Below are 57,671 nucleotides of genomic sequence, written 5' to 3'. Positions count from 1 at the left end.
TGCGCGAGATATGTACTGCGCTGGGTCTGCGCCTGGCCGACTTCCGCCGCCTGGCCTGCGTGCGCGGGCCGGGCTCCTTCACCGGCATCCGCCTGGTGCTGGCCACGGCGGCGGCCCTGCGCCGCACCTGCCCCTTGCGCCTGGCCGGCCTGGACTACATGCAGGCCCTGGCCGCCACCCTGGCCACGGCGCGCGGCGTGCTCTACGGCGCGCCCATCTGGACGCTGACCCACGCCCGCCGCAACCTGGTGCACTGCCAGCCCTTCCGCAGCTACGGCCCCGTCATTCCGCCCCAGCCCCTGCAGCCCGTGGAGCTCTGCACCCCGGACGAGGCCGCCCGCCGCATTGCCCAAAGCCGCGCGCACCCCACGCCGCCCGGCACGGATGCCGCCCGCCGGGTCTGGGTCTGCGGCAGCGGGCTCGCGCGCAACCCGCACCTCGCCCCCCTGCTGGAAAACGCGCCCGCTCCGGAAGGCCCCGCCGCCACGTTCCTGCCCCTTACCGCCCTGCCGGATCTGACCAGCCCCTCCGTCACCGCCCTGCGCCTCCTGGCCCGCCACGGCGACTATTTCGACCGGGATCCGGAACCCCTCTATGTGCGCCCCTGCGACGCCGTGGAAAACCTCCCCGGCCTGGCCCCCCGCCTGGGCCTGAACCCTGCCGCCGCCGTGGCCGCCCTGAAAGAAAAACTGGACCGCGCCCCGCAAAGCGAAATTTAGGGCATTTCAACTTTGAAATGCCCTGGCGGCTGCGTGAGCAGACGTCCGCTGTGGAGGCGTAAGCGCAATTTATTTGCGCTGTTAAGCGCAGAAACGAGCGTGCCGCAAACTTTGAGAATGCCTGTTCTCAAAGTTGATCTGCTATAGGGGAAAGGGGGAAATTTTTGTGGGGTTGGCCGTCGCGCGCGGCAGGGCGCAAAAAAACGGCGGCCGCGTCCGTTCAGAACGCGCCGCCGTAAAAGGCCGCTGGAGCGCCGTCGCTCAGCCGTTGCGGCCGGCGTCCTCAGGCTTTTCATCCCTGCGGGATATATCCACGGTGTCGGGTTCGCTGACCGCCCGGCGGAAATCCCGGATGGCGCGGCCGAGGCCTGCGCCGATTTCCGGCAGTTTCTTGGTGCCGAACAACAGCATGGCCACGCCCATCACCAGCAACAGATGCGGTACGCTGAACAAATCAAACATAGTACGCCCCCTTTTTGCGCGTTTGCGCGGTATGGGTCTCCCAGGGCATCCCCAAAGGCGGCGCGCGGGAAAAACGCGACCGCCGGAGACATCTTGCCGCAAGTGTTAGGCCAAAAGGGAAAAGAGTGCAAAGGATTTTTGCGGGGCTGCGCTTTATGCCCCGTCAGGCGTTGCCGATAAGCAACCCGGTCAGAAAAACCAGCACGCCGCCCAGCACCACCTGCAACGCGGCGGAAACTATGGGCGTGTTCATAAAGCGGGAGCGCACCCAGGTGATGGCGGCCAGCTCCAGCGCCACCACCACCAGCGCCGCCATGAGCGCTGCGCGGTAGTTGCCGATGAGAAAGGGCAGGGTGTGCCCGATGCCGCCCAGGGTGGTCATGAGCCCGCAGACCAGTCCGCGCACCCAGGGGTGCCCGCGCCCGGTAACGCTGCCGTCGTCTGAAAGGGCCTCGGCAAAACCCATGCTGATGCCCGCGCCCAGTGAGGCCGCCAGGCCCACCAGAAAGGCCTGCCAGGAATCGTGCGTGGCCGCGGCCGCCGCAAACACCGGGGCCAGGGTGGAGACGCTGCCGTCCATAAGCCCGGCCAGACCGGGCTGAATGATCTGCAGGGCGTACAGGCGGCGCTGGGCGGCCGCTTCCACGGCCCTGGCGTCCGGGTTCAGATACTTGTCGGAAAGCCGTTCGGCGTTGAGCTCATGCCGCCGCTCGGCCTGGGCCAGGTCGTCCAGCAGGCGGCGGATCTCCGGATCTGCGGTTCTGGCGGCCGCTTTTTCATAAAACTGGCGGGTCTCCAGCTCCATGTCGGCCGTAAAACGGCGCACCGCGTCCAGGCCCAGCGGGCGCACCAGCCACAAAGGCCTGCGCTGCACAAAGCCTTTGACGTCCTGGCGGCGGAGCAGCGGGATATGCTCCCCGAATTTTTTGCGGAACAGCTCCGTGAGCCTCTGCCGGTGCACGGTCTCTTCCGCGCCCATGCCCTTGAGCACGGCTTCGGTGGCCGGAAAGTCGTCGCGCAGGGCGGCGGCAAAGTCCGCATAGATGCGCTCGTCCTCTTCCTCCAGCGTGATGGCCAGGGCAAGGATTTCCTGCTCGTTCAGTTCGGAAAATTTTTTCATGGCGGCCGCCGTATGGGTTTGCGGGAAGGCGCGCAGGGGAAGGTCCAGGCTGCGCCGCTCAGGGCTTTTTGGGCGGCCGGATGCTGTCCTGGTCGCGCTCGCTGGCCAGGTTGCGGTTCCAGGCGCGGATGGCCGCCCCCTGAGAAACCGACCACTGTTGCGAGGTCTGCCCGCAAGAGCAGACCACGCGCCATACTTCCTGACGCCGCCCCGGCGGCAGCATGGACTCCAGGTGCACATCGGTGCCGCCGCAGGCAAGGCAAGGGCGGATGGTATGGGGATCAAGCTCTTTCATGGCTCGCAGGGTAGCAGCTTCGGGGCGCTTCGACAAGAACGCTCCGCCTGCGTCGGGCGTTAACGCTTTGCTGACGCCCCCTGGCGCAGGGTGACCCCACAGTGCGTTTGCCCGTACTGGCCAACCCTTTTTATCCGCCCTTGCAGGAGGAAATGCCATGCGTTATCTGTGGATTATGCTTCTTACCCTGGCCCTGGCCGCCCCGGCCGCCTACGCTTCCGCCGCCGAAACCGCCGGGGCCCCGGCCGCCGCCGCGCCCCACAAGACCAAAGCCGCCAAGACCAAGGGGGTGACAAAAAAAGCCCCTGTGGATACTGTGGCCAAAGCGCTGGCTTCCGGCGACAAAACCCCCATGCGCGTCACCGGACAGCTGGTGGAAAAAGTGCCTGGCAAAAAAGTGCAGTATGTCTTTGAGGACGCCACCGGCCGCGTGACCGTGGTGCTGGGCAAAAAGGCCCTCAAGGGCGCGGCTGCCCCGGCGCTGCAGAGCGAAGTGCGCCTGGCGGGCGTGCTGCGCGTTAAGAACAAGAAGAACCCCGTGATGGTGGTGCACAGCGTGCAGCCCCTGTAGGGCCTCGCCCGATCCCCCCCAAAAAAATTGCGTGTCGCCGAGGCGGCGGGCGCGTCCCGCCGCCCCTGGCTGCAGAAAAAACCGAAGGAGGCCCCATGCCCAGAACAGCCCTTGCCGCCCTGCTGGCCTTGCTGGCGCTGGCGGCCTGGCGCGGGCCCGCATTGGCCGCCGGATTTGAAGGCCCCGGCGTGGCCCCGGCCGTGACCCGGGCCGTGGACGTGCTGAGCGCCCAGGACGACGCCCCCTGCGTGCTGGAAGGACGGCTGGTGGAAAAGCTGCCCCGCCGTAAACACCGTTACCTGTTTGAGGACCGCAGCGGCCAGGTGGTGGTGGAAATAGAAAACAGCGTCTTCGGCCAGCTGACCGTGACGCCCAAGGATAAAATCCGCCTTCAGGGCCATGTGGACTGGAACCGCAAGCGCCCCAATACGGTGGAGGCGGACAGTCTTGTCATCCTGGGCCCGGTGACGGAAGCGGATCTGCCCGCCGCCCCGGCCCGGCAGGAGAACGCCGCCGGTCATGCCCGACACCCTGCTGCTCGTTGAGGACAACGAGGATATCCTCGCCAACCTCTACGCCTATCTGGAGCCCCTGGGCTACGCGCTGGACTGCGCCCGCAACGGCCGGGCCGGCCTGGCCCTGGCCCTGGAGCGTCGCTTTGATTGCCTGGTCCTGGACGTCATGCTGCCGGGGCTGGACGGTCTGGCGCTCTGCCGCGCCCTGCGGGAGGAGCACGGTCTGAACGTGCCCGTGCTCATGCTTACGGCGCGGGATACGGTGGCCGACCGCGTACTGGGCCTGGAGGCCGGGGCCGACGACTATCTGATCAAGCCCTTTGCCCTTAAGGAGCTGGAGGCCCGCGTCCGCGCGCTGCTGCGGCGCAGCCGCCTCCAGGCGGGCAAGACCGCGGGCGCGCTCTGGGCCTATGCCGATGTGCGGCTGGACGCGGCCGGGCACCGGGCCGAGCGCGCGGGGCGGCCCCTGCGCCTGAGCCCCACGGGCTTCCGCATCCTGGCGGAGCTGCTGCGCGCGGCCCCCGGCCTGGTGCGGCGCGAAGACCTGGAAAACCTGCTTTGGGGTGATGCGCCCCCGGAGGGCAGCGCCCTGCGCACCCACATCCACGAATTGCGGCGGGAGCTGGACAAGCCCTTTGCCGTGCCCCTGCTGCACACCATCCCCCATGTGGGTTACCGCCTGAGCCTGGACGCGCCGGAAGCCGCGCCCAATGCCGTTGCGCCCAGCGGGGCGGGGGCGGTATGACGCCCTTCAAAGCGCCCTTGGCCGCGCCGCGTCGCGCCAGCATCCGGCGGCGTCTGCTGGCGGCCTTTGTCTTCCTTGCCCTGAGCATGGGCGCAGCCCTGGGCCTGGCCGGGCGGTTCTCCTTTGACTTTCTGGGGGCCTCCCTGCTTGCCTGGCATACCCGTCCGGTCATGGACGCCCTGATCGAAGCGGAACGCCGCGCCTGGGAGGCCGAAGACCGCGGCGGCGAAAAACTTTATTACGGGGAAGACCTGGCCGCCGTCATGCACTGGCGCTTTCTGGCCGGCAAGGAGGTGCCGGACGCCTGGCGCGCCCTGCCCGACGGCCTGCACCTCAGCGATAACCGCCGCGACTTCGTGCTGCTGGAGCGGCGCGATCAGGTGGTTTACGCCCTCAGTGGTGAAGTGGGCGTGTTTGCGGCGCTCAAGCAGAAGCTCACCGGCGCGCTTCTGCTCTGCGCGCTGGCGGGGCTGGCCCTGGCCGTGTTCCTGGCCGTGGTGCTGAGCCGTCGCCTTACCGCGCCCCTGCGCGAGCTCACCGCGGCGGTGGAAGGCCGCCCGCCGGAAGCTCTGCTGCGCGACGGCGCGGCGCAGCCCCCCCGCGTGCCCTGCACGGAGCTGGACGACGAGGTGGGCGTGCTGGCCAGGGCTGTGGCCGCCCGCGAGACGGCCTTGCGCAGCTTTGTGCAGCGGGAGAGCAATTTTACCGGCGACGTAAGCCACGAGCTGCGCACGCCCCTCACCGTGCTCCAGGGCGGGCTGGAAATCCTGGAGCCGCGCCTGGCTGCGCTGCCGCAGCGTGCGGAGCTTCTGCCCGTGCTGCGGCGGCTTGCCCGCACGGTTGAGGGCATGGCCGATACCGTGCGCACCCTGCTGTTGCTGGCCCGGCGGCCGGAAGAGCTGGAATGCCGGGAGCTGGACGCCACAGCCCTGCTGCGCGGCATCCTCCGCCGCATGGAGCGCGACGGCCTGCTGCGCCTGGAAGCCGGCACTCCGGAAGCGGCCGCCTGCGGCCTCGCGGGCCGGGCCGCCGCAGACCCGGTTACGGCGGCCCCCATGGCGTCAGACCTGGATGCGCCGGGACAACCTGTGCCGGAAGCTGAGCTTTCGGGCCCGGCAACGTCGGCCGAGGATGCCGTTTCAGATGTGCAGGATCCGTCCGGCCCGCCGGCTCAAGAGCCCGCTGCCGCGCCCGCGCCGCCCCGGCCGCGCCCGGCCGTGGGGCTGACGGCGGATCTGGCCCCGGCGGTGCGGGTGTGGGGGCAGCGGGACCTGGTGAACATCGTTTTTAAAAATCTGCTGGACAACGCCTGCAAGTACACGGAAAATGACCGCGCCGCCGTGAGCCTCACGTCCGTTGCGCTGCTGGTGCGCAACAGCGGCCGCATCCCTGCGGGGGCGGACGTTTTTGCGCGCGGGACGCGCCATGGCCGCAACCGCGCCCCTTCGGGCCACGGCCTGGGGCTTTCCCTGGCCCTGCGCGCCTGCGAGCGCCTGCATTGGCGGCTGGATCTGCTGCCCGCCGGGCCGGAGGAAGCCGTGTTCCGCGTCAGCTTTGCCCCCCCGCCTCAAGGAGAACGCCCCGCATGAGTGTTGTTTTGCCGTCCTGTTCCGCCCGCACCCGCCGCTGGCTTGTGCCGCTGCTCCTTATAGTCCTGGCCCTGGCGGGCTGGCGGCTGTTTTTCGGCGGCGGCCGTCAGGGCATGCCCGCGGGCGCGGCCCCGGTGCGCGTGGCCGTGGCCGCGACGCAGGATGTGCCCCAGTTCTGCAACGGCCTGGGCACGGTGCTGCCTTCCAGCGACGTGCTGGTGACCAGCCGGGTGGACGGGCAGCTCTTGCGCCTGCATTTTACGGAGGGCCAGCGCGTCAAGGCCGGCGATCTGCTGGCGGAGATCGACCCGCGTCCCTTCCAGGCCTCCCTGGACCAGGCCCTGGGCACTCTGACCAAGGACCAGGCCCAGCTGGACAACGCCCGCAAGGATCTGCGCCGTTACGCCCAGCTTTCCAAGGGCGATTTCATCGCCGCCCAGCAGTATGAGACCCAGCGCGCCCTGGTGCGCCAGTATGAGGGCACGGTGGCCGCGGACAAAGCCGCCGCGGACGCGGCCCGCCTCCAGCTGGAGTACAGCCGCGTCACGGCCCCGGTCTCGGGCCGCCTGGGCCTGCGCAATGTGGACGAAGGCAACATGATCAAGAGCTCCTCCGCCGAGGGGCTGGTGCGCATTACCGAGGTCAGCCCCTGCGATGTGGTCTTTACCCTGCCTGAAAGCCAGGTGCCCCTGGTGGTGCGGGCCCTGCGCCGCAGTGAGGAAGAAGGTTCCGGCCCCCTGCCCGTGCAGGCCTGGGACAGGGAGCAAAAAGCGCAGCTGGGGCTGGGCCGTCTGGTTTCGATGGACAACCAGATCGACACCTCCACGGGCACGGTGAAGCTCAAGGCCAGCTTCCCCAATGCGGACGAGGCCCTTTATCCCAACCAGTTTGTCAACGCGCGCCTTCTGGTGCGCGTGCTGCGGGGCGCGGTCACGGTGCCCGCCTCCGCCGTGCAGCTGGGCACGCGCGGCAGCTACGTCTATGTGTTGCAGGCCGCGGAAAGCGCCGCCGCACCCGCCGCCGGAAAAAACGGGGCCGCCGCGCCCCTTGCGGCAAAGGCCGCCCCCGCGCCCAGGCCCGGAGCCGCCAAGGAGGGCACAGCGCCGCACAACGCCGTAAAAACCGCCGCGGTGAGCCTGCGCCTCATTACGGTGGGCCTGACCACGGACAGCCTGGCCGTGGTGGAGAAGGGCCTTGCCGCAGGCGAAACCGTGGTGGTGGACGGCCTGGATCGGCTGCGCGACGGCAGCCGGGTAACCGTGGCCGCCAGCGTCCCCGCGCCCCGGGCCGAAGCCGTGCCCGGCCTGCCGCCTACCCCCTGAAATCCACCGGAGCCCGCACTGCCGCCCCCGCCTTGTTGCGAAACAGCACATAGCCCCGTTCCAGGCCGTAGCGATAGAGGCGGTGGGTGATGTCCACATCCTTGCGGCAGTAGTGGGCGATGTCTTCCAGGCGTCCTTCCTTCCACCATTGGAGGGCCAGCAGGCCGTTGGCGCTCTTGGGTTCGCCCAGGGTGGCCTGCCCAAGGTTATCCAGCGAAACGCGATAGTTGAGGGATTGGTTCACCCGCTGCAGCAAATCCAGGCTGGGCAGGCCGCGCAGGTCAAAAGGCGCAAAAGGCCGCAGCACGGCATAGTCGAAACGCAGGCTGTTGAAGCCGATGACCAGCTGCGCGGCCTGCAGGCGCTCAAACAGAGCCGGCAACGCTTCTTGTTCATAGCTGAAAAAGTCGTCGGCCTGGCTGTCGTAGGCCACGGCCACGCTCACGCCCATGCGGTCCGCGCGGTTCCAGCCGCCCACCTCGGCGGCGGAGCGGCGCGTCTCCACGTCAAAAACCACATAGCGCGGCGGCGGCACGGCCGGGCGTGCGCAGGAGGCGGCGTCCGTTGCGGCGGCCTTTGACCCGGAAAAAGGCCCCGAATCCGGCGCGGCTGGGGCGGCTGTAGTGGTGGCGTCGGGCACGGGAACCTCTCTTGTACGGTTTACGGGAGACGCCGTTGCCGGCGGCCGATCGGCTTCCGGCGCGGCTTCCGGCGCGGTGGCGGCCCAATCCGCTGCCGCAAGGCGTTCCGGGGCCGGGCTGATGCGCAGGCCTGCGGCCAGCGCGTCGCCCTCGTCGCCGGGGGCCAGGGCCTGACGCAGCAGTTCCAGCGCGCCTTTTTTGCTGATGGGCCGGTTGCCTGAGCCGCATTTGGGGGAATGCACGCAGGAGGGGCAGCCCTCCTCGCAGGGGCAGGCGGCCACGGTTTTGCAGGCGGCCTCCAGCAGCTGCCGCGCCTCTGGGAAGGCCTGCCGGGTGAGCCCCGCGCCGCCGGGCAGGCCGTCGTAAATGAACACGGCGGGCAGGCCCAGCTGGGGGTGCAGGGGGGTGGAAATGCCGCCGAAGTCGTTGCGGTCCGCCAGGATCAAAAGGGGCAGCAGGCCAATGGCCGCGTGTTCCAGCGCATGGATGGAACCCATGAAGTGCAGAAAGCGTTCTTCCAGATACGCGCGCAGGGCGTCGGGAAAGACGTACCACAGGCCTTCGGTTTCAAAGACCTGCGGGGGCGCGTCCAGAGGGGTGATGGTCAGCAGCCGGTTGCCGGACGCGGCGCGTTTTTCGTAGCCCGTGATCTGCTCCGTGATCCGCAGGCGGCCCCGGCAGACCAGCACCCGGCCCAGGGAGCGGCGTTCGACTTCCTCCAGAATGTCCGTGCTCTTGTGCCCGCGGGTGCGGGTGAACCAGGCGACCTTGGCCTGTCTGGCCCGCACCCGCCCGCGGGCCTGGTCCAGCTCCGTAATGACGTAGCTGCGGCCGCGGTGCAGGTAAACGGCGCCGGGGTGCGTCTCGCGCCAGGCCCGGAAGCCGTCCACCGTGCCGATGACCTGTCCTTCCTCGTCCTCAATGCAGCAGGTCTGCCCTGTGCCGCGCAGGTCCACCAGGCGCTGCGGGCGCTTGCGGGCCGCCAGCAGCCGGCTGCCGTCGGCCGTCTGCAGAAGGAGCCCCTTGCCCAGCAGCTCGCGCGCCGCGCGCCGGGCCGCCGGGCTGCGCAGCATGTCTTCTTCGGGCGTCAGGGGCAGTTCGGCGGCGGCGCACTCCAGGTGCCGGGCCAGGATGACTTCGTTCTCCGGATTGACCACGGCTTTTTCTGGCGGGCGGCTGAAAAAATCCTCAGGATTGCGGGCAAAGTACTGGTCCAGAGCGTCCTCGCCCGCCACCACGATGACGGCCGATTCCTGCTGCGCCCGGCCCACCCGGCCCCCGCGCTGCAGGGTGGCCATGACCGTGCCGGGGTAGCCCACCAGGATGCAGACGTCCAGCCCGCCGATGTCGATGCCCAGTTCCAGCGCGCTGGTACTGACTACGGCCAGCAGGTCGCCGGAGGCCATGCGCGCCTCGATGCGGCGGCGTTCCTCCGGCAGAAAGCCCGCCCGGTAGGCGGAGATGCGCTGACTGAAGGCCCCGGATTGCCCGGCCCAGAGGCTGATGAGCTCGGTCATGCGGCGCGAGCGGCAGTAGACAATGGTGCGCAGGCCGCGGGCCAGGGCCGCTTTGAGCAGATCAATGGCCGCCGTGGCCGGGCTTTGCTCCGGATTGAGAAAAACAAAATGCCGCGGCCCCTGCGGCGCGCCGGACTGGTCGATGACCACCGGGGCCGGGCCGCTGCCGTCTGTTCCCGTTCCTGTCAGCGCGGCGGCCAGCTCCCCAGGGTTGCCCACCGTGGCCGTGCACAGCGCGTACACGGGCCGCGCCCCGTAGCGCCCGGCCAGGCGGTTGAGCCGCCGGAAAACCTGCGCCATATGCGCGCCGAACACCCCGCGGTAGGTGTGGGCCTCGTCCACCACCACAAAGCTCAGCCCGGCCAGAAAGGCGGCCCACTGCTCGTGGTGGGGCAGAATGCCCAGGTGGAGCATCTCCGGATTGCTGATGAGCACGGCGGGCGGGTCGCGCCGGATTTTGCGCCGGGCGTAGTCGCTGGCGTCGCCGTCGTACAGGGCGGCCGCGGGGCGGGCCTCTGGCGGCCAGGCGGCGGTCAGGGCGTTGAAGCCCGCCAGTTGATCCTGGGCCAGGGCCTTAAGGGGAAAAAGATACAGAGCGCGGGCGTCGGGGTCCGTCAGGCAGCGCTCCAGCACGGGGAGGTTGTAGATCAGGCTTTTGCCGCTGGCCGTGGGCGTGGCCGCCACGATGGAATGCCCGGCGCGGAGGTGGTCCGTGGCCAGGGCCTGATGGCTGTACAGCCCCCGGATGCCGCGTTCCGTCAGGATCCTGGCTATGGCTGCGGGCCAGGGCAGGCGCGTGGGCGCGTAAACCGCCGGCGCGCCGGGCAGCAGGCGGTGGCAGGTCACCTGGCCGCCCAGCTTGGGCGAGGCCAGCAGGGCGGCCATATACTGCGCCACGGACATGGTCAGCGCTGTGCCTCCCCGGCGTGGTTGCCCGGCCTGGGGCCGTCTTCCGTAGTGGGCGGGGTGGGCGTCGTCGGCCCCAGGCGGCGCAGCACGCGGGCGGGCGCGCCCGCAGCCAGGCAATAGGGCGGCACGTCGCGGCTGACCACGCTGCCCGCGCCGATGAGCGCGCCTTCGCCGATGCGCACGCCCTTAAGCACCATGCAGTTCATGCCCAGCCAGGCGTAGTCGCCGATGCAGACTGGCGCGTCGCGCTCCAGGCCTGGCGCTGCGGCGCGGGCTTCGGGCGGCCAGGGGGCGTGAAAGTCCGAATCCACGATGACGCAGTTGGGCCCCAGCAAAACCTGCCGCCCGATGCGGATGGTCTGCGAACGCGCTGTGATGGAAGCGCCGCTCAGCTGCGCGCCCTCCCCGATCTGGATGCGCGCGCCCGGCCCGAAGGTGCGGAGCCTGGTGGGCGCGGCCAGGGTGGCTGCCGTGGCCCGCCGCCAGGAGGAAATGATGCTCGCCCCGGCCCCGATGCATATCTCGCTGCCGGGCCAGCGCATGAGGCCCACCGGGCCGTGGGCCGTCACCCCCGGCCCCAGGCGCACGCCCAGAAGCCGCGCCTTGCAGCGCAGCCGCAGCGTGCCCCAGCAGAGCCCGCCGCAGCGCAGGGCCTGCAGGCTCAGGTAGCTGATCACATTGGCGGGGGTAAGGCCCCGCTCCAGGGCTTTGCGCAGCAGGTTCATGGCCGTATTCCGGAGGTTGGGGAAGGAAATGGCCGGGCGGCGTCCGGCGGCGGTCAGCGTTTGTCGATGACGCGCTTGGATTTGCTGAAGGTGCGCGGCAGGCCGGCGTAGTCCGTGACGGCTACGCTCACCCTGGCCAGCAGCGCCTTGTGCAGGCGGGCTTCCAGGGCCTGCGCCAGGGCCGCGTCGTTGCCGCCGGGCTGGCCCTGGGCGCGCTCCACGGTCAGGGCCATGTGGTCCAGGGCGCGCTCGTCGCGGGTCAGCTCCACCTGATATTCGCCGCCCAGCTCGGGGAAGCGGTTGATGACGTCCATGATCTGGCCGGGATAGATGTTGACCCCGCGGTAGATGAGCATATCGTCCGAGCGGCCTAGGATGCGGTCGTGCATGGGCATGGAAAGCCCGCAGGAACACGGCTTGGGCAGCAGGCGGCAGAGGTCGTGGGTGCGGTAGCGCAGCAGGGGGGCGGCCTCCTTGCACAGGCTGGTGACCACCATTTCGCCCACCTCGCCATCGGGCACGGGCTTGAGGGTGGCGGGGTCCACCACTTCGATGATAAAAAGGTCCGCCCAGTAGTGCAGGCCCTCGTGGGCGTCGCAGTCAATGGCCGTGCCGGGGCCGTACATTTCGGTCATGCCGGCGATGTCAAAGCAGCCCTCCAGGCCCAGCTTGTCCACAATGGCCGTGCGCATCTTGGCGCTGTGCGCCTCGGAACCGCAGACCATGCGCCGCAGACGGATGTTTTTACGGATGCCCGCGCGCTCCACCTCTTCGGCCAGCAGCAGGGCCATGGAGGCCGTGGCCGTGAAGCCCGTGGCGCCCAGATCCTGCAGGAGCTGGAGGTGCATTTCCAGGTTGCCGGGCCCCACGGGCACGGTCAGCATGCCCAGGCGCTCGCTGCCCGCCTGGAAGCCCGCGCCCGCCGTCCACAGGCCGTAGCCCACGGCCAGCTGCATGCGGTCCTGCGGCGTAAAGCCCGCCAGCTCAAAACAGCGGGCGATCTGCAGGCTGAAGGCATCCACATCCTTGGCTGTGTAAGCCAGGATTTTACGCTTGCCCGTGGTGCCGCTGGAGGCGTGGATGCGCACCACTTCTTCCGGCGGCACGCAGAGCAGGGGCAGAGGGTAGCCCGCGCGCAGGTCGTCCACGTCCACGGTGGGCAGGCGCGGCAGGTCATCCAGGGTCAGGGGCGCGTCGGGCGTGAGGCCGCAGGCCGTCAGCCGCGAGCGGTACTGCGGGCTTTTGAAAGCCTGCCGCAGGGTGTAGCGCAGACCTTCGGTCTGCTTCTGACGGATTTCCTCAAGGCTCAACTGGGGAATAAATCTGTACGGCATGCCCACCGGAACGGCCCTCCTGCTGCAAAACGCTGGCCCGCATTGTGCGCGTTTTTGCGGCCGGAGGCAAGCAGGCGGCCCCGCCTTGCTGCGTCCCTTGGCGCAGCCGTGAGCGTTTTTTTGCGCAAACTGGCTTTTTATCACGATTGCGCGTAAAGTGTGCGGAACGGCCTCTTCCCCTGGAGTGTACTATGGACATCGGAGCATATACGTTTGAGGAATTCCGCCGTCTTGCCGAAAATTTCCACGGCTACGCGGCCCCCGGCCTGCTGGTGGGCGGCTATATGGTGGAGCTGGCAAAACGCCAGCTGCCCCCGGGCACCCTGTTTGAGGCCGTGGTGGAATCGGGCAAATGCCTGCCCGATGCCGTGCAGCTGCTCACCGTGTGCAGCACAGGCAACAACCGCCTGAAAATCCACAATCTTGGGCGTTATGCCGTCTCGCTGTTTGATAAGCACACCGGCGAGGGCGTGCGCGTAAGCCTGGACCCCGCAAGGCTGGACCAATACCCCGAAATCCGGGGCTGGTTCCTTAAGGAAAAGCCCAAAAAGGACCAGGACGTGCCCCGCCTGGAGCTCGAAATAGAAACCGCCGGCGACAGCATCTGCAAGCTGGAGCCCGTGACGGTCAAGCGGCGCTTTCTGGGCCACAAGCACATGACCCGCATTGTCTGCTGTCCGCTCTGCGGCGAGGCTTACCCCGTGGAGGACGGCCCCGTGTGCCGCGGCTGCCAGGGCGAAGCCCCCTATGTGCTGGCCCGGCGCGAAGTGGCGCAGCCCCACCCCCGCGACGCCGGGCCCCGGCCCGCCCCTGCGCAGCGCGTGCTGCCCGTGGAGGAAGCCGTGGGGCAGATGCTCGCCCACGATATGACCCGCATTGTGCCCGGCCAGTTCAAGGGCCCGGAATTCAAGGCCGGCCAGCGCATCAGCGTGGGGGATATCTGCCGCCTGCAGCAGATGGGCCGCTTTCATGTGGCCGTTGTGCCGGAAGCCGCGCCCAAGGATACGGCCGCCCCGGTGCACGAAAACGAAGCCGCCGAAGCCTTTGCCCGCCGCATGGCCGGCGAGGGCGTGACCTATGCCCTGCCGCCCCACGAAGGCAAAATCGATTTTACTGCCGAGCGCGACGGCCTGTTCTGCGTGGATGTGGAGCGCCTCTACCGCTTCAACCTGGTGCCTGAGGTCATGGCCGCCGCCCGCCAGGATGCCACTCAGGTCAAGGCCGGCGGGCCGCTGGCGGGCACGCGGGCCATCCCTCTTTACATCACGCGCGAACGCTTCTCCCAGGCCCTGGAGGCCCTGGAGGGCGGGCCGCTCTTCCGCGTGCTGCCCCTGCGCAAGGCGCGCGTGGGCATTTTGGTTACCGGCACGGAGGTCTTCCAGGGCATTATTGAGGATAAGTTCATCCCGGTCATTACCGCCAAGGTGAACATGCTGGGCTGCAGCGTGGTCCGCACGGATATCGTGCCCGACGACAAAGCCGCCATGTGCGCTGCTGTGGCGGCCATGCGCGCTGCCGGGGCCGATCTGCTTGTCACCACCGGCGGCCTTTCTGTGGACCCGGACGACGTGACCCGCCAGGCCCTGGTGGAAGCGGGCCTCACCGACGTGCTCCACGGCGTGCCCGTGCTGCCCGGCACCATGAGCCTTATAGGCCGCATCCCCGCGCCCGCGGGCGCGGAAGGGCCGGATATGCAGGTCATGGGCGTGCCCGCCTGCGCCCTGTATTACAAAACCACCTTCCTGGACCTTATGCTGCCGCGCCTGCTGGCCGGGCGCTCTCTCACCCGCGCCGAAGCCGCCCGCCTGGGCGAAGGCGGCTACTGCCTCGCCTGCCATACCTGCACCTGGCCCAAGTGCTGGTTCGGGAAGTAGACGTTTGCGTGGAGGGGAGAAGCGGCAAGGGCGCGCCCTGAAGGGCAAGGGCGGCGGTTTCCGTGCCGTTATGGCCCTTTTTGCAGACCGGGGCGCGGCGCTCGTCCTGTTTTTCGCCGCCCCCGGCTTGACAAATGAGCGCCCTTCGGCTAGTTATCCTTACAGAACTTTGGAGCAACCTCTTCACGGTTGAAGAGGAGAAGGCACAGCCAGGTCAGCAGTGCGCACAAAGAGCTGCCCGGGCCGCAATGGCCGGGACAACACACTGTGGAGCCTCATATGCCTTCGTACGCCTTCTTGTCGGCGCAGCCAGCCGCGCCTTGCCGCAACGCCCCCGCCGGTCTTCCTGACCGCGCAGGGCGTTTTGCGTCTTACGCTTCCTTCATGCCGCCCTTCATGGGGCCTGCCCGCAGGACGGGTTCGCCGGCCGCTTGCCGCCTGTGCAACGGCCAGAGCAGCTGCCTTTGAGAATATGCATTCTCAAATGCGGCACGCCCGTTCCGGCGCTTAACAGCGCAAACACAGTGCGCTTACGCCTACACGGCGAGCGTCTGCTCGCGTAGTCGCTGCGGCATTTCAAAATTGAAATGCCGCAGGCCGCGCCTGTCCTCATCTGCCCCCACACATAAGTAAAAATCAGACCGCCCTCCCCCGGCGGCATCTCCCCGACGCCCTTTGCGGCGTCCACCCCAGAGGAGTCTCCCGTGCCCCATATCGCCCTTACCCGTCCCGCTGCCGGGCAGCATCTGGAAATCCCCGCCCAGGCCCAGAGCCGCATTGTTCTGGAGTTCGCCCCGGATACGGCCACCCTGTTTCGCCAGGGGGATAATCTTGTATTCAGTTTTGAGGATGGCGGCAGCGTCAGCCTTACCGATTTTTACAAAGTGGTCACCAGGGAGACCCTGCCGGACTTCAGCGTGGACGGCGCGTCCATCCCCGGCGAGGAGTTCTTTGCCGCGCTCAACGACGCAGACCTCATCCCCGCCGCCGGGCCCGGCGCCAACGCCACGGGCGGCGGCCGCTACCACGATTATGCCCAAAACTCCCTGCAGGACGGCACCTGGCACCTGGGCGCGCTGGACTATCGCACGGCCTTCGGCGGCGAGCCTTCCTCGGATATCTGGACCTACGGCAACCTCGACAACAACGACAACAACGAGCCCGAGCTGAGTACGGCGGGCGCGGTGCTGCACCTGGCCCTGCGCGAGGCGGGCGAACCCGGCCCCGGCGTCAGCGACCCCGGCGTGCCCAGCCAGAGCGGCAGCTTCCACGTCAGCGACGCGGACGGCGACGCCCTGAGCGCCGTGGTGCGCATTGCCGGCCAGACCGTGGCCATCAACGGCACGACCACGGTGGCGGGGCAGTACGGCGCCCTGGTCATCACCCCTGTGGGCAGCGGCGCGGACGTCACCTACAACTTCACTTACACCTTGAACAACAGCCCCTACGGCGCAACGGATTCCCTGGCCCAGGGCCAGCGCGTCACGGACCACATCTTCATCGACGTGACCGACGGCCGGGGGCACACCATCACCCAGCCCATTGACGTGCACGTCACCGGCACCAACGACGCCCCGGACATCCAGCAGGTGGACGACTTCCAGCTCAAGGAAGCGGGCGTGTTTTCCGGCGCATACGGAACCAAGGACCGCGACCCCGACACCCTGCACAGCGTTGAAAACAACCAGACGCAGGATGCGGGCCAGGCCGACCCCAACGGCGATTTGAGCGGCAGCCAGCAGCGCACTTACGCCACCGGGCAGATCCAGGCGCTGGACCCGGACCAGGGCGACGCGCTTACCTACGGCGTCACATCCGTGGCGGTCGGCGGCACGGCCTACACTTCCGTAGCGGACAACGCTCTTGCGGACGCGGGCCACGCCGCCTATGACAAAGCCATCCACACGGATTACGGCACGCTCTACTTCAGCACCGCCACGGGCCAGTACCGCTTTGACCTGGACAACAGCGCCGACGGCAACGTGAACAAGCTGGCCGAAGGCCAGCGCGTGGATCTGGTCATCAATCCCACCGTCACGGACAAACTGGGCGTGAGCGACGCGGACGCCAACCACCTGCGCCCGGACCAGGGCGGCGCGGCCGTGGACGGCACTATCAATATCGTCATCTGGGGCAGCAACGACCAGCCCACGCTGGAGCTCACAAGCGGCAACGCCCTGACCAGCACCGAGGACGCCGTAACCAGCGGCCCCAACAGCGTTTCCGGCACGGTGGCGGGCGCGGATGCGGACAACGGCGATGCGCTTTCCTACGCCTTTGCCCTGGGCGGCGATGCCGTTACCCTGGACGGGGCCAGCCTGGAAAGCATGCTCTATGTGCTCAAGGACGGCGACGGCCTCAAACTCTCGGACGTCAAAGGGCCGGATTGCTATGGCACGCTGCAGATCAGCGGCTCCGGCGCGTCCGCCGCCTATACGTTTACTCTGGACGATACGGCGGATGTGGTCCAGAAGATGGATACGGGCGACGCAAAAAGCGTGGACTTCACCGTGGCCGTGGCAGACCAATACGGGGCCTACAGCCACGAGACCATCACACTGACCATCCACGGGGCCAACGACGCGCCCACCTTTGCGAGCGTCCAGAACCTGGTGGTCAAGGAAAGCGGCCTCTACTACGCCCAGGCCGACAACAAGCTGCACGCGGCGGAAAACAGCACGGAGACAGAACTTACCGCCGGCGACCCCGCCCCCGACCAGTACAAACTTATAGCCGAAGGAACGCTTGCGGCTGCGGACGCGGACGCGGGTGATACCCTCACCTACGGCATCCAGACCTCGGACGGGGGCAGCCACTTTGCCGTCAATGGCGAGGTGACCGTCTACCTCAAGGCCACAGGCAACGTGCTTACCAAGGGCTACAGCATTGTGAGCGAAAAGCCCGCTGACGGCAGCTTCTGCGGCACGCTCACCCTGCACGCGGACGGCACCTACACCTTCACTCTGGAGGACGGGGCCAAGGCGGTGGACGCCCTGGCGGAAGGAACAAGCGCCGCCATCGCCTTCACCCCTCTGGTTACGGACAGCAAAACCTTTGACGCCAGCGGGCAGCCCTCGGAAGCCGTCCACGCCGTCACAGAAGGCAGCCTCACCGTGACGGTCAAAGGCAGCAACGAGCAGCCGGAAATTTCAGACAAAGGCTGGAACAACGGTAACCATACCGTCACTGAAGACAGCGGCTCCTACAGCATCACCGGCTCCGTGAGCGCCACGGATGCGGATACCCCCGGCGGCGACAAAATTTCTTATGGCCTGACGCTCAAGATGGAAGACGGCCAAAACGTTGTTACAACCCTGTATGTCAAAGACGATGGTTCGGGCAATCTGGTGCTCAGCGCAGATCAGGGGGATTACAACTCCTGCTACGGCAAAATCAGCATCAACAGCAGCTCTGGCGCGTACACCTTTACCCTGTATAACAATTCAGAGCTGGTGCAATCTCTGAACGAAAGTGACGGCATAAAAATCATCACCATCCCCGTTGTAGCGAGAGACAAGGCAGGAGCCTACGACAGCACAGACATTACCGTGCAGATTAAGGGCGCGGACGACGCCATGGCGGCCGCCAACAAGGATATTATGGTGGCAAATGTGACGGAAGACGGCACAAGGTTCGTCAGCAATGCGGACAATAACGCCTCCCCCACCGCCGCCCCGGAAGCCTCCTTTACCATCCAGACCACGGACGCCACCAGTGTGGACGACCTGCAGTTCGGCATCATGCAGGGCGGCGTCTTCACGCCCATCGCCGTAGGCGGCACGCTGGCCACGGCCTACGGCACGCTGACCATTACCGGCATTACGGACAACGGCGACGGCTCCTTCACCGCCATCTACGGCTATACATTGGATAACGCCAATCCGGACGTCAACAACCTGCAGGCCGGAGCAGGCCTGGGGGACGCCATCACCCTGGCCGCGCGCGACACGCGCCACGACGCCGACGAGGCCCCCGCCACCCAATCCCTGGAGGTCCACATCCACGGGGCCAACGACCGCCCGTATTTTGTGGACAGCGCGGGCAATACGGTCACGGAATTCACCAGCGAAGCCACCCTTACGGAGGACAACGCCAAGGGTATGGTCAGCGGCACGCTTACCGGCGTGGACGCGGACGACTCCACGGGCAGCCTGACCTACGGCCTGGTGGACGGCGGCAAGGTGGTGCAGGTCATGCAGGGGCACTACGGTATCCTGACCCTGACCAAGGACGGCGCTTACACCTATACCCTCACTGACACGGCGGCCCTGCAGGCCCTGCGTGCGGGCGACACCCTGACGGCACAGGACTATCTGAACCAGGAAGACTTCACCGTCCGCGTCATGGACCCGCACAACGCCTACACTGACGGCACGCTGCACATTGAGATCACAGGCGCGGCGGACGCCCCCAACATCACCGTGGGCCCGACCACCGTGCGGGAAGACGACGGAGTAGTGGTCACGCCGCCGGTGGATCCCAATGATAACCCCGCCGTTTCGGGCATCTTCGGCCTGAACGCCACGGACCACGGCGATGAAGCAAACTTTATTGACAAGGGGACATGGTCCGGCAGCGCCAACGGCGAGTACGGCTCCCTGGCGGTCAATGCCGACGGCAGCTATACCTACACCCTCACGGCCAACGACACGGAGGCCGTCCAGTCCCTGCCCGCAGGGCAGAGCGTGACCGACACCTTTACCGTCACGGTGAAGGGCGCGGACGGCACAAGCGTGAGCAAAGAAGTTACCTTTACCGTCACCGGAACCAACGACGCCCCGGTCATTGACGTGGCCCAGAGCACCTTGAACGGCGCGGCAAAGCAGAATGTCTTTGAGACCAGCCCCGGCGATTGGTCGGATACGACCAACCCCGGCGTGGTCTTTACCGGAACCGTGGCGGGCACGGACGTGGATACGGGCGATACCCTTACCTACGCCTTTCTGGACAGCAGCGGCCAACAGGTCAGCCAGCTTGCCACCCAGTACGGCACCATTGCCGTAGACCCCAAGACCGGGCAATACACCTACTACCTCAACAACGAAGCCTCCATTCCCGCCGGTGCACAGGACACGGTGCAGGTGGTGGCCGTGGACCAGCACGGCGCACAGTCCGAGGCCGAAACCATCACCATCGACATCACGGCCAACCCTGGCACGGGCAGCGGCCCGGACAACAGGGGGCTTTCCAGCGACAGCGATCTGTCTGCTGCAGTGCAGGAAGACAACGGGCAGAACTGGAACCCCCTCATGGATACCGAAGGGCCCTCGGTCACGGCTTCGGGCCAGCTGCAGGCCGAAGACAGCAACGGCGATCCGGCCCCTGCCACGGAATTCGGCGTCAAGGGGGCTGACGGCAGCCAGGTGCAGGGCCTGCAGGGCCAGTACGGCTATCTTTCCGTCAACCCGGCCACGGGCCAGTACGTCTATACCCTGGACAATGACAGCGACGTCATCCAGACCCTCAACGAGGGCGAAACCCTCACTGAGAATTTTACGGTCATGCTCAACGGCAAGGAGCAGGACAAGCCCGTCACCGTCACCATTACCGGCACCAACGATGCGCCGGTCATCACCCAGGCCGACGGCTTCACCCTTGGGGAGGTGGCGGCCAACGGCAGCATCAACGGGCTCACGCACAGCGGGACAGTGAAGGCCACGGACGTGGACGCGGGCGACGCCCTGACCTACAGCCTGCGTGGCGACAACGATGGTGATGGCGTCATCACCACTACCCACGGCGCCGTTACCCTCAACCAGGACGGCAGCTATACCTATACGGTCACGGATAACGCCCACCTTACCGCAGGGCAGGAACTGCACGACGCCTTCACCGTGGTGGTGACGGACGCGCACGGCGCAACCACCACAAAAGAAATCCCTGTCACCATCAAGGGCGCCAACCACGGGCCGGAAATCCTCACCGGCGCGCCCACCAGCGGGGACGTGGCCGAAGACGGCCTTACCCAATGGTCCAACAGCCTTGGCGTGCTGTTCGGCGACGACGAGGGCCAGGCCAACCTCAGCTACAAGGTCGTGGCGGGCGACGGCAACTTCAGCGGTGCGGGCATTCTCGCTCAGGGCGCATACGGCACGCTCTACATCGACCCTGTCAGCGGCAAGTATGTCTATGAGCTCAACAACAATGACCCGGCAGTGCAGGGGCTGAAAGAAGGCCAATCCGCCACGGATACCTTCCACATCCAGGCCACGGACGCCCACGGGCAGAGCGTCAGCACGCCCATCACCGTTACCGTCGCCGGAACCAACGACGCGCCGGAGCTTACCGTCAACAAAGCGCTTATCGTGCGGGAAGGACAGGGGAACCAGACCGACAGCGGCAGCCTCACGGCTTACGACAAGGACGGCGACGTTCTTACCCTGACCGTGAGCCACGGCGGCAACAGCGAGATAGTAACGCAGGGCGACAGCGGCGAGGCAACGGTGGCGGGCCTGTACGGCACGCTGACCCTCAATGCGGATGGCACCTACAGTTACGCGCTGACCAGCGACGCCCTGGGCGCGGGCGAGACCGCCACGGAAACCTTTACGGTCACGGCCAGCGACGGCCGTGCGGACTCGCCCCCGCGGGAGATCACCGTCAACCTGGTGGGGGCCAACGACGCCCCCGTGGCCCACGACCCCACCAGCACCCTGGCCCTCAACGGTCTTATCCCCGGCGAAGTGGCCTCCATCGCCGTTGCCAAGGCGGAGCTGGGCACGGACCCGGACCAGACCGACAACGCCGCGCTGACCTACCAGTTCAGCAGCTCCAACGGCCAGTACGGCAGCCTCCATTATGACGCCGCTGCCGGCGAGTACGTCTACACCCTGGACACCAGCGCCGCGGGGCTCCTCAAACTGGCCCAGGCCCACGCCGCGGGCGCGGACCTGACGGAAACGTTCAGCTATGCCGTCAGCGACGCGCACGGGGCCAGCGCCACCGGCGCCTACACGGTGCAGCTGGATGCGGCCCTGCCCGCTACGCCGGACGTGAGCGACGGCCAGGACCACCTGCTCTTCGGCGGCACGGGCGACGACATCATCTCCGGCGGCGCGGGCAACGACATCATCTCCGGCGGCGCGGGCAACGACAGCCTGACCGGCGGGGCGGGCGACGATAGCCTCCTGGGCGGGGCGGGCGACGATGCGCTGCACGGCGGGGAGGGCCATGACCTCCTCTATGGCGGTGACGGCGACGACCTCATCTACGGCGATGCCGGCAACGACAGCCTGTACGGCGATGCGGGCAACGATACCCTGTACGGCGGCGACGGCCACGACTACCTGGACGGCGGCGCGGGCGCGGACGCGCTCCACGGCGGGGCGGGCAACGATATCCTGCGCTACGATCCGGCCGATACGCTGGCGGACGGCGGAGAGGGCATCGACTTCCTGGTGGGCAAAACCGCTTCGGGCGATCTGGACAGCCTACTGGCCTCCGGCGCCGTCAAGAACATAGACGCCCTGCTCACCGACCACGGCGGCACCGCCGCGGATGACACCCTCAGCCTCACCAGTCTGGCAGCGCTGCAGGATAAGGGCATCACCGTGCAGGATATAGAGGGCAAGGCGACAATAGTTCTTGACAGCAACTGGCAGGCCGTGGAAGGTGATGCCCATACCTTTGTCAATACCGCCGCCGATCTGCAGCTCAATGTGGCGCAGACCGCCACGGTCAGCGACGATACGGTGAGCCACGCCATCCACATCATCACGTCGGATTCCGGCGGATAGCCCAGGGGCTGCCGCCCCGGGCAAACAAGAAGAGGGCGGCGGGGGGAACTTTTCCCCCGGTCAGCGTCGTGTTCGGGGCCGCGCGTCCCGTTGCCATCGTCAGCCGCAAAGGAGTCCGCATGCGCATTCTGGTAGTGAGCCACGTCTTTCCCGGCGAGTTCGGGCAGCTGGCCGCGGCCCTGGCGGCCGCCGGGCACGAGGTGATTTTTGCCGCGGCCCACGGCCGGCGCGAGGCGCGCATCCCCGGCGTGCGCCACATGGACCTGCGGGACGTCCCCCTGCGCCGCCCCCCGGAAGGGGAGGAAGACCCCTACGGGGTTGCCCTGGCCGGGCGCATTCTGGACAGAACCTGCGCCCGCGCCCGCGATGGGGCGCGCCGTCTGGTCCGGCTGCGCGCCGCAGGCTGGGAACCGCAGATCGTCTGCTGCTCCGCGGCCCACGGCAACGGGCTCCTGGCGCGCGGGCTCTTTCCGCAGGCTTTTTTTGTGGTTTACGGCGAATGGTATACGGCCCCGGAAGGCGAGGCCTTCGCCCCCCAAGCCGTAGGCAATCTTCTGCAGGCCGCCGCCCTGGGCGAAAGCCACTTGGCCTTCACCTCCACGGATTGGCAGCGCACCCGCTATCCGGAGGCCCTGGCCCAGCGGCTGGAAGTCTGGCCGCGCTGCGTGGACACGGCCTTTTTTTCTCCGCCCCCGGTGGGGGCAAAAGCGCCGGAAGAAGAGCTGATCACCTTTTCCGGCCGGGGTATGGAATCCCCGCAGGCCTTTCTGCGTTTGCTCGCGGGTCTGCCCCACCTGCTGGAGCGCCGCCCCCGCTGCCGGGCGGTCCTTCTTTCCAGCCTGGGCGAGCCCCTGCCCCAAGACTGCCCGCCAGAGCTCAGGGCCGCCCTGCGCTCCCCGCGCGTGCGCCTGCTGCCTTACGTCCCCCGCGCGGAATACCGCGAGCTGCTGCGGGCCTCTACCTTCTACGTTTACTGCAATTCCTCCCAGACCCTTTCCTCCGGCCTCTTTGAGGCCATGGCCTGCGGCCTGCCCGTGCTGGCTACGGATACGGGAGCCGTGCGCGAAGTGCTGCGCCACGGGCAGAACGGCTTTCTCTTCCAGGGCGCAGAGCCTTGCAACCTGGCCGACCGGGTGGGGGATCTGCTGGAAGCCCTGCCCGGCATGACTAACCTGCGCCGCCAGGCCCGCCGCAGCATTGAGGGCTACTGCGCCCTGCGTACCGAGCTGCCCCGCCAGCTCAACCGCCTGCAGGAGGCCTACGCCCGCTGGGCGCGCGAACACAAAACGCGGTAGCGCGAAGGGGCAAAGGCTCCAAGGCGCAGCAAAGCCGCCAATCAGGAACGCCGGAACAACAACGACAGCCTGCACGCGCCGGAGGCTTGCGGCGGCCGCAGGCCAAGTCGGCCCCTCACGGCTTGCGCGGCGGGGTCAGCTCCGCATCCACAATCTCTTCGTCCGCAGCGCCGGGCGGGGTTGCGGGCGGCACAGGGCCGTCGGCCCCGCTCCTGGCCCCCTCCTGCGCGCCGGCCTCGGGCCCGGCCGGGCCCTGGCCCTGGGGCAGGGCCTGCGTATCCACCACCTGCGCGCCCAGGGCCAGGCGCTGTTCAGCATTCTGCGGCAGGGGCACGCAGCCTTTGTCCACCAGCACAATGCCCGTGCGCTCCAGCACCTGGCGGCGGTAGGCGTATTCCTCCTGCATTTTATGGTGCCGGTAGATAAACCAGCGGTGCACCAGGTAGCATACGGCCAGCAGGGCCGCGGCGCTGCCCGCTATCCAGGGGATGTAGGGCACAAGCGCGCCGCCCATGCGCACCAGGGCCGTAAAGGCCCCGTCCACAAAAAACAGGCCCGCGCCCAGCAGCAGAATGCCCAGCAGCACCACCACTGTGGGCGCATTGCGGATAATGGCGTAGAACCGCCGCAGCCGTTCGGGCACCTGGGCGTCGTCCGCATCGTCCGCAGCACCGCCCTCGCCCTGCGGGGCCGCCGCGTCCTCCCGCCCCAGAAAGCGCGCCACCCAAGTGCCGGAAAGGTGCACCAGCAGCATAAGGCCCACCGGGGCCAGGATGGCCGCCACCGCCCAGCCCAGCCAGGGAAAGCGGGCCAGGGGCGGCCCGCCAGGGGCTTCCGGCGCGGCGTGCATGACCCCATAAAAAAAGGACACGCCGCCCACCACCAGCTCCACCAGGAAAATGGCCACCATAAGGTATAACAGGGCGTCCTTGTACGGTCCGGCATACCAGGCCAGCCGCCTGCGGCCGGGCCTTGCGGCGGACCGGGCCTCGGCGCGCCCGTTCTGATCAGTTTTGCGCATGCGTGCTCCCCCAAGGATAGCCAGCATACTTTGCCGCGCGCCGTCCCGCAAGCCCTGGGCCGCCCCTTGCCCGCAGGGCGCTTCTGGCTTACCGTGCGCGCAGGCGCAAGGGAGGACCAAATCATGCATGTACTGGTGACGGGCGCGGCGGGCTTTATCGGCTACCACCTCTGCCGCAGGCTTCTGGCCGACGGCCACAGCGTGGTGGGCCTGGATAACTGTAACGATTATTACGACGTGCAGCTCAAGCGCGACCGCCTGGCCGCCCTGGCCGCGCTGCCCCAGGCCGCGCAGTTTCGCTTCGTCCCCACGGATCTGGCCGACGCCCCGGCCCTGGCCGCGCTTTTCGCCCAGGAGGGCTTCAGCCATGTGGTCAACCTGGCCGCCCAGGCCGGGGTGCGCTACAGCCTGCAGAACCCTGAGGCCTACCTCAACGCCAACCTGCTGGGCTTTGGCCACATTCTGGAAGGCTGCCGCCGCTGCAAGGTGGAGCACCTGGTCTTTGCCTCTTCCTCCTCGGTCTACGGGCTCAATGCGGCCCAGCCCTATTCCGTGCGCCACAATGTGGACCACCCCGTCAGCCTCTACGCGGCCAGCAAAAAAAGCAACGAGCTCATGGCCCACGCCTACAGCCACCTGTTTCGTATTCCCTGCACGGGTCTGCGCTTCTTTACCGTCTACGGGCCCTGGGGCCGCCCGGATATGGCCCTGCACCTCTTTACCACGGCCATCCTGCGCGGGGAACCCATCAAGGTTTTCAACCAGGGCCGCATGCGCCGCGATTTCACCTATATTGACGACATTATCGAGGGCGTGACCCGCATTCTGCCCCTGGCCCCCGGCCCGGACCCGGACTTCGACCCCGCGGCCCCCAACCCGGCCAGCAGCTCCGCGCCCTGGCGCATCTACAATATCGGCAACAACCACACGGTGGAGCTCAACGACTTTATCGCCACGCTGGAAGACGCCCTGGGGCGCAAGGCCGTCAAAGACCTGCTGCCCATGCAGCCCGGCGACGTGGCCGCCACCTGGGCCGACATCGACGACCTCACCGCCGCCACGGGCTTCGCCCCCCGCACGCCCCTGCGCGAGGGCATCGCCCGCTTTGTGGCCTGGTACCGGGAGTACTACAAATTATGACCGTCCCCGCAATGCCCATCCCCACGCCCCAACGCCCTGAAATCCTCGCTCCGGCCGGGGACGCCCCCTCCTTTTTGGCCGGACTGGCCGCCGGGGCCGACGCCGTATACCTGGGGCTGAAAAACTTTTCCGCCCGGATGCAGGCCGAAAACTTCGGCCTTACCGAGCTTTCGCGCCTTACGGATCTGGCCCACGCTTCCGGCGCGCGCGTCTATGTGGCCATGAACACCCTGCTCAAGCCCGACGAGCCCGCCCAGGCCTACCGCCTGGCCGCCCGCCTGGCCCGGCAGGTGCGCCCCGACGGCCTGATTATCCAGGACCTGGCCCTCCTGGATCTGGCCCGGCAGGCGGGATTTGAGGGCGGCCTCTTCCTCTCCACCCTGGCCAACCTCACCCATCCCCAAAGCCTTCTTGAGGCCCGCGCCCTGGGGGCCAGCCGGGTTATCCTTCCGCGCGAGCTTTCCATCGACGAAATCCGCCTTATGGGCGAGGCCTGCCCCGAAGGCCTGGACCTGGAATGCTTTGTTCACGGCGCGCTCTGCTACTGCGTTTCCGGCCGCTGCTACTGGTCCAGCTACATGGGCGGCAAAAGCGGCCTGCGCGGCCGCTGCGTCCAGCCCTGCCGCCGCGTTTACCGTCAGGGCGGGCAGGCCGCCGCCCAGGCCCTCAACCGGCAGGCCGCGCCCGACGCGCTCTCGCGCGGACGTCGCCCGGACGGCCGCCCCAACGGACCAGCAGAACGCGAGGACAACCGCGCCCGGCGCGCCTCTGCCGCCCGCCGCCCCTCCCGCCCCGGCAAGGAGCACGAGGGCCGCTGGTTCTCCTGTCAAGACCTTTCCCTGGACGTGCTGGTCAAAACCCTGCGCGACGTGCCCCACCTGGTCTCCTGGAAAATCGAAGGCCGCAAAAAAGGCCCGCACTACGTCTACCACGCCGTTACGGCCTACCGCCTGCTGCGCGATAACCCCGGCGACCCGCAGGCCCGCAAGACCGCGGAAGAAATCCTCCAGTGGGCCCTGGGCCGCCCCGCCACCCGCGCCCGCTTTCTGCCGCAAAAAGATACGGCCCCCACAGCCGCCGACGGCCAGACCAGCTCCGGCCTTCTGGCCGGCAAGGTGCGCATCGAGCCCGACGGCAGCGTCGTGCTCAAACCCCACTTCGACCTCCTGCCCCAGGACTACCTGCGCGTGGGCGTGGAGGACGAACGCTGGCACGCCACCCTGCCCGTCACCCGGCGCGTGCCCAAGGCCGGCAACCTCATCCTGCGCCTGCCCAAACACAAAACCCCCAGAGCCGGCACGCCCGTCTTTCTCATTGACCGGCGCGAACCTGAGCTCACCGCCATCCTCAAAACTTGGCAGACCCGCCTGGAAGCCCTGCCCGGCCGCCCAAGCAGCCCCGTGGAAAGCCTGCCCGCCCTGCCCCGGCCCGTCAAAGCCGCCCCCAGGCCGGATATGTTCGTCCACGCCAGCCTTCCCCAGGGCAAGGAACGCGGCCGCGGCCGCAATGCCCTCTGGCTCTCCCCGCGCAGCGCCGCCGTCTCCCGCACCCTCATCCCCCGCACCGTCTGGTGGCTGCCCCCCGTCATCTGGCCTGAGGAGGAAGCCGCCCTCCAGCGCGCCCTCCAGCGCCTCTGGCGCGACGGCGCACGCCAGTTCGTCTGCAACGCCCCCTGGCAGCGCGGGCTCTTCCCCCAGGATCTGCCGCCGGAAACCGAGCTCGCCGCCGGCCCCTTCTGCAACTGCGCCAACGCCCCGGCCCTGGGCGTGCTGGCCCGCATGGGCTTTACCGCCGCCTTTGCCAGCCCGGAACTGCCCCGCGAAGAGATGCTCGCCCTGCCCGCCCAAAGCCCCCTGCCCCTGGGCATGGTGCTTGCCGGGTTCTGGCCCGTGGGCCTCAGCCGCTTCCCCCTCGCCGGCGTTAAAGCCAACGAACCCTTCCTCAGCCCCAAGGGCGAACCCTTCTGGGCCCGACAGTACGGCGGCACCCTCTGGATCTACCCCGGCTGGCCCCTGGACCTCACCGCCCAACGCGCCGCCCTCAGCGCCGCCGGCTACAGCTTCTACGCCCACCTGGAAGAAAACCCGCCCGCAGCCCTCCCGGCCCTGCGCCGGCCGGGATTGTTCAACTGGGAGGGGAGTCTGCTCTAGATGTAGAGTGCCAACACGTTGTTCACCCTCCCTCAAGAGGATAAAGCTGGAGTTGCCAGGCAACAGCAGACTTCGAGAGGGAGGCGGCGAACAGCCGTACGGATGTTGACCTGGCAGCAAGAGGTCGGGAGGAAATGATCCGGCGGGTAGGCCATCAGCCCGCCGTCGCAGGGCCCCCTGTACTAACCGCCCCCCCTGTATTAGTTTGTACAGACCGGGGCCATTTTTCGCCCTGGGGCGCGGCCCGTCCCCTGCGTCCCCCATCCGCTCCAAGAGAGGTTTGCCATGAAACTGCCCGAACTCCCCGCCGTTCTGAAACTGCAGGTGGTGCTTAAAACCCTGGCCGTGCAGGTCTGTCTGTTGGTGGGCGTGCTGCTGGTGGCCTGGGGCCTGCAGCGCGTCTACAGCCTGGTGGACCGCACCACCTTCCCCCAGGCCATGAGCGTGCCCGCGGCCGCCGCCGACCTGCCGGACGCCGAAAAAGGCAAAATTTTGCTGGATTCCATCAGCAATCAGATGCGCCGCGAGCTGAACTCCACCTTCGGCTGGAGCTTCAACGACATTATTTTCAACCGCTTCATCCTGGACAACCGCGCCTACCGCCAGTACGGCGTATACCACGCCACCAAATTTCTGCTGGACCTCTACTCCAGCCAGATCGCCAAACTGGGCGCCAGCGACCGCGAAAGCGAATTTCTCTACAAGGCGCGCATCAACAGCTTTGCCATAGACCCGCGCAGCTTCATGTTCCCTTCGGCGGAAGGCTCCTACAAAAAGGGCCTCAAGCTGCTGGAAGACTACAAAGCCTCCCTGGATAAGGGTACCGGCGTTTACAATTGCCGCACGGACGATCTCTACGCCTCCTTTGTGACCGTAACCGGCGAAAACATGCTGGGCTACGCCCAGGGCCTGTTAGAAAACGCGCAGAATCTGCCTTTTTATGAGCTGGATAACCGCATCTATGAAGTGCAGGGCATTGTTCTGGTGCTGCGCGACTTCATCAACGCCCTCTACCAGCTCTATCCGGAAATCAAGGCCAAGAACAACGAAGAAAACATGGCCGCGGCCATGGCCTATATGGACCGCATCGCCACCTATGATCCCCTTTACATCACCTCCACCTTCAATTCTGGCGAGCTGATCCTTTCCTACCTGCTTTTCACCAAGGCCCGCCTGGAAGACATCCGCGACAGCATCCGCATGTAGCGGCCGCGAAAAATTAACAAGGGCCCCTGCGGTCGGGAAACATCCATCCCGACCCGCAGGGGCCCTTTGCGCTGTGGCCTTGCAAGGCTGCAATGCCGTGGCGGCGTCAGCGAAATCCCGCCACAACCCGGCCCTGCTTGAGGGCCGCCAGCCCCAGGGGCAGATCGCGCCACCACAGGGCGACACGGCGGCCGGTCAGGCCTGTCTGGCGGCTCTGGCCGCTGAGCAGGGCCGTCACGTCCTCCGCCGCGTCCAGCACCAGGCTGGTCTGCGGGTCCGGCCGCTCCGGCAGCAGGGCGCGCAACCGTGGGGCCGGGTCCAGGCCGCAGCCCTGCGCCCGGCCCAGCAGGCTGCCCTGCCAGATCAGCTCCGGGGGCAGCAGAATCCGGGCCTGCGCCGGCACAAAGCGGACATGCCCCCCGAAGACCGCCGCTTCGCCTGGCGGCAGCAGCGCGCCGCTGCCTGCCGGGCCGTCCAGGGCCGTGCGCGCCAGCACCTGACCCAGAGGCTGCCCGGCGGCGCGGCTGAGGCCGCCCCGTCGGCCGCGGCCGCCGCGTTCTGCGCCTTGCGGCCTCGCCGCAGCTCCGGGCGTTCCGGAAGGCGCGGGGCCCGCCGCAGGCTCGGCTGCTGCAGCGGGTTTTTCCAGCAAGGCCACATAAAAACCCTGCGCGCCGGAGCGCTCCCCGTCCACGCGCAAGGTGCCCTGCCCGCCAGGCTGTTCTTCCCAGACAAAGCCGGGAAAAGGCGTCAGGGGCACGCGCACAAGGCCCAGTTCTTCTTCGGCAAAGCGCACTTGCGCCTCATTCTCGGCCGGATTGGTGGTGCAGGTGGAATAGACCAGCCGCCCCCCTGGGGCCAGAAGCAGCGCCGCCTGGCGCAGCAAACGGCGTTGCAGGGCCGTGAGGCTGTCGATTTTGTCTCCCTGCCAGAGCCTGAGCACCTGCGGGTGCTTGGCCGCCGTGCCCCAGCCCGAGCAGGGCGGATCCAGCAGAATGGCCCGCCAGCTCTGCGGCCGCAGGGGCAGGGCGTCCCCGCTGTAGGCGCAGGTGGCGGCGTGGAGCAGATTCATCTGATGCAGGTTGGCCCGCAGGGTGCCCAGGCGGGTGGGGGTGGGCTCATTGCCCAGCACGAAGCCTGTGGGGCCCACAAGCTGGGCCAGAAAACCCGTCTTGCTGCCGGGGCTGGCGCACATGTCCAGCACGGCCGCGTCCGCGGCGGGGTTCAGGGCCAGGGGCGGCAGCATGGAAGAGCGGTCCTGAATATAAATATAGCCGAAAAAAGCCGCCAGCGAGCCCCCCAGAGGGCGCGGCTCCGCCAGCAGGCGGCGGCAGAAGGGCGAAAAAGGCTCCGGCGCAAAGGCATAGCCCTGGGCGCGCAGCAGCGCTTCCACCAGCGGAACGGACGCGGGCGGACAAACCAGACGAAAGGAACGGGCGGCGGTGCTCATGGGCGCATAGTAGGGGCAGGCGGCTTTGGAGGCAAGCGCGTGTATTGCGCGGCGGCGCAAGTGCGGATATAGTGCCCCGGTGCGGATTGCCCGCATCCATCGGGGCGCGCCGCCCCTTCCAGCCGCCCGCGCGTCGCGTCGGGCGTGCGCCCATGCCCAAGGAGTGTGGAATGAAATATACCTTGCCACTGGCCCTCGCGCTCTGCCTTATGGTGTTCGGTCTGGCCACGGCCCCCGACGCCGCGGCCAGAAGCGCCGTGGTTCTGCCTTTTGCGGTCAACGCCCCCCAGAGCTACAGCTATCTTTCCAAGGCGGTGCCGGCCACCATCCAGGGCCGGCTCAACCGGCCCGGCGTGCTGGAGGCGCGTACCGGCCAGACCAAGGCAGGCTCCCAGGCCGAGGCGCGGCAGGCCCTGAAGGCCGCCGGGGCGGACGCGGCCGTCTGGGGCTCCGTAAGCGTGGTGGGCGGCCAGAGCACCGTAACGGTTAACGGCGTGGACGCGGCCGGAAAAACCTGGAGCAAGACCGAGCAAGGCCCGGTGAGCTCCCTCACGGCCACGGTGCAGCAGCTGACCGCCGCCCTGGGGCAGGATTTCTTTGGCGTGGCGGCCGTGCGCGCGCCGGGCATGACCGCCGCGAGCGGCTCCACGCCCCGCGGCGACATCCTGGTCAATGAGACGGGCCAGCAGCAGGTTTACCTTAACCCGCAGTTTCGCTACCAGGGGTCCGGGGCCAGCGACGGCTCCCGCCTGCGCAGCCAGCGCCTGCCCTACAATATGGTGGACATGGCCGTGGGCGACTTTAACGGCGACGGCAAGAATGAAATCGCCGTGCTGGGCGACCACGACCTGCGCATCTACAGCTGGCAGCCCGACGGCAAACTCAAGCTGCTGGGCGAGACCTCCATTACCCGCTCCAACGTCTGCTTCTCCATGCGGGCCATCGATCTGGACCGCGACCGGGCCGCCGAGCTGGTGGTGGCCACTTTTGAGGAGGACAGCAACCGCCCCTACAGCTATATTTACAGCTTCAAGGGCAACAAGCTGCGCCAGTTTGCCGAGCGCGTGCCCTACTTCATGAGCGTGGTGCGCCTGCCCCCCACCTACACCCCCACCCTGGTGGGCCAGGGCTGGGATTCCATCAAGCTCTTCGCCCCCGGCGTGCACATCATGGTCCGGTCCGGCGGCAAGTTTGCCCTGGGCACCCGCATTGACGTGCCCTCCGGGGCCACGCCCTTCAACATCGTCTGGCTGCCCGGTGGCCGTCAGAACAAGGGCGACCAGCTCATCATGCTTACGGATACCGAGCGGCTCAAGGTTTTTCAGGGCCACGGCAATTCCCTCATCCACACCACTATGGAGCGTTTCTCCGGCTCCGCCACGGGCATGGACCACTACAAAGGCATGCCCGGCCTGGGCGTGGACAAAAACTATCAGCTCCCCAGCAAGTACTACGCGCCCATGCGGCTCATCGCCGCGGACATCGGCAGCACCGGCGAGTATGTTCTGTTGGTCAACAAGCCCATTTCCACGGCTTCGCAGGTCTTTGACCGCTACCGCTACTTCCCCCAGGGCGAAATCCACGCCCTGTACTGGGACGGCGTGGGCCTGGGCCTCAAGTGGAAGACCCGGCGCATCCGCGGCTCCGTGGCTGAAGTGGACCTGGCCGACGTGAACAACGACGGCGTGCTGGACCTGGTGGTGGGCCTGAACACTTCGCCCGATTTGGGCATCGGCAGCCGCCAGAGCATGATCACCGCGTATCCGCTGGACGTTTCGGCCACAGACCCCAACGTGCCCGCGGACCTGAGCGACTTTGAGGTCACGCCCGGCCGTTAGGCGGGCCTTTCAGGGGCGGTCCGGTCCGGCCGGGCCGCCTTTTTTTTCACCGGCAACAGGGAAGAATCATGCGCATCCTGGTAATCGGTTCCGGCGGGCGGGAACACGCCCTGGTCTGGAAATTTCTGCAGAGCCCGCAGGTCAGCGCCGTGCTGGCCGCGCCGGGCAACGGCGGCACCGCGCGCGACGGCGCGCGCAACGTGCCCGTGGCCGTGGACGACCTGGACGGCCTGGTGGCCTTGGCCCAGGCCGAACGCATTGACCTCGTGGCGCCGGGGCCGGAGCTGCCCCTGACCCTGGGCATCGCCGACCGCATGCGCGCGGCGGGCATTCCCTGCTTTGGGCCCGACGCGTATGGCGCGCGCCTGGAAGGCAGCAAGGCCTTTGCCAAGGAGATCATGCGCCGCGCCGGGGTGCCCACAGCCCAAAGCGCCGTGTTCAGCGAGGCCGCCGCGGCCCGGGAGCATATCCGCCGCGTGGGCGCGCCCCTGGTGGTCAAGGCCGACGGCCTGGCCGCGGGCAAGGGCGTCATTGTGGCCCAGACAGAGGCCGAGGCCCTGGCCGCCGTGGACGAAATCATGGGCCTCCGCGCCTTCGGCGACGCGGGCAACCTGGTGGTGATTGAAGAATGCCTGGTGGGCGAGGAAGCCTCCTTCCTTTGCCTTTGCGACGGCGAACGCGCCCTGCCCCTGCCCTCGGCCCAGGACCACAAGCGCGTCTACGATGGGGACCAGGGCCCCAACACCGGCGGCATGGGGGCCTACAGCCCCGCGCCCGTGCTGCCCGACGACCAGCTGGAGGCCATGGCCGACGCCACAGTGCGGCCCATCCTGCGCGTGCTGGCCAAGGACGGCCACCCCTTTGTGGGCGTGCTGTACGCGGGCCTCATGCTCACCGCTCAGGGCCCCAAGGTGCTGGAATACAACGTGCGCTTCGGCGACCCGGAATGCCAGCCCCTGCTCATGCGCCTTCAGGGCGATCTGCCCGCCATTATGCTGGACGCCGTGCACGGCCGCCTGGACCCCGCAAAGCTGCAGCAAAGCTCGCAGACCGCCCTGGGCGTGGTGCTTGCCGCGGCGGGCTACCCCGGCAGCTACCCCAAGGGCCTGCCCATCGCGGGCCTTGACGAAGCCGAAGCCCTGCCTGGGGTCAAGGTTTTCCATAGCGGCACCAGCCTCACAGACGGCCAGATCCTTTCCAACGGCGGGCGCGTGCTCTGCGTCACCGCGCTGGGCGACGGCCTGGCCGCCGCGCAAAAGGCCGCTTACGCCGCTGTGGAGCGCATCCGCATGCCCCAGAGCTTCTATCGCAAGGATATCGGCGACAAGGGCTTGCGCCGGTTAGGGTAGGGAGTTTCTGCCCGGTTCGCGCGGCCTGCAGCAGGGCAACAAGACAACAGGGAGAATGCATTATGCCGCAAGTGGTTATTTTTATGGGGTCCAGATCTGACGAGGAGAAAGTGGCCCCCTGTGTGGACGTGCTGCGGGGCCTGGGCGTGAGCTGCGTTATGACTGTCAGCTCGGCCCACCGCACCCCGGACCGCACCGTGGAGCTGGTGCGCCGCTACGAGGCCGAAGGCGCGCAGGTTTTCATCTGCGCGGCGGGCATGGCCGCGCACCTGGCCGGGGCCGTAGCCGCCCGCACCATCCGCCCGGTCATTGGCATCCCCATCGGCGGCGCGAGCCTGGCGGGCATGGACGCGCTTTTCTCCACCGTGCAGATGCCCCCCGGTTTCCCGGTGGCCACCGTGGCCCTGGATAAGGCCGGAGCGCGCAATGCGGCCTGGCTGGCCGCGCAGATTCTGGCCCTGGGCGATCCGGCTCTGGCCGCAAAGATGGAAAGCGCCCGCGAAAAAATGCGGGCCGACGTGGCCGCCGCGGGCGAGGAAATCAGCGCCAGATACGCCTGACCTGTTGGCCGTCCGCCCTTTGCGCGCGGGATTTTTGTCGTCTACCGCAGCCGCAGGGCGGGATCGGCATGGCGGATAAACGTGCCGTCTTCCAGCTCCTGGTAGGCCGCGCGCAGTTCCGCTTCCGTATTCATGACAATGGGGCCGCCCCAGGCCACGGGCTCGCGCAGGGGCGGGCCGGAAACCAGCACCATCCGCGCGCCCTGCGAGCCGCCGGTAAAGGCCGCCGTATCGCCCGCGCCCAGCAGGCAGGCGTGGCGCGCTTCCAGGGGCGTGCCCGCCGGGGCCAGGGCGGCCGCGCCTTCCAGAATGTAGGCGAAGGCCGTGTCCTGCGGTGGGACAGCCGTCGTCCAGGTTTTGCCGGGTCTGAGGGTCACGTCCAGAAAGCGCACGGGCACATAGTCCCCTTGGGCCGCGCCCGCCACGCCCGCATACTCGCCGGCCACCACGGCCACCAGGGCGCTTTCTTCATCCAGGCGCGGCACCTGGGCGGCAGTGATGTCCCGGTATTGGGGCGGGGCCATCTTGTCCCTGCGGGGCAGGTTGATCCAGAGCTGCAGGCCCAGCATGCGCGGCGAGGCGCGGGGCATTTCCTCATGCAGGATGCCGCTGCCGGCGGTCATCCACTGGCAGTCGCCGTCGCGGATGGCCCCGGCGTTGCCCAGGCTGTCCTTGTGGTCGATCTCGCCGGCGATCAGATAGGTAAAGGTTTCAATGCCCCGGTGGGGATGCAGGGGAAAGCCCTTGACGTAGTCCTGCGGATCGCGGGAATCAAAGGCGTCCAGCATCAGAAAGGGATCAAAGCGCGCCACTGTGGGGTCGCCCAGCACGCGGACCAGGCGCACGCCCGCGCCGTCCGTGGTGCGGCGGCCGGTAACGTCGTCCGTAACGGTTCTGTAGTTCATGGAGAATCCTTGACGGCCGTGGCCGTTGGTTGCTTGGGTACTGTTGCAAGGCCAGCCCCCGCGCGGCCTGCGCGAGGGCTTCGCCTTGCCTTGAAGGATAAGGCCCCCTGGCAGCTCTGGCAATGCGTCCGGCGCTATCCATAGAGCAGATTAACGTTGCGAATAGGCATTCTCAACGTTGACGCACGCTCGTTTCGGCGCTTAACAGCGCAAATAAATTGCACTTATGCCTCCACAGCGGGCGTCTGCTCGCGCAGCCGCCAGGACATTTCAAAGTTGAACTGCCCTGGCGCGCTGCGGCTTTGTCCGCGCGGCTTTTATTGATATTAAATTTCATTTTTTATGGATATTGTTCAATCATCACGCGGGGCGGCGCAGATACTCTCCCTAACTTTTTTTGCACCGTGCCGATAAGAAGGGCGGCGGAACAATCGCGCCGTCCATTTCGCGTCCACGGGGGCCGGCGGCGTCAAGGCCGGATTGCGGAGCGCCGGCCGTCCCATCCCCCCGCCGCGTTCCCCGTCGCCAGATGCGGCGGGCAAAGACAGGTGACGCATGAGCATACGTCTGCGCATTATTCTGGGCTTTCTTCTCACCACCGTCCTCCTGGCGGCGGGCATCATGACCAACGCCGCCTTTTCGCTGCGCCAGGAGGCGGAAGACGCTTACCGCACTGCGGTCCAGCGGCAGCTGCGCCTTATGGGCGTTTATGTGACCCAGTTCCTGCACACGGCCGAGAACAACGCCGCGCTCCTGGCCAAGGATCCGGACGTGGCCGCCGCGGGCGACGCCTTCCCCACCTACAAATCCACGACCAGCAAATCTGTGTTTCGCCACAAGGACCTTTCCTGGACGGCGCGGAACGTGCTGCGCAAATTTGTGCGCATGGACAAGGCCTATGCGGACTATGCCGAGGTCTACGCCGGTTATGAGGACGGCAACTACGCCTCCTCCTTTGACAATGCGGAGGTGGCTCCGGGCTTCGACATGTCCAGGCGGCCCTGGTATGTGGCGCGCAAAGCCTCCCCGGAGGTCTGCGGCATTTCGCAGAGCTACCTCTCCTATACCGGCGAGATGGTCTTTGCCGTCACCCACAAGATGTTTGACGCGGCAGGCGGCCTCACCGGCGTGCTCGGCGTGGACGTTTCCCTGGCGGGGCTTTCCGCCCGCTTCAAGGACATGAACTTCGGCAAGACCGGCTACTTCATGCTGCTTGAACAGGGTGGGCGCATCCTTTCCGACCCCAGAAACGAGGACTTTGCCGGCAAGGTCATCGGTCAGGAAGTCAAGGATCCCGGCCTGGAAGCCCTGCTGGCCGCTAAGGACGGCATGCTGGCCGTGACCGTGCGGGGCGTGCCCATGCTCGCCACGGTGCGTTCCACGGAATTCGGCTGGAAGATCGCCGCCCTCCAGGCCAAGGATGAAATCTTCGCCGCCGCCTATGCGGACATGCGCGCCATGGGCCTTATCAGCGCGGCCATTACCCTCCTGGCTTTGGGCCTTTCCTTCCTTATCGTCCGTTCCATCAACCGGCCCCTGGACAAGCTGGTGGCCTCGGCCCGGCAGATCGCCGGTGGCGATCTGAGCGTACAGCTGAACGGTGCGGGCTTTTACGGCGAGCTGGCCGCCCTGCAGGGGGCCCTGGCCGAGATGGTGCGCAACCTCAAAGATATGGTCAGCACGGCGGAGCAGAAGAGCGCCGAGGCCGAAAAGCAGACCAGCCTGGCCAAGGCCGCCACGCAGCAGGCGGAGCAGGCCCGCCAGGCCGCAGAGCAGGCCAAACGGGACGGCATGCTGGCCGCCGCCGGGCATCTGGAAGAAGCGGTGGCCGTCATTTCCTCCGCCGCGCAGGCGCTGGCCGCGCGCATCGGTCAGTCTGACACGGCCGCCGGCGAATCCGCCCGTCGTCTGGACGAAGCCGCCACGGCCATGAACGAGATGAACGCCTCCGTGCAGGAAGTGGCCAAAAACGCCTCCGACGCGGCGCGGGTTTCCGCCGAAGCCAGGGCCGGGGCCGTATCGGGGGCGGACATCGTGGGTAAGGCCCTGCAGAGCATCGATCAGGTCCAGGCCGTCTCCCTGGAGCTCAAGGAAGACATGACCCGCCTCGACGCGCACGCCCAGGCCATCAGCCGGATTATGGGCGTCATCTCGGACATTGCGGATCAGACCAATCTGCTGGCCCTCAACGCGGCCATTGAGGCCGCCCGCGCGGGCGAGGCCGGGCGCGGCTTTGCCGTGGTGGCCGACGAAGTGCGCAAACTGGCGGAAAAAACCATGACCGCCACCAAGGACGTGGGCAGCGCCATCGCCGCCATCCAGGAAAGCGCGGACAAAAGCGTGACCGGCATGGACAACGCCCTCAAGGAAGTGCAGACCGCCACCGGCTTCGCCAGCCAGTCCGGCGAGGCCCTGCGGCAGATCGTGAGCCAGGTGGAGGCCGCCGCCGATCAGGTGCGCGCCATCGCCGCCGCCGGCGAGGAGCAGTCCGCCGCCAGTGAAGAGATCAACCAGTCCATTGTTCAGGTCAACGCCATTGCCGCCCAGAACACGGAGGCCATGCACGAGGCCGCCGAGGCCGTGGGCCACCTTACGGCCCAGGCCCAACGCCTGCAGGAGCTCATCACCGCCATGCAGCAGGGCTGACGGCAATGTAACCATTTGAAAAAACAGGGCGTGGGGCTGTTCGGCTCCGCGCCCTTTTCAGTCGGCCCGCAAGACGCTACACTGCAAACAGGAGAGTGTGCACCATGAAGCAAACCTACGCCGCCCGGCGCGAAAATCTGCGTCGGGCCATGCGCGCCCGCGGCCTGGACGCCTTGCTGGTAAGCCACGCCGCCAACCGCTACTATCTTTCCGGCTTTGAACTGCACGATCCGCAGTGCAACGAAAGCGCCGGCCGCCTGGTCGTCACCGCCGACGGGCGGGACTGGCTGGCCACTGACGCCCGCTACGCCGATGCCGCCGCCCGGCTGTGGGACGAAGACCGCATTTTTATTTACGGCGGCGACGGCGTGGAAGGGCTCTGCCGCCTGCTGCGCCGCTGCGGCGGCCGCGTGGGCCTGGAGGCCCGCGGCGTGAGCCTGGCCTTTGCCAGGGCCCTGACCCAGGCCGGGCCCGGCCTGTGCCTGGAGGCCGCCGACGGCCTGGTGGAAGACCTGCGCCTGATCAAGGACGCCGCCGAAATCGCCGCGCTGGAAAAATCCTTTGCCCTCAACCACAAAATGCTGGACTGGGTGGCGGGGGAGCTGACTCCGGGCCGCAGCGAAAGCGAACTGAGCTGGGCCATTGAGCGTTTTTTCCGTGAAAACGGGGCCACGGAGCTGGCCTTTGCCAATATTGTGGCCGTGGGCAAAAATGCGGCCCTGCCCCACGCCGTGCCCGGCGCGGACACGATTACGGAAAACTGCCCGGTGCTTATTGACGTGGGCTGCCGGGTAGAGGCCTACTGCTCAGACCAGACCCGCACCTTCTGGGTGGGCGAGGCCCCCACGGCGGCCTTCAGCCGCGCCCTGGAGCTGACCCGCGCCGCCCAGGAGGCCGCCCTTAAGGCCATGCGGCCCGGTCTGCCCCTGGCCGAGGCCTATGCCCTGGCCCGCCGGGTCTTTGAAAAAGCGGACGCGGCCCAGGCCTTTACCCACGGGCTGGGCCACGGTGTGGGCCTGGAAACCCACGAGGCCCCCAGCCTCTCCCCCCGCGCCCAGGGCGCGCTCCGGCCGGGCATGACCGTTACGGTGGAGCCGGGCCTCTACTACCCCCAGTGGGGCGGCGTGCGCTGGGAATACACGGTGCTGGTGGAAGAGGACGGCGTCAGAATACTGTAGGGGAAGGGACGGCGCACGCCGTCCGCCCCGCGTGAAGGAATCGGGCCTGCCATGCAAGAAAACGCAACCTCCCCGTCCCTGGTCTTTCTGGTGGGCGCGCGGGCGTCGGGCAAGACCACTGTGGGGCGCGTCCTGGCCCGACGGCTGGGCCTGCCTTTTGTGGATACGGACGCGGCCGTGGCCGCGTCCACGGGCAAAACCGTGGCGGAAATTGTGGCGGCCGAAGGCTGGCCCGGCTTTCGCCGCCGGGAAAGCGCAGCCCTGCGCGCGGCCGCGGCCGCGCATCCTGGGGGCGTTGTGGTGGCCACGGGCGGCGGCATGGTGCTGGCCGCGGAAAACCGCGCTTACATGCGCGCGCAGGGCGTGGTTCTTTACCTGGAAGCGCCTGCCGCGCTGCTGGCCGCGCGCCTGGCCTGCGACCCGCAGGCCGCCCAGCGCCCCAGCCTGACGGGTCTGGACGCGGCCCAGGAGGCCGCCCGGGTGCTGGCCGAGCGCGCGCCCCTCTACGCCGCCGCCGCCCACCACCGCCTGGACGCCGCCCTGCCGCCGGAACAGATCTGCGCGGCCGTGGCGGACCTGATCGCCCTGGCGGCGGAGCGCCGGGCGGGCTGTCCGCCCGCGCCGTCCGCACGGCGCGCGGCAGACCCCGCCTGAAACCGCCCAAAACCCCGCGGCCCTTTCCCTGCCCCAACCCGCTCCGTACTCGCACCACCCCGGAATCCCCATGAATTTTTCGCGCATTTTTATTCTCCGGCCCGTGGCCACCTCTCTGCTCATGGCGGCCCTGCTGCTTTCCGGGCTGCTGGGGTACCGCTACCTGCCCGTGGCGGCCCTGCCGCAGATCGACTACCCCACCATCCAGGTGCAGACGTTTTACCCCGGCGCTTCGCCCGACGTCATGGCCTCGGTGGTGACGGCCCCTCTGGAGCGGCAGTTCGGCACCATGCCGGGCCTGGTGCAGATGCACTCGCTTTCCACGGCCGGGGCCTCGGTGGTGACCCTGCAGTTTGACCTTTCCACGGCCCTGGACGTGGCGGAGCAGGAAGTGCAGGCGGCCATCAACGCGGCGGACAACCTGCTGCCCGCAGACCTGCCCACGCCCCCCGTGTACAATAAGGTGAACCCGGCGGATCCGCCTGTGGTGACCTTGGCCGTGACCAGCGACGCCATGCCCCTGACCCGGCTGGAAGACCTGGTGGACACGCGCATGGCGCAAAAAATTTCGCAGCTGCCGGGCGTGGGCCTGGTGACCCTTTCCGGCGGGCAGCGGCCCGCGGTGCGGGTGCGGGTGAACCCGCGCGCCCTGGCCCATGCGGGCCTGACCCTGGCCGACGTGCGCACGGCCATTGACAAAGCCAATGTCAACGACGCCAAGGGCAGCTTTGACGGGCCGGAACGCGCCAGCAATCTGGACGCCAACGACCAGCTGACTTCGGCGGCGGAGTACGCCCGCACCATTATCGGCTATGCCAACGGCGCGCCCCTGCGTCTGGAGGACGTGGCCACAGTGGCGGAAGGGGCGGAAAACGCCCGCCTGGCCGCCTATGTGGCCGGAGAGAGCGGGGATTTCCGCCCGGCCATTGTGCTTTCCGTGCAACGTCAGCCTGGGGCCAACGTCATCGGCGTGGCCGACGCTGTGCTGCGCCTGCTGCCCACGCTGCAGCAGACCCTGCCGGGGCACGTCAACGTGCGCGTGGTCACGGACCGCACCGTGACCATCCGGGCCACGGCGCACGACGTGCAGCTGGAGCTGCTGCTTTCCATCGGCCTGGTCATCGGGGTCATCTGGCTTTTCCTGCGCAACGGACGGGCCACCCTTATCCCGGCCCTGGCCGTGCCCCTTTCGCTGGTGGGCTCCCTGGGCGTCATGCACCTGGCGGGCTTTTCGCTCAACAACCTCACCCTTATGGCCCTGGTCATCGCCACGGGCTTTGTGGTGGACGATGCCATTGTGGTCATTGAAAACATCGCCCGCTATCTGGAAGAGGGCCGCAAGCCCCTGGAGGCCGCCCTGACGGGCGCGGGGCAGATCGGCTTTACCATCATTTCCCTGACCATCTCCCTGGTGGCGGTGCTCATTCCCCTGCTGTTCATGGGCGACGTGGTGGGGCGGCTGTTCCGCGAATTTGCCGTCACCCTGGCTGTCACCATCCTGATTTCGGCGGTCATTTCGCTCACCCTCACGCCCATGCTCTGCGCCGTGCTGCTGCGGCCGGAAATGCGCGGCGCGGGCGGCCTCAAGGCCGAGGGCGCAAGCGGCGGCTTCTTCCCCAGGCTGCTCGCCTGGTACGAGCAACGGCTGGACTGGGTGCTGGCCCACCAGGGCCTGACCCTGGCCGTCACCGTGGGCACCCTGGCGCTCACGGCGCTGCTCTATGCGCTTGTGCCCAAAGGATTTTTTCCGGTGCAGGATACGGGCGTCATCCAGGGCCTGGCCGAGGCCCCGCAGGACGCTTCCTTCTCCGCCATGGCCGGACGCCAGCGCGAGCTCGCCCAGGTCATTCTGCAAGACCCGGCCGTGGCCGAAGTGGTCTTTTTTGTGGGCGTGGACGGCGTGAACCAGAGCCCGGCCACCTCACGCCTGAACATCGCCCTCAAGCCCCTGGCCGAGCGCGACGCCCGCGCCCCGGCCATTGCCCGGCGCATCATGGCCAGGGCCGCGGCCCTGCCCGGCATGCGCCTCTACCTGCAGCCCGTGCAGGATCTGACTATTGAAGACCGCGTGGCCCGCAGCCAGTACCAGTTCACGGTGGAGGCCCTCAACCGCGGGCAGCTCGAAACCTGGGTTCCCCAGCTGACCGCGGCCCTGCAGCGACGGCCGGAGCTGGACCTGGCGGCCAGCGACCACCTGCCCCCCGGCCGCATGGCCTGGGTGGAAATCAACCGCGACGCGGCCGGACGCCTGGGCATCAGCATGGACGCTGTGGACAACGCCCTTTACGACGCCCTGGGCCAGCGGCTTGTTTCCACCATCTTTACCCAGACCAACCAGTATAAGGTGGTGCTGGAGACGGAAGCGCGCTTCCGCCAGAGCCCGCAGGACCTGGAGCACATCTATGTGGCCGGCGGGGACGGCAAGCCCGTGCCCCTCACCAGCATCGCCGCGGTGGAGGAACGCCCCGTGCAGCTGGCCCTGGCCCGGCAAGGGCAGTTCCCCGTGGCCACGCTTTCCTTTAACGTGGCGCAGGGTTCCTCCCTGGGCGCGGCCGTGCGCGCCGTGCAGGAGGAAGAGCGCGCCCTGGGCCTGCCCGCGGCCCTGCGCACCCAGTTTCAGGGCGCGGCCAACGCTTTTCTGACCTCCACGGACAACCAGCTTTGGCTCATCCTGGCCGCCGTGGTCACGGTCTACATCGTGCTGGGCGTGCTCTACGAAAGCTACATCCACCCCTTGACCATCCTCTCCACCCTGCCTTCGGCGGGCATCGGGGCCTTGCTGGCCCTCATGCTGGCGGGCATGGAACTGGGCGTGGTGGGCATTATCGGCATTATCCTGCTTATCGGCATCGTCAAAAAAAACGCCATCATGATGATCGACTTCGCCCTGGAGGGCGAGCGGCGCGAGGGCAAGCCGCCCCTGGCGGCCATCCGCCAGGCCTGTCTGCTGCGGCTGCGGCCCATCCTCATGACCACCCTGGCGGCGCTGCTGGGGGCGCTGCCCCTGATGCTGGGCTGGGGCATGGGCGCGGAGCTGCGCCGCCCCCTGGGCGTGAGCATGGTGGGCGGGTTGCTGGTCAGCCAGGTGCTGACCCTGTTCACCACGCCCGTGGTTTACCTGTGGTTTGACCGTCTGAGCCGCCGTTTGCGGGGGAAGGGCGCGGCCCTGCCGTCGGCCGACCGCGCGGACGGAGAACACGGCCCCCGCGGGGCGGCCGCGGACGCCGGGACGGGGGCGCGGCCGTGAGCGCAGGCGAAGGCCGCCAGAATCAGGAGGCGCGGGAGAAACGGACGCGCCGCCTGGGGCCGGAAATCCTGCCCCTGAATCTTTCCGCGCCCTTTATCCGCCGCCCCGTGGCCACCACCCTGCTGACCCTGGCCATCGCCCTGGCGGGCCTGGCGGCCTTCGGCCTTCTGCCTGTGGCCCCGCTGCCGCAGGTGGACTTCCCCGTGGTGGTGGTGCGGGCCAAGATGCCCGGCGCGGGGCCGGAAACCATGGCCGCCACCGTGGCCACCCCCCTGGAGCGCGCCCTGGGCCGCATTGCCGGGGTTACGGAAATGACCTCCACCAGCAGCCTGGGCTCCACGGAGGTGGTCCTGCAGTTTGATCTGGACCGCAACATCGACGGTGCGGCGCGGGACGTGCAGTCCGCCATCAACGCGGCCCGTTCCACCTTGCCCACCATGCCTTCCAACCCCACCTACCGCAAAGTGAACCCCGCGGGCGCGCCCATCATGATCCTTTCCATCACCTCGGACGTGCTGACCCGCTCCCAGCTCTACGACGCGGCCTCCACGGTGCTGGCCCAGAAGATTTCGCAGCTGCCGGGGGTGGGCGAGGTAACCGTGGGCGGCGGGGCCCTGCCCGCCGTGCGGGTGGAGGTTACGCCGGACGCCCTGAGCCGCGCGGGCCTGGTTATGGAAGACGTGCGCAAAGCCCTGGCCGGGGCCAACGCCTTTCTGCCGCGGGGCATGCTGGAAAACGACCGGAACTTCTGGCTGGTGGGGGCCAACGACCAGCTGCGCAAGGCCGCGGATTACAAAAACATCATCGTGGCCCGCCGGGGAGAAAAAACCGTCCGCCTCGCCGACGTGGCCCGGGTGGAGGACGGCGCGCAGGACGTGCGGGCCATGGCCCTTTCCAACGGCAGGCCGGCGGTTTTGCTCATCGTCTTCCGCTCGCCCGGGGCCAACATTATCGAGACCGTGGACCGGGTGAAGGCGCTGTTGCCGCAACTGCGCTCCTGGCTACCCGAAAGCGCGGATCTGGAGCTGCGCATGGACCGCTCCCAGACCATCCGGGCCTCCCTGCATGAGGTGGAAAAAAGCCTGCTCCTGGCCATGACCCTGGTGGTGCTGGTGACCTTTCTCTTTTTGCGCAACGGCCGGGCCACGGCCATCCCTGCTGTGGCCGCGCCCGTGTCCTTGCTGGGCACCTTCGGCGTCATGTATTTGTGCGGTTACAGTCTGGACAACCTTTCGCTCATGGCGCTCACCGTTTCCACGGGTTTTGTGGTGGACGACGCCATCGTGGTGCTGGAAAACATCGTGCGCCGCCTGGAGGCGGGCGAAAAACCCCTGCGCGCGGCCCTCAACGGCGCGCGCGAAGTGGGCTTTACCGTGGTTTCCATTTCTCTTTCGCTGGTGGCGGTGTTCACGCCCATTCTGTTCATGGGCGGCATCGTGGGGCGGCTGTTCCGCGAGTTTTCCGTGGTGCTGACCACGGCGGTGCTGGTCTCCATGCTGGTTTCCCTTACCACAACCCCCATGATGTGCGCACGCCTGCTCCGCCCTCTGGAGCATGAGGCCAAGGCCAGAGCGCTGGCCCGGCGCTGTGGAACCGGCGGCCTGTACGGCGCGCTGCGCCGTCTGGCGGCCCGCGTGGGCGACGCCTGGGGCCACGCCCTGGCAGCCCTGCAGACGGGCTACGCCCGCACCCTGCCCGTGGTGCTGCGCCACCGGCGGCTGACGCTCTTCTCCCTGCTGCTGGTGGTGGCCGCCAACGTCTGGATGTATGTGGCGGTGCCCAAAGGCTTTTTCCCTGTTCAGGACACGGGCGTGATCATGGGCGGCGTGCGCGCGGATCAGAGCGCCTCCTTCCAGGCCATGCAGGCCAAGCTCACCCGGCTGGTCAACATCATCCGCGCGGACCCGGCCGTGCAGCAGGTTTCGGCCCACCTTTCGGGCGGGCGCGGCGGGGCCGGGGTGTTCATCGCCCTCAAGCCCCTGGCGGAACGCAAGATCGGCGCGCAGGCCGTCATCGGGCGGTTGCGCGGCAAGCTGGCCTCGGAGCCGGGGCTGCAGATTTTTCTGCAGCCCGCCCAGGACATCATGATGGGCGGCCGGGGCGCGCGCGCCCAGTACCAGTACACCCTTCAGGCCGACGACCTGGACGCCCTGCGCACCTGGGGCCGTCGGCTGCAGCAGGCCCTGGCGGCCGAGCCCATCTTCAAGGACGTGGACAGCGATATTGAAGAACGCGGCCTGCAGACCATGGTTACTGTGGACCGCGACGCCCTGGCCCGCTACGGCCTGAGCATGCAGGACGTGGACCGCGCCCTGGGCGACGCCTTCGGCCAGAGCCAGGTTTCCACCATCTATGAGGATAAGAACCAGTACCGCGTGGTGCTGGAATACGGGCCGGACTGGCTGGCCGGGGCTGAAGCCCTGGACAAGGTGCGCCTGCCGGGCAAGGGCGGGCTGGTGCCGCTGTGGAGCGTGGCCCAGGCGGCCCCGGCCTTTGCGCCCCTTTCCGTAGCCCACCAGGGGCAGTTTGCCGCCGTGACCCTGGCCTTTAACCTGGCGCAGGGGGCGGCCCTTTCGCAGGCGCAGGCGGCCATCGACGCGGCCCGGGCGCACATGGGCATGCCCTCCGGCGTGGTGGGCAGCTTTCAGGGTACGGCCAAGATGTTCAGCGATACGGTGGGCAACCAGGTGGTGCTCATTCTGGCGGCCCTGGCCGCCCTCTACATCGTGCTGGGCATTCTGTATGAAAGCCTGATCCACCCCCTGACCATCCTCTCCACCTTGCCCTCGGCGGGCGGCGGGGCCTTGCTGGCCCTGATGGTCTGCGGCATGGAATTCAGCGTCATTGCCCTTATCGGCGTTCTGTTGCTCTGCGGCATTGTCAAAAAGAACGCCATCATGATGATCGACTTCGCCATCGAGGCCTCCCGCACCCGCGGCCTGCCGGCCGAGGAAGCCATCTACGAGGCCTGTCTGCGGCGCTTCCGGCCCATTATGATGACCACCTTCGCCGCCATCCTGGGGGCCGTGCCCCTGGCCTTGGGCCAGGGCGACGGGGCCGAGATCCGCCAGCCTCTGGGCATAACTATTGTGGGCGGCCTGCTGGTGAGCCAGCTGCTCACCCTCTATACCACCCCCGTGGTCTATCTGACCCTGGACCGCTGGCGGCGCAAAAAAGCGTAGCGGCAGACGTTTGTTCCGGGCGCGCGCCCGCGCCGCCCGGCCTCGGCCTGCCGGGCATGCGCATTCGCAACGGCAGCGCGAATAAATTGCGCTTACGCCTGAACGACGAACGCTTGCGCACGCAGCCGCCGCGGCATTCCGACGTTGCAATGCCTAATCCAGTTCCCGCCCTACCCACACCGCCCGGCCGATAATCCGCACCAGGTCGGCCAGCTGTTCGCCTGTGGCGGCCTCAATAGGCGCGTAACTGGGGTTGGCGCTGCTCAGGATAAGCCGCCCCGGCTCGGCGTTGACGATCTTGAGGTAGACCATGTCTTCCACGCCCACGGCGTAGATGCGGCCCGGCACGGGGTCGCTCTGGCTCTGGTCAATGAGCACCACATCATTGTGCAGAATGCGCGGCTGCATGCTGTCGCCCGAAACCCGCAGCAGCACCATACGCGAAGGGTTGCCCTTACGGCGCAAAAAATCCCAGCGAAAGGCATAGTGCCGCAGCACCTCGCCCCCGGTCTCAAAGCTGCCCGTGCCCGCCGAAAGCCGGGCCTCCACCATGGGCACCATGATCAGCCGGGCATCGGGCGTCTCCAGCACGCCGCCCCCGGCGTCGCCACGGCCGGCCAGAAGCCAGTCCAGGGAGCAGCCCAGGGTGCGGGCCAGGCGCACCGCGTGTTCGCCGCGGGGCCACTGCCCGCGCTCGTACTGCTGGATGGTGGTCAGGCTCAGGCCCATTCTTTCCGCTAGATCCTGCTTGCGCAGGCCCAGAGCCTCCCGCCGCTGCGCCAGCCGCCGGGCAAAAGCCCCGGCTTCGTCGACTACAAGGCTCGCTGCGTCCATGGCTGTCTACCTTCCAAGCGGTTGTCGCTCCTTGTTCCCCTGCCGTCGCCAGGCGGCGCATCCGTAGCGCGCTGTGCAGAGGGATTGCGGGGGACGGCGCGACGCCTCCCTGCGCGCAGGGCGGGCGTCGCCTCCCCAGCGTATCCTTAAGCGATATCACCCGCAAGGTTTTCCTATATTAATTGGAAAAAATTTTTACCTATTTCTATAAAAGCCCGCGAATGTAATAAATAATAAAAATAAATTACTATGTTAAAACTTTTCCTTCATAAAAAACTTTTCCTTGATTCGGAAATGAAAATTTGTAAATCTATTTTCACGCCATCCGGCAACTTCTTCCATGGGAGCATAGCATGTACGCACTGCACGATGACATCCGTAACCTGAGCGCTGTGCTGGACCTTTTGCAGGCCCATGCGGACGCCGTCCAACGGCCCGTTCTGCGCCTTATGGGCGATCACCTCCGTCTGCTGGCCGGGCAGCTTGCGCCCGCATCCGTCCAGGATATCTGGCCCGCCCCGCTCTGCCCGGCCCCTCACGGCGTCCCCTCCTTGCCCGCGCAAGCCCTGACGGAGGCCTGTCGTGTGCCCCAATAGTTCCGCCGCCTCCCCTGTGCGCCGCACGGGCCGGGCCGAACGGGATTCCTGGGGGCGCGCCCTGCGCCTGGCCGAAGAGGAACGCCAGTGGCGCGCCCTGGTCCGGCACCTGCCCGAAAACGCCCGCCTGCTTTGGGAGGCCCTGGACCACCTGCGTCAGTTCCAGCGCGTGCTCTACCTCTACGGCGGGCAGAACCTGCGCGTGCCCAGCCGCCTGCCGGACCCGCGCCACCCCCTGCGCCGCGCCCTGGGCGCGGGCTGCCTGCGCAAGCTCATGGCCGCCTTTGGCGGCACCAGCCTCTATGTGCCCCGCTGCGACGCCCTGCTCCACAAGCTGCGCCAACAAGACATCATCAACGACTTTGTCCGCTCCACCCGGCAAGGCGTGAGCAGCACCGCCGCCGTGGCCGACCTGGCCCGACGGCATGGCATCTCCGACAGGCGCGTCTGGCAGATCCTGAAAAAAGACGGTTCCGCTCCGGCTCAGGGCCGACTGCTCCGCAGCCTCAAGGCCGCCTCCGCCGCGCCGCCGCTTGCGGATAACCAGCAATAATGATTTAGCTTTCAAAAAGATTCCGTTTCCAGCCACCCCCTAAGCCCGCAATTTTGCGGGCTTTTTTTATAAAAATCCCCCTGCGCGGAGGGGGTTCTTCCCTTGCGCCCACACAGCATAAGGCCTGGGCCCTGCTGAAACGTTTCAGTCTTACGCCAGGGGCGCATTGGGGCATGGTGGCTCCACACGGCGCGCCCTGGGAAGAAAACGACACCCCCGCGGCGCGCGGTCGCCAACCGCAACCAAGGAGCCCGCCATGCCCGCAGCCGCTTTTCAGACAGCCCACGCCTTCACCGCCCAATGGGAGGGCGGCCTGGACGACCACCCCGCCGATCCCGGCGGGGTCACCAACCACGGCGTTTCCCTGCGCTGGGTGCAGGATCTGGCCCGGCAGGCCAAAGAGGAATGCCTGCGGCAGCAGCGCGGCTGCCATGACTGCGCCCGGCGCGCCACGGCCGCCTGCCCCTGTTATGAGCTGGATCTGGATACGGACGGCGATGTGGATGCCGACGACATCCGGGCCTGCACCAAGGCCCAGGCCCAGGCGCTGTTCAAAAAACACTTCTGGGATGCCCTGGGCTGCGCGGCCCTGCCCCTGCCCCTGGCCGTAACGCTCTACGACGGGGCTGTGAACCAGGGCCCTGCGCGCGCTGTGCGCCAGATGCAGCGGGCCATGAACGAAACCGGCGAGGCCCAGCTGGACAGCTACACGGCCATTGCCGAGGACGGCCTCATGGGGGAACGCACGGCTGAGCTGGCTGAAGCCCTGGCCGCAGCCGGGCTGCACTGGTTTGCGGCCCGCCGCGCCCTGCGCCTGCGCGAGGCCTTTTACCGCGACCTGGCCGCCCGCCGTCCCTCCATGAAGGTTTTTCTTGCTGGCTGGCGCAACCGGGTGCGCGCCCTGAACGACTATCTGGCCCGGCTGGAACGGGAGGAGGACTGATCATGTGGACCCTGCTCGGCAAGCTGTTTTCCGGCGTGGGCAGTGCGGCGGGTGCGGTGCTGGAGCGCGTTCTGCCCGACCGCAAAAGCGCCAACGCGGCCCAAAGCCGCATCAATGAGGCGGAGGTGGCCGGCGCGCCCGCAAGCCGTCTGCGGCTTTGGCGGTCCTTCCTGGGGTGGGTGCTGAGCCTTCTGTTCTGCTGGGAGGTGGTGGGGCGGCTTATCGTCATCCCCCTGTTCTTCGCCTCCTGGGGGGCCGACCTGCCGCCTTCGGCCCTGGACCAGATCATGGGCCTGCTGCTGGGCATGCTGGGCCTCGGCTTTTAGCCCCTCAAAAACCATCCACCCCTGACCACGGAGCGCACCATGCCCATCGATCTCTTTTCTTCCACCGGCGCAAGCCTGCTGGTGCTGGCGGTACAGGCCCTGTTCGCCTGGGCCCTCTGGAGCCTGCGCCGGGCTTTTGTTCGCCAGGACGACTATCTGCTCCACCTCCAGCGCGAGGCGCGACGCGAAGCCGCCATCAACCGCCGCCTGGCCGGGCTGGAAAACGGCCTGCACGCCATTCCGGGCGCGGCCGCCCTTACCGGCCTGCAGAACGAGCTTACCGCCCTGCGCGGCGATCTGCAGGCCCTCAGCGCCCGCATGAGCGGCCTGGATCGCCTGCTCACCCGCCTGGAACACGGCCTGGAGCGGCAGGAAGACCGCCTCCACGGTCTGCCCGCCCGGCGGCAGCCTTACAGCAGCGCCGCCGCCGGGGCCCGGCGCTGATGGCCGCCCGCCGCGCCACGGCGCAGCACCGCTCCGGCGTGCAGAACCTGCTGCGCAGCCTGGAACAGCGCCTGACCCTGCTCACCGACAGCCTCAACCAGGCCGACATCGCCGAAAAAAGTATTGATATTGTGAAGGAAATCAAAGAGCTCCACGCCATCCTCGGCGCGCTGGACACGGCCGCCGCGCCGCCGCAGCCCCCGCAGGTGCGTGTGGTCTGGGCCGGGCCTGCGCCGGACCCGCCACCGGAAAAACCCTGATGCGGGGCAAGGGGCAACGCCGCCGGCGGCCCAGGGGCAGAGCCCCTGGGCACCCCTTTCCCCGCCAGTCAGGCCGCCCTTGTTTTTCGCCCGGAGTACGCCCTGCCCACCCCGTTAACCTTAACCCGCAAGTGCGCCATGCTCCACATCATTCCCTACACGCCGCGTCCGTTGCAGTGGCGCTTCCATCAGGAGCGCACGCGTTTTTGCGTGCTGCTGTGTCACCGGCGCTTCGGCAAGACGGTGGCGGCGGTCAACGATCTGATCCGCCAGGCCCTGCTTTCCGGCCGGGAGGATTGGCGGGCGGCCTACTGCGCGCCGTATTTCAGCCAGGCCAAACAGGTGGCCTGGGACTACCTAAAAAAATTTGCCTCCCCTGTCCCAGGCGTCAGATTTAACGAATCCGAGCTGCGTTGCGATTTGCCCACGGGCGGGCGCATCCGGCTGCTGGGCACGGAAAACGCCCAGGCGCTGCGGGGCCTCTATCTGGACGATCTGGTGCTGGACGAGCCTGCGGACATGCCGCGCCAGGTCTGGAGCCAGGTGCTGCGGCCCATGCTGGCGGACCGCCAGGGCCGGGCCCTGTTCTGCGGCACGCCCCACGGCACGGACAACCTGCTCTACGACGTCTGGCAGCAGGCCGGCGCGGACCAAGGCGGGCTGTGGTCGCGCTTCCGTTTCCCCGCTTCACAGACGGGCTATCTGCCGCAGGCGGAGCTGGAGGCCGCCCGGCGGAGCATGGAGGCGGCGGAATACGCGCAGGAATTTGAGTGTTCCTTTGCCGCCGCCGTGCGCGGGGCCTACTACGCGCCCCTGATGGACGCGGCCGAGCGCGAAGGCCGCGTCGCGCCCCTGCCCGCGGCCCCGGAGCTGCCCGTACACACGGCCTGGGATCTGGGCATGGACGACGCCACAGCCATCTGGTTCTTCCAGGTGGAGCCTTCGGGAACCTGGCGGTTTGTGGACTACTACGAGGCATCGGGCGAGGGGCTGGCCCACTACGTCCGGGTGCTGGAGCAGAAGGCCCGCCCGGCGGGCCCGGCCGCGCCGGGGGAGGATCTGCCGGGCCGGGGCTTTCGCTACGGCCTGCACCTGGCCCCGCAGGATATCCGGGTGCGGGAGCTGGGCACGGGCCAGAGCCGCTGGGAGTGTGCGGCCCGCATGGGGCTGCGCTTCAGCCTGGCCCCGGCCCTGCCCCTGGCCGACGGCATCGACGCTGTGCGCCGCCTGTTGCCGCGCTGCTGGTTTGACGCGGCACACTGCGCTGTGGGGATCAAGGCCCTGCGGGCTTACCGGCGGCAATGGCGGCCGGGCGGCGGCCCTTCCGGCGGCCGGGGCCCCCTGCACGACTGGGCCAGCCACGGGGCCGACGCCCTGCGCTATGCGGCCACGGGCTTTCGTCCCGCCGCGCCCGCTTCCGGCGGCTGCCGCCGGGCCAGAACCAGTTATGACATGTTCGGAGAAAACTGATGTCCGGATTTTTTTACGCGCCCGCCCCGGACCAGGCCACGCGCGACCAGATTTTTTGCCGCATGGCGGCAGAGGGGCTGCTGGGCTGCGCCATGAGCGCCTTTGCCGCGCCGACCCTGGAAGATTGGCGGCGCGCGACAAACCCGGCCCTGGGCCTGCTGCTCTGCTGCTGGCCGGCGGCCGGGGAGCGCAGTCCCGCCGCCATGCTGGCCTGCGCGCTGTTCTCCCCGCGGCGGGGCAAGGTCTGGGAATTTGACTTCACCACCTTCCGGGCCGCGGCGCGCCTGGCCGTGCCCATGGCCCGGCGTGGTCTGGCCTGGGCCTTCGCCCACCTGGACTGCGCGGCCGTGCTGGGCCTGTGCCCTGCGCCCAACCGGCACGCCTGGCGCCTGGCCCGGGCCTGCGGCTTCCGCGTGCTGGCCAGGCTGCCGCAAGCCTGCCGCCATGCCCGGAAAAACCGTTTTGTGGATGGCGTGCTGGTCTGCTGCACGCCGTCGGATTTGCGCAACGCCAACCCCAAGGAGGTTGTTATGGGATTCGGAGGAGGCTCCGCCAGCACGCCCAGCGTGCCTGAGGTTACGCCCACGCCCAAGCAGGAGGTGCAGAAGCCCGTCACCGAGGCGGCCACGGCCGCCCGCCAGACGCAGAAGGACAAAGCCGCCCGCGCGGCCGGGCTGTATGCCGCCGTGCATACCAGCCCGCTCAACCGCGCGGAAACCACCCGCAAAACCCTGCTGGGGCAATGACCATGCGTCCCTTGGACCCTAAGGCATCTAGGGAATGCGGGGCCGCGCCGCACGCCGACCTCCAGGCCCTGGCCCGGCGGCATCAGGCCCTGCTGCGCCGCCGCGCCCCCTGGGATGCGGCCTGGCAAAGCCTGGCGGACCACTTTCTGCCCACCCGCTGCCGCCTGCGGTCCCAGGCGGACGCGGCGGAACAAGGCCCGCTGCTCAACCGGCGGCTGGTGGACGCCACGGGCGTGCTGGCCATGCGCACCCTTGCGGCCGGGCTGCAGGGCGGGCTCACCAGCCCGGCCCGGCCCTGGTTCCGCCTCAGCCTGGACGACGCGGACCTGGCCCGCCGCCGTCCGGTGCAGGCCTGGCTGGACGAAGTGGCCGCGCGCATGCGCGCGGTGTTCCACCGCTCCAACTTCTACAACGCCATGCACACGATCTACGGCGAGCTCGGCGCCTTCGGCACGGCCTTTGTGTTTGAGCTGGCCGACGTCCGCCGGGGCTTCCGCTTCCTGCCCCTCTGCGCCGGGGAATACGCCCTGGACTGCGACGCGGACCGGCGCGTGGACACGGTCTTTCGCCGCACGGCCATGACCCTGCGTCAGCTGGTCCAGACCTTCGGGGCGGAGGCCCTGCCCGAAAGTCTGCGTCGCCAGGCCCGGCAACAGCCGGAAGCGCGGCACAACGTCGTCCAGGCCGTGTACCCGCGCACGGACCGCAACCCCGCGCGGCTTGCGGCCCGGCACATGCCCGTGGCCTCGGTGTACTGGCTGGAGGGGCGCGAAGGCCAGGGGCGGCCCCTGCGCGAATCAGGCTTCCGGGCGTTTCCCGGCTTCGGGCCGCGCTGGGACGTGGCCGGCAACGACGTTTACGGCCGTTCCCCGGCCATGGACGCGCTGCCCGACTGCCGCATGCTCCAGCAGATGGGCGTCACCACCCTCAAAGCCATCCACAAGGCTGTGGACCCGCCCATGAGCGTGGCCGCGGGGCTGCGCTCCGTGGGCCTGGATCTGACCCCTGGCGGCATCAACTATGTGGAGAGCGCTCCGGGCCAGAGCCCCCAGGCGGCCACGCCGCTCCTGCAGGTCAATCCGGACCTGGCCACGGCCCGCAAAGCCATGGAAGCCGTGCAGAACCAGATCCGCTCCGGGCTCTACAACGACCTCTTCAAACTCATCCTGGAGGGGCGCAGCGGGGTCACGGCCAGCGAGATAGCCGCGCGGGAGGAAGAAAAGCTGGTGCTTATCGGCCCCGTGCTGGAGCGCCTGCACGACGAGCTGTTCATCCCGCTCATGGACCGCACCTTCCTGTGCATGGCCGAGCTGGACATGCTGCCGCCCTGCCCGCCGGAGCTTACGGGCCGCCGCCTCAAGGTGGAGTTCGTCTCCCTGCTGGCCCAGGCGCAGAAGCTGGTGGGCGTGAGCGCCACGGATCAATACCTGGCCCTGACCCTCAAGACCTCCGCCGCCTGGCCCGAAGCCCTGGACGCCCTTAACGTGGACCATCTGCTGGACAGTTATGCCGACAGCCTGGGCCTGCCCGTGAGCCTGAGCCGCCCCCTGGAGGAACGGCAACAGCTGCGGAGCGCCAGGGCTGAAGCCGCCCGCGTCCAGAACCTGGCCCAGACCTTGCGCCAGGGCGTGGAGATGCTCCAGCAACTGGGCAAAACGCCGCTTACCGGCCCCCAGGGAGAGCAGGGCACGGCCCTGGACGGTCTGGCGGAGCTGCTCCGCGGCAGGGATAACGCGGCCGCGCCTCCCGGCGGCCGTCCCCCGGCGCGGCGTGCGCCCGAAACCCCGGCGGCGCGGGGCGACGCGGAGGCCCGCTGATGGACGATCCTTTTGCCCCATACGAACAGGCCGACCAGGAGCACCGCGCCGCCCAACGCCGCGCCCGCTTTGCGCAGGCCGCCCTCAACGCCGCGCTGACGGACCTCATGGCCCGGCCCCAAGGTCGCCTGCTGCTGCGCTGGCTGCTGGAGGAATGCCGCTGCTTCAGCGCCCTGAACCTGGAGGACGCCCCGCCCGGCGCGGACGCCCTGCGCCTCGGCTTTACCGAGGGCCGCCGCTATGTGGGCGCGCGCCTGTTGCGCCTGCTCCGGCAGACCGGCCCGGAACACCTGCCCCGCTTGCTCAACCCACAGGAGGACGAAACGTATGAGCCAGATCCCCATGAACCAGACCGATCCTGACCTGCCCCTCGCGCCCCCGCCGGCCGCTGATCCGCACGGCTCCGATCCCGGCGCGGGATCCGCTCCGGCCGCTGCCCCGTCCGCAGAAGGCGTCCCCGCCCCCGACGCTCCGGCGCAGGATCCCTTTGCCCAGAAGCTGCAGGAACACGAGGCCGCCCAGCGCGCCGCCTGGCAGGCGCAAGTGGACCAGTGGCGGCGCGAGGCCGCCCAGGATCCGCACCTGGGCGGGGAAAACCTGGCCGCCAGCGTGGCCCGCGCGCAGCTGGCCCTGGACCGCTTTGACCCGGACCGGCATATCGGCCGCCTGCTGGAGGAAACCGGCTACGGCAACAACCCGGCTGTCCTGCGCTTCTTCAACAACGTTGCCGATGCCCTTATGGAGGATGGCCTGGTGCGCGGGGAACCGCACAGCGCCGTCATGCCGCCCCTGGAAGAACGCATGTACGCGGGTTGGTCCGCGCAGGTCTGAGGCGCGCGCCGCCCTGGCCCTTGATGGTTCGCCTGCTTTGCGCCTGTGTGCGCCAACCCTCCAACCTGTGAGGCAGTTATGGCCGATTCCCTGGGTTTTGTGGTTTCTCTGGCGGAAATGGAGCAGTTCTACCGCGGCGAAAAAGCCGGGCAGATCATTGAGCTCATGAACAAAACTAACGACATCGTGGACGACGTGCTCTGGATGGAGGCCAACCAGAGCGACGGCCACCTCACCCGCATCCGCACCGGCCTGCCGGAGGTCTACTGGCGGCGTCTCTATCAGGGCACGCCGCCCAGCAAATCCCAGTGGAGCCAGGTCAAGGAAGGCTGCGGCATCCTGGAGGCCATTATGGAGCTGGACGTGGAGGAGCTGCGCCTCTACGGCGGCCGCGACCGGGCCTTTCGCATGAGCGAGGGCATCGCCTTTGCCGAGGCCATGCGCCAAAAGGTGGCGACCACCCTTTTTTACGGCAACAGCAACGTCAATCCCGATGAATTCAACGGCCTGGCCATGCGCTACCCGGCCCAGGACGCCAACAACGTGCTGGACGCGGCCGGGCGCGACGCCGCCGGCTGCACCTCCCTCTGGCTGGTGGCCTGGGGCGCGCAGTCCGTGCACGGCATCTATCCCAAGGGCAGCGCCGGCGGCCTTTCCCACGAGGATCTCAGAACCTACATGGCTCAGGATCCGGACGGCCGCAAATACCAGGTGGTGGGCGATAAGTACAACTGGCGCTGCGGCCTGGCCGTGCGCGACTGGCGCGGCGTGGCGCGCATCGCCAACATCCCCGTGGCGGCCCTTTCCAAGCGCAAGGGGCAGACCGGCTTTGTGGATCTGCAGAAGCTGACCATTGAGGCCAAGAACCGCATGCCCCAGCACCTGCGCCAGAAGGCCGTGTGGTACGCCAACGCCGACGTGCTCACGGCCCTGGAGCTGCAGAATTCCGACGCGGGCAACGTGCAGCTGCAGTACGGCGAATTTTTCGACGCCAAGGCCGTGCCCGTGCTCCACGGGCGGCCCGTGCGCCAGTGCGACGCCGTGCTTTCCACCGAAGAGCCCGTCTAGGCCCTCGCCCCACGCCTGGCCGGAAGCCGTCCGGCCGGGCCCCGCCACCGCAACACCGCAAGGAGACCCCATGGCCATTATCGATCGCAACGCCGTTTTTTTTGAAGGTCCGCTCACCGCCAACGCCGCGGGTTCCGTTGTGGCCCTCACCGCCTGCAAGCTGCCGGGCCGCATGGAGCCCATGCCCCTGCGCCTTTCCGTCACCGAAGCCTTTCTGCCGGCCGAAGTGCAGAACCTGAGCATCGCCATGGAACAGGCCGACGACCCCGATGGCCCCTGGACCAGCGTGCCCGGCGGCAGCGTGAGCGTCGCCCACACGGCGGAAAGCCCCACGCTCACGCTGGGCGCGCGGCCCTACCTGCGCTTTCTGCCTCAGGGCGTGCGCCGCCCCTACCTGCGCCTGACCTTTGCCCTCACCCCGGTGGAGGGGCAGAGCGTGAGCCAGGGGCGTCTCTTTGCCGCCCTGACCCGAGAGGAAGACCTGCCCTACGAGGCGGCCCTCATGGTCCGCTGAACGCAGCGTCGATACGGAAGGGGAAGCAACCGCTCGCGGCGGACGGGGGGCGCGGCCCTCCGGCCGCCCCTTCCCCCCGCGGCCGGAGGGGCCCGCAACCGGCGCGTCGTCCTCCGGCCGCGTGAACTCCACCTTTTTCCAGGAGCGTGGCATGACCCTCAACCAAATCAACATCTGGAATCGCGCCCTGGGCTTTCTGGGCGCGCGTGGCGTGGCCGCGGAACAGGAAAACACGCCAGAGGCCCTGCAGTGCCGCCTGTACTGGGATACAGCCCGGCGGCAGGTTCTGCGAGATTTTCCCTGGAATTTTGCCCAGCGGCGCGTCTGGCTTGCCCCACAGGCCCTGCCCGAAGGCTTTGCGCCGGAATTCCGTTACGCCTACGCCCTGCCCGACCTCTGCCTCAAGGTGCACGCCGTGCGCCACGAAGGCCGCTCGCCCAGGCCCTTCCAGCTGGCCCGCAACGCCGCCGGAGACGCCGCCCTGCTGCTTACCGACGCCGCCCGCGCTCTGGCCCTGTATACGGAAGACGTCCGCAACCCCAACCTGTTTGACGATCTTTTTGCCCATGTTCTGGCCCGCAAGCTGGCGGCGCTGGTGGCCGTGCCCTTGCTCAAAGACACGGACCAGAAGGCCGCCGCCCTGGAAAAACTCTACGCCGACGCCCTGCCCCAGGCTCGCAGCGCCGACGCCTCAGAACGCCGGGAACGCCCCGCGCAAGACCCCTGGCTCCAGGCCCGCTAATCCAAGGAGAACGCCATGACCATGCCCTACAGTCCCAGCCGCGCCACCTTCCAGGGCAACGGCGTTGCAACAACGTTCCCGTTCAGCTTCAAGGTCTGGAGCACGGACCAGCTCACCGTTACCGTGACCACGCCCGACGCCACATACACGGAAGAGGACGTCACCGCCCAGTGCGCCATCACCCTTACGGAGAGCGGCGGCACGGTGACCTACACCCGTAACGGCGCGCCCCTGCCCGTCGGGTACACGCTGGCCGTAAGCCGCAACATGCCCTTTGTGCAGGAGGTGGACCTGGTTTCCGCCTCCCGTTTCGACCCGCAGGTCATTGAGGACGCCCTGGACCAGGCCGCCGCCGAGCGCCAGCAACTGCGCGAGGGCCTGGACCGCGTCGTCAAAGTGCCGGCCACAAGCTCGGAGACCCCGGAAGACGTGGTGGGCGACATCTACGCCGCGCGGGACAACGCTGCCGCCAGCGCGACCGCGGCCAATGCATCTGCCACTAACGCCGCCGCTTCTGAAACTGCTGCTGCCGCCAGCGCGTCAACGGCCAGTGCGAAAGCCAGTGAAGCAGTAACCAGCGCGACCAATGCGGCGACCTCAAAGACTGACGCCGCAACCAGCGCATCAACGGCCAG

45 protein-coding genes (1 of these 45 running past the window's edge) are annotated in these 57,671 nt (G+C 68.0%); 35 read left to right on the top strand and 10 right to left on the bottom strand.

Annotated elements, in window-relative coordinates; genetic code table 11:
* Positions 1–719, top strand: the 3' portion of a protein-coding gene (tsaB, locus tag BLS55_RS04490) for a tRNA (adenosine(37)-N6)-threonylcarbamoyltransferase complex dimerization subunit type 1 TsaB (protein ID WP_092153170.1). Its footprint begins 142 nt before the window's first position; 719 of the gene's 861 nt are visible here — the last part of the coding sequence; its start codon lies beyond the left edge, outside the window; it ends in the stop codon at positions 717–719.
* A 261-nt stretch (positions 720–980) separates the two neighbouring features.
* On the opposite strand, the gene BLS55_RS04485 is transcribed toward tsaB, so the two are convergent.
* The 3 genes from BLS55_RS04485 to BLS55_RS04475 form a co-directional block, all read right to left on the bottom strand.
* Positions 981–1,181, bottom strand: coding sequence for a twin-arginine translocase TatA/TatE family subunit (locus BLS55_RS04485; protein WP_092153169.1), 201 nt, complete (start codon positions 1,179–1,181; stop codon positions 981–983).
* 163 nt (positions 1,182–1,344) lie between these two features.
* Positions 1,345–2,301, bottom strand: a complete 957-nt coding sequence (gene mbfA / locus BLS55_RS04480) for an iron exporter MbfA (protein ID WP_092153168.1) — start codon at positions 2,299–2,301, stop codon at positions 1,345–1,347.
* A gap of 58 nt (positions 2,302–2,359) precedes the next feature.
* A complete protein-coding gene (locus tag BLS55_RS04475) occupies positions 2,360–2,596 on the bottom strand; it encodes a hypothetical protein (RefSeq protein ID WP_092153167.1) in 237 nt (78 codons plus the stop codon).
* Positions 2,597–2,753: 157 nt separating this feature from the next.
* On the opposite strand from BLS55_RS04475, the gene BLS55_RS04470 reads away from it, so the two are divergent.
* The 5 genes from BLS55_RS04470 (at position 2,754) to BLS55_RS04450 (ending at position 7,338) form a co-directional block, all read left to right on the top strand.
* Positions 2,754–3,167: a NirD/YgiW/YdeI family stress tolerance protein gene (locus BLS55_RS04470; RefSeq protein ID WP_092153166.1), complete on the top strand. Its 414-nt coding sequence runs from the start codon at positions 2,754–2,756 to the stop codon at positions 3,165–3,167.
* 95 nt (positions 3,168–3,262) lie between these two features.
* Positions 3,263–3,712, top strand: a complete 450-nt coding sequence (locus BLS55_RS04465) for a NirD/YgiW/YdeI family stress tolerance protein (RefSeq protein WP_092153165.1) — start codon at positions 3,263–3,265, stop codon at positions 3,710–3,712.
* Positions 3,687–4,427, top strand: coding sequence for a response regulator transcription factor (locus BLS55_RS04460; RefSeq protein WP_092153164.1), 741 nt, complete (start codon positions 3,687–3,689; stop codon positions 4,425–4,427). Before BLS55_RS04465 ends, BLS55_RS04460 begins: the two co-directional genes overlap by 26 nt.
* Positions 4,424–6,016 (top strand): sensor histidine kinase, encoded by a 1,593-nt coding sequence (locus BLS55_RS04455; RefSeq protein ID WP_092153163.1) that lies wholly within the window; start codon positions 4,424–4,426, stop codon positions 6,014–6,016. Before BLS55_RS04460 ends, BLS55_RS04455 begins: the two co-directional genes overlap by 4 nt.
* Positions 6,013–7,338, top strand: a complete 1,326-nt coding sequence (locus BLS55_RS04450) for an MdtA/MuxA family multidrug efflux RND transporter periplasmic adaptor subunit (protein WP_092153162.1) — start codon at positions 6,013–6,015, stop codon at positions 7,336–7,338. Before BLS55_RS04455 ends, BLS55_RS04450 begins: the two co-directional genes overlap by 4 nt.
* Here the strand turns inward: BLS55_RS04450 and BLS55_RS04445 are convergent.
* Genes BLS55_RS04445 through BLS55_RS04435 form a run of 3 tightly spaced genes read right to left on the bottom strand, consistent with a single transcriptional unit; the run spans position 7,328 to position 12,464 of the window.
* On the bottom strand, positions 7,328–10,399 hold the full coding sequence (locus BLS55_RS04445; protein WP_092153161.1) for a DEAD/DEAH box helicase: 3,072 nt from the start codon (positions 10,397–10,399) through the stop codon (positions 7,328–7,330). The genes BLS55_RS04450 and BLS55_RS04445 overlap by 11 nt on opposite strands.
* Positions 10,400–10,401: 2 nt before the next feature.
* On the bottom strand, positions 10,402–11,130 hold the full coding sequence (locus BLS55_RS04440; RefSeq protein WP_092153160.1) for an acyltransferase: 729 nt from the start codon (positions 11,128–11,130) through the stop codon (positions 10,402–10,404).
* 53 nt (positions 11,131–11,183) lie between these two features.
* Positions 11,184–12,464 (bottom strand): phenylacetate--CoA ligase family protein, encoded by a 1,281-nt coding sequence (locus tag BLS55_RS04435; protein WP_092153159.1) that lies wholly within the window; start codon positions 12,462–12,464, stop codon positions 11,184–11,186.
* Between the two features lie 191 nt (positions 12,465–12,655).
* On the opposite strand from BLS55_RS04435, the gene BLS55_RS04430 reads away from it, so the two are divergent.
* The 3 genes from BLS55_RS04430 (at position 12,656) to BLS55_RS04420 (ending at position 23,369) form a co-directional block, all read left to right on the top strand.
* Positions 12,656–14,338, top strand: a complete 1,683-nt coding sequence (locus tag BLS55_RS04430) for an FmdE family protein (RefSeq protein WP_092153158.1) — start codon at positions 12,656–12,658, stop codon at positions 14,336–14,338.
* Between the two features lie 704 nt (positions 14,339–15,042).
* Positions 15,043–22,074 carry a VCBS domain-containing protein gene (locus tag BLS55_RS04425; RefSeq protein ID WP_092153157.1) on the top strand — a complete coding sequence of 2,344 codons (7,032 nt, stop codon included), beginning with the start codon at positions 15,043–15,045 and terminating at the stop codon, positions 22,072–22,074.
* A 119-nt stretch (positions 22,075–22,193) separates the two neighbouring features.
* Positions 22,194–23,369, top strand: a complete 1,176-nt coding sequence (locus BLS55_RS04420; RefSeq protein ID WP_092153156.1) for a glycosyltransferase — start codon at positions 22,194–22,196, stop codon at positions 23,367–23,369.
* Between the two features lie 115 nt (positions 23,370–23,484).
* Here the strand turns inward: BLS55_RS04420 and BLS55_RS04415 are convergent, their stop codons facing one another.
* On the bottom strand, positions 23,485–24,390 hold the full coding sequence (locus BLS55_RS04415) for a hypothetical protein (protein ID WP_180365395.1): 906 nt from the start codon (positions 24,388–24,390) through the stop codon (positions 23,485–23,487).
* Between the two features lie 123 nt (positions 24,391–24,513).
* Here BLS55_RS04415 and BLS55_RS04410 point away from each other — a divergent pair, with 123 nt between their 5' ends.
* The 3 genes from BLS55_RS04410 (at position 24,514) to BLS55_RS04400 (ending at position 28,886) form a co-directional block, all read left to right on the top strand.
* Positions 24,514–25,530, top strand: coding sequence for an NAD-dependent epimerase (locus BLS55_RS04410; protein WP_092153245.1), 1,017 nt, complete (start codon positions 24,514–24,516; stop codon positions 25,528–25,530).
* Positions 25,527–27,680 carry a peptidase U32 family protein gene (locus tag BLS55_RS04405; RefSeq protein WP_092153155.1) on the top strand — a complete coding sequence of 718 codons (2,154 nt, stop codon included), beginning with the start codon at positions 25,527–25,529 and terminating at the stop codon, positions 27,678–27,680. Before BLS55_RS04410 ends, BLS55_RS04405 begins: the two co-directional genes overlap by 4 nt.
* A 285-nt stretch (positions 27,681–27,965) precedes the next feature.
* Positions 27,966–28,886 (top strand): DUF2333 family protein, encoded by a 921-nt coding sequence (locus BLS55_RS04400; RefSeq protein ID WP_092153154.1) that lies wholly within the window; start codon positions 27,966–27,968, stop codon positions 28,884–28,886.
* Positions 28,887–28,992: 106 nt separating this feature from the next.
* Here the strand turns inward: BLS55_RS04400 and BLS55_RS04395 are convergent, their stop codons facing one another.
* Positions 28,993–30,333 (bottom strand): NOL1/NOP2/SUN domain family protein, encoded by a 1,341-nt coding sequence (locus BLS55_RS04395; RefSeq protein ID WP_092153244.1) that lies wholly within the window; start codon positions 30,331–30,333, stop codon positions 28,993–28,995.
* 170 nt (positions 30,334–30,503) lie between these two features.
* Between BLS55_RS04395 and BLS55_RS04390 the strand changes: the two genes are divergently transcribed.
* From BLS55_RS04390 to purE, 3 genes are all read left to right on the top strand, one after another.
* A complete protein-coding gene (locus tag BLS55_RS04390; protein WP_092153153.1) occupies positions 30,504–32,171 on the top strand; it encodes an FG-GAP repeat domain-containing protein in 1,668 nt (555 codons plus the stop codon).
* A 68-nt stretch (positions 32,172–32,239) separates the two neighbouring features.
* Complete coding sequence (purD, locus tag BLS55_RS04385) at positions 32,240–33,520, top strand: phosphoribosylamine--glycine ligase (RefSeq protein ID WP_092153152.1); 1,281 nt, start codon at positions 32,240–32,242, stop codon at positions 33,518–33,520.
* Between the two features lie 62 nt (positions 33,521–33,582).
* The gene (gene purE / locus BLS55_RS04380; protein ID WP_092153151.1) at positions 33,583–34,080 is read left to right on the top strand and encodes a 5-(carboxyamino)imidazole ribonucleotide mutase; all 498 of its coding nucleotides are present in this window, start codon (positions 33,583–33,585) and stop codon (positions 34,078–34,080) included.
* Positions 34,081–34,121: 41 nt separating this feature from the next.
* Here the strand turns inward: purE and BLS55_RS04375 are convergent, their stop codons facing one another.
* Positions 34,122–34,985 carry a pirin family protein gene (locus tag BLS55_RS04375; protein ID WP_092153150.1) on the bottom strand — a complete coding sequence of 288 codons (864 nt, stop codon included), beginning with the start codon at positions 34,983–34,985 and terminating at the stop codon, positions 34,122–34,124.
* Positions 34,986–35,540: 555 nt separating this feature from the next.
* Between BLS55_RS04375 and BLS55_RS04370 the strand changes: the two genes are divergently transcribed.
* The 5 genes from BLS55_RS04370 to BLS55_RS04350 all read left to right on the top strand — a co-directional run bounded on the left by BLS55_RS04370 (position 35,541) and on the right by BLS55_RS04350 (position 45,892).
* Positions 35,541–37,631: a methyl-accepting chemotaxis protein gene (locus tag BLS55_RS04370; protein WP_092153149.1), complete on the top strand. Its 2,091-nt coding sequence runs from the start codon at positions 35,541–35,543 to the stop codon at positions 37,629–37,631.
* 104 nt (positions 37,632–37,735) lie between these two features.
* Positions 37,736–38,809, top strand: coding sequence for a M24 family metallopeptidase (locus BLS55_RS04365; RefSeq protein WP_092153148.1), 1,074 nt, complete (start codon positions 37,736–37,738; stop codon positions 38,807–38,809).
* A 51-nt stretch (positions 38,810–38,860) separates the two neighbouring features.
* Entirely contained in the window at positions 38,861–39,463 is a 603-nt protein-coding gene (gene aroL / locus BLS55_RS04360; protein ID WP_092153147.1) for a shikimate kinase AroL, read from the top strand.
* A 70-nt stretch (positions 39,464–39,533) separates the two neighbouring features.
* On the top strand, positions 39,534–42,710 hold the full coding sequence (locus BLS55_RS04355; RefSeq protein ID WP_092153146.1) for a multidrug efflux RND transporter permease subunit: 3,177 nt from the start codon (positions 39,534–39,536) through the stop codon (positions 42,708–42,710).
* Positions 42,711–42,778: 68 nt separating this feature from the next.
* Positions 42,779–45,892 carry an efflux RND transporter permease subunit gene (locus BLS55_RS04350; protein ID WP_373886020.1) on the top strand — a complete coding sequence of 1,038 codons (3,114 nt, stop codon included), beginning with the start codon at positions 42,779–42,781 and terminating at the stop codon, positions 45,890–45,892.
* 153 nt (positions 45,893–46,045) lie between these two features.
* Here BLS55_RS04350 and BLS55_RS04345 read toward each other — a convergent pair whose 3' ends face one another.
* A complete protein-coding gene (locus tag BLS55_RS04345; RefSeq protein WP_092153145.1) occupies positions 46,046–46,726 on the bottom strand; it encodes an XRE family transcriptional regulator in 681 nt (226 codons plus the stop codon).
* Between the two features lie 353 nt (positions 46,727–47,079).
* Between BLS55_RS04345 and BLS55_RS04340 the strand changes: the two genes are divergently transcribed.
* The 15 genes from BLS55_RS04340 to BLS55_RS04270 form a co-directional block, all read left to right on the top strand.
* Entirely contained in the window at positions 47,080–47,322 is a 243-nt protein-coding gene (locus BLS55_RS04340) for a hypothetical protein (protein ID WP_092153144.1), read from the top strand.
* The gene (locus tag BLS55_RS04335; protein WP_092153143.1) at positions 47,309–47,875 is read left to right on the top strand and encodes a Mor transcription activator family protein; all 567 of its coding nucleotides are present in this window, start codon (positions 47,309–47,311) and stop codon (positions 47,873–47,875) included. The genes BLS55_RS04340 and BLS55_RS04335 overlap by 14 nt, the downstream gene beginning before the upstream one ends.
* A gap of 256 nt (positions 47,876–48,131) precedes the next feature.
* Positions 48,132–48,818: a glycoside hydrolase family 108 protein gene (locus tag BLS55_RS04330; RefSeq protein WP_092153142.1), complete on the top strand. Its 687-nt coding sequence runs from the start codon at positions 48,132–48,134 to the stop codon at positions 48,816–48,818.
* A 2-nt stretch (positions 48,819–48,820) separates the two neighbouring features.
* A complete protein-coding gene (locus tag BLS55_RS04325; RefSeq protein WP_092153141.1) occupies positions 48,821–49,144 on the top strand; it encodes a hypothetical protein in 324 nt (107 codons plus the stop codon).
* Positions 49,145–49,183: 39 nt separating this feature from the next.
* Positions 49,184–49,588, top strand: coding sequence for a DUF2730 family protein (locus BLS55_RS04320; protein WP_092153140.1), 405 nt, complete (start codon positions 49,184–49,186; stop codon positions 49,586–49,588).
* A complete protein-coding gene (locus BLS55_RS04315; RefSeq protein ID WP_092153139.1) occupies positions 49,588–49,848 on the top strand; it encodes a hypothetical protein in 261 nt (86 codons plus the stop codon). Before BLS55_RS04320 ends, BLS55_RS04315 begins: the two co-directional genes overlap by 1 nt.
* 138 nt (positions 49,849–49,986) lie before the next feature.
* A complete protein-coding gene (locus BLS55_RS04310) occupies positions 49,987–51,318 on the top strand; it encodes a terminase large subunit domain-containing protein (RefSeq protein WP_092153138.1) in 1,332 nt (443 codons plus the stop codon).
* Entirely contained in the window at positions 51,318–52,064 is a 747-nt protein-coding gene (locus BLS55_RS04305; protein WP_092153137.1) for a GNAT family N-acetyltransferase, read from the top strand. Before BLS55_RS04310 ends, BLS55_RS04305 begins: the two co-directional genes overlap by 1 nt.
* A 2-nt stretch (positions 52,065–52,066) precedes the next feature.
* Positions 52,067–53,881: a portal protein gene (locus BLS55_RS04300; RefSeq protein ID WP_092153242.1), complete on the top strand. Its 1,815-nt coding sequence runs from the start codon at positions 52,067–52,069 to the stop codon at positions 53,879–53,881.
* The gene (locus BLS55_RS04295; protein ID WP_092153136.1) at positions 53,881–54,243 is read left to right on the top strand and encodes a Bbp19 family protein; all 363 of its coding nucleotides are present in this window, start codon (positions 53,881–53,883) and stop codon (positions 54,241–54,243) included. Before BLS55_RS04300 ends, BLS55_RS04295 begins: the two co-directional genes overlap by 1 nt.
* Positions 54,209–54,712: a hypothetical protein gene (locus tag BLS55_RS04290; protein ID WP_180365394.1), complete on the top strand. Its 504-nt coding sequence runs from the start codon at positions 54,209–54,211 to the stop codon at positions 54,710–54,712. Before BLS55_RS04295 ends, BLS55_RS04290 begins: the two co-directional genes overlap by 35 nt.
* A 78-nt stretch (positions 54,713–54,790) precedes the next feature.
* Positions 54,791–55,780: a major capsid protein gene (locus BLS55_RS04285; protein ID WP_092153135.1), complete on the top strand. Its 990-nt coding sequence runs from the start codon at positions 54,791–54,793 to the stop codon at positions 55,778–55,780.
* Between the two features lie 70 nt (positions 55,781–55,850).
* A complete protein-coding gene (locus tag BLS55_RS04280) occupies positions 55,851–56,294 on the top strand; it encodes a hypothetical protein (protein ID WP_092153134.1) in 444 nt (147 codons plus the stop codon).
* A gap of 151 nt (positions 56,295–56,445) precedes the next feature.
* Entirely contained in the window at positions 56,446–57,036 is a 591-nt protein-coding gene (locus BLS55_RS04275) for a phage connector family protein (RefSeq protein WP_092153133.1), read from the top strand.
* Between the two features lie 15 nt (positions 57,037–57,051).
* Positions 57,052–57,671 (top strand): hypothetical protein (locus tag BLS55_RS04270; protein ID WP_180365393.1); only part of this gene is annotated, 620 nt, incomplete at its 3' end.

The organism is Desulfovibrio legallii, from assembly GCF_900102485.1.
GTDB classification, from domain to species: Bacteria; Desulfobacterota; Desulfovibrionia; order Desulfovibrionales; family Desulfovibrionaceae; genus Desulfovibrio; species Desulfovibrio legallii_A.
Note: the sequence above shows the minus strand (reverse complement) of the source record. Positions and strands in the feature narration are given on the sequence as shown.

Bases quoted from the DNA above. Each gene is read 5' to 3' on its own strand.
- BLS55_RS04285 (WP_092153135.1), top strand. From the start codon at position 54,791: ATGGCCGATTCCCTGGGTTTTGTGGTTTCTCTGGCGGAAATGGAGCAG.
- BLS55_RS04485 (WP_092153169.1), bottom strand. From the start codon at position 1,181: ATGTTTGATTTGTTCAGCGTACCGCATCTGTTGCTGGTGATGGGCGTG.
- purD (WP_092153152.1), top strand. From the start codon at position 32,240: ATGCGCATCCTGGTAATCGGTTCCGGCGGGCGGGAACACGCCCTGGTC.
- BLS55_RS04440 (WP_092153160.1), bottom strand. From the start codon at position 11,130: ATGAACCTGCTGCGCAAAGCCCTGGAGCGGGGCCTTACCCCCGCCAAT.
- BLS55_RS04340 (WP_092153144.1), top strand. From the start codon at position 47,080: ATGTACGCACTGCACGATGACATCCGTAACCTGAGCGCTGTGCTGGAC.
- BLS55_RS04310 (WP_092153138.1), top strand. From the start codon at position 49,987: ATGCTCCACATCATTCCCTACACGCCGCGTCCGTTGCAGTGGCGCTTC.
- BLS55_RS04430 (WP_092153158.1), top strand. From the start codon at position 12,656: ATGGACATCGGAGCATATACGTTTGAGGAATTCCGCCGTCTTGCCGAA.
- BLS55_RS04470 (WP_092153166.1), top strand. From the start codon at position 2,754: ATGCGTTATCTGTGGATTATGCTTCTTACCCTGGCCCTGGCCGCCCCG.
- BLS55_RS04280 (WP_092153134.1), top strand. From the start codon at position 55,851: ATGGCCATTATCGATCGCAACGCCGTTTTTTTTGAAGGTCCGCTCACC.
- BLS55_RS04290 (WP_180365394.1), top strand. From the start codon at position 54,209: ATGAGCCAGATCCCCATGAACCAGACCGATCCTGACCTGCCCCTCGCG.
- BLS55_RS04435 (WP_092153159.1), bottom strand. From the start codon at position 12,464: ATGCCGTACAGATTTATTCCCCAGTTGAGCCTTGAGGAAATCCGTCAG.
- BLS55_RS04370 (WP_092153149.1), top strand. From the start codon at position 35,541: ATGAGCATACGTCTGCGCATTATTCTGGGCTTTCTTCTCACCACCGTC.
- aroL (WP_092153147.1), top strand. From the start codon at position 38,861: ATGCAAGAAAACGCAACCTCCCCGTCCCTGGTCTTTCTGGTGGGCGCG.
- BLS55_RS04345 (WP_092153145.1), bottom strand. From the start codon at position 46,726: ATGGACGCAGCGAGCCTTGTAGTCGACGAAGCCGGGGCTTTTGCCCGG.
- BLS55_RS04475 (WP_092153167.1), bottom strand. From the start codon at position 2,596: ATGAAAGAGCTTGATCCCCATACCATCCGCCCTTGCCTTGCCTGCGGC.
- BLS55_RS04355 (WP_092153146.1), top strand. From the start codon at position 39,534: ATGAATTTTTCGCGCATTTTTATTCTCCGGCCCGTGGCCACCTCTCTG.
- BLS55_RS04320 (WP_092153140.1), top strand. From the start codon at position 49,184: ATGCCCATCGATCTCTTTTCTTCCACCGGCGCAAGCCTGCTGGTGCTG.
- BLS55_RS04405 (WP_092153155.1), top strand. From the start codon at position 25,527: ATGACCGTCCCCGCAATGCCCATCCCCACGCCCCAACGCCCTGAAATC.
- BLS55_RS04445 (WP_092153161.1), bottom strand. From the start codon at position 10,399: ATGTCCGTGGCGCAGTATATGGCCGCCCTGCTGGCCTCGCCCAAGCTG.
- BLS55_RS04375 (WP_092153150.1), bottom strand. From the start codon at position 34,985: ATGAACTACAGAACCGTTACGGACGACGTTACCGGCCGCCGCACCACG.
- purE (WP_092153151.1), top strand. From the start codon at position 33,583: ATGCCGCAAGTGGTTATTTTTATGGGGTCCAGATCTGACGAGGAGAAA.
- BLS55_RS04295 (WP_092153136.1), top strand. From the start codon at position 53,881: ATGGACGATCCTTTTGCCCCATACGAACAGGCCGACCAGGAGCACCGC.
- BLS55_RS04315 (WP_092153139.1), top strand. From the start codon at position 49,588: ATGGCCGCCCGCCGCGCCACGGCGCAGCACCGCTCCGGCGTGCAGAAC.
- BLS55_RS04455 (WP_092153163.1), top strand. From the start codon at position 4,424: ATGACGCCCTTCAAAGCGCCCTTGGCCGCGCCGCGTCGCGCCAGCATC.
- BLS55_RS04330 (WP_092153142.1), top strand. From the start codon at position 48,132: ATGCCCGCAGCCGCTTTTCAGACAGCCCACGCCTTCACCGCCCAATGG.
- BLS55_RS04305 (WP_092153137.1), top strand. From the start codon at position 51,318: ATGTCCGGATTTTTTTACGCGCCCGCCCCGGACCAGGCCACGCGCGAC.
- BLS55_RS04420 (WP_092153156.1), top strand. From the start codon at position 22,194: ATGCGCATTCTGGTAGTGAGCCACGTCTTTCCCGGCGAGTTCGGGCAG.
- BLS55_RS04390 (WP_092153153.1), top strand. From the start codon at position 30,504: ATGAAATATACCTTGCCACTGGCCCTCGCGCTCTGCCTTATGGTGTTC.
- BLS55_RS04365 (WP_092153148.1), top strand. From the start codon at position 37,736: ATGAAGCAAACCTACGCCGCCCGGCGCGAAAATCTGCGTCGGGCCATG.
- BLS55_RS04450 (WP_092153162.1), top strand. From the start codon at position 6,013: ATGAGTGTTGTTTTGCCGTCCTGTTCCGCCCGCACCCGCCGCTGGCTT.
- BLS55_RS04400 (WP_092153154.1), top strand. From the start codon at position 27,966: ATGAAACTGCCCGAACTCCCCGCCGTTCTGAAACTGCAGGTGGTGCTT.
- BLS55_RS04395 (WP_092153244.1), bottom strand. From the start codon at position 30,333: ATGAGCACCGCCGCCCGTTCCTTTCGTCTGGTTTGTCCGCCCGCGTCC.
- BLS55_RS04465 (WP_092153165.1), top strand. From the start codon at position 3,263: ATGCCCAGAACAGCCCTTGCCGCCCTGCTGGCCTTGCTGGCGCTGGCG.
- BLS55_RS04460 (WP_092153164.1), top strand. From the start codon at position 3,687: ATGCCCGACACCCTGCTGCTCGTTGAGGACAACGAGGATATCCTCGCC.
- BLS55_RS04275 (WP_092153133.1), top strand. From the start codon at position 56,446: ATGACCCTCAACCAAATCAACATCTGGAATCGCGCCCTGGGCTTTCTG.
- BLS55_RS04410 (WP_092153245.1), top strand. From the start codon at position 24,514: ATGCATGTACTGGTGACGGGCGCGGCGGGCTTTATCGGCTACCACCTC.
- mbfA (WP_092153168.1), bottom strand. From the start codon at position 2,301: ATGAAAAAATTTTCCGAACTGAACGAGCAGGAAATCCTTGCCCTGGCC.
- BLS55_RS04325 (WP_092153141.1), top strand. From the start codon at position 48,821: ATGTGGACCCTGCTCGGCAAGCTGTTTTCCGGCGTGGGCAGTGCGGCG.
- BLS55_RS04415 (WP_180365395.1), bottom strand. From the start codon at position 24,390: ATGCGCAAAACTGATCAGAACGGGCGCGCCGAGGCCCGGTCCGCCGCA.
- BLS55_RS04300 (WP_092153242.1), top strand. From the start codon at position 52,067: ATGCGTCCCTTGGACCCTAAGGCATCTAGGGAATGCGGGGCCGCGCCG.